We start from the raw sequence: 53,063 nt of genomic DNA, 5'->3' as shown, positions 1-53,063 counted from the left end.
GTAGGGATTGCCCTCTTCCTCATAGCGCTGGCGGATCGGTTCCTTGAAGGCGGCTTCTTCCTCGACCGGCCAGTCCTCGCCGCGATGCTCCATGGAATCGCGCTTGACCGTGGCCAGCACGGAGGCGGCCTGTTCGCCGCCCATGACGGAAATGCGGGCATTGGGCCACATGAAGAGGAAGCGCGGGGAATAGGCGCGGCCGCACATGCCGTAATTGCCCGCCCCGTAGGAGCCGCCGATGATGACGGTGAATTTCGGCCCCTTGAAGGTCGAGACCGCGGTGACGAGCTTGGCTCCGTCCTTGGCGATTCCGCCCGCCTCGTATTTCGAGCCGACCATGAAGCCGGTGATGTTCTGCAGGAAGACCAGCGGAATGCCGCGCTGGGCGCACAGCTCGATGAAGTGGGCGCCCTTCTGGGCGCTTTCGGAGAAGAGGATGCCGTTATTGGCGATTATGCCCACCGGCATGCCGTAGAGGCGGGCGAAGCCGGTGACCAGGGTTTCGCCGTAGAGCTTCTTGAACTCGTCGAATTCGGAGCCGTCGACAATGCGGGCGATCACCTCGCGCACATCGTAGGGCGCACGGATATCGGCCGGGATCACCCCGCCCAGCTCGGCCGGATCATAGACCGGTTCGCGCGGCTCCGTGACGTCCAGCTCGACCTGTTTGACCGTGTTGAGCGTACCGACGATGCGCCGTGCCGTATGCAGGGCGTGCTCGTCATTGGCGGCGTAGTGGTCGGCCACGCCGGACGTGCGCGCATGCACGTCCGCGCCGCCCAGATCCTCGGCCGAGATCACTTCGCCCGTAGCCGCCTTCACCAGCGGCGGACCGCCCAGAAAGATCGTGCCCTGCTTGCGCACGATGACGGTTTCGTCGGACATGGCCGGGACATAGGCGCCACCTGCCGTACAGGAGCCCATGACGACGGCGATCTGCGGAATGCCCTCGGCCGACATGTTGGCCTGGTTGAAGAAGATGCGCCCGAAATGGTCGCGATCCGGGAAGACCTCGGCCTGGTGCGGCAGGTTCGCCCCGCCGCTGTCCACGAGATAGACGCAAGGCAGACGGTTCTGCATGGCGATTTCCTGCGCCCGCAAATGCTTCTTCACCGTCATCGGGTAATAGGCGCCGCCCTTGATGGTCGGATCGTTGCAGACGATCATCACCTCGCGGCCGGACACGCGGCCGATCCCGGCAATCATGCCGGCCCCGTGCACATTGCCCTCATACATGCCGTTCGCCGCCAGGGCGCCGATCTCGAGGAAGGGCGAGCCCGGATCGAGCAGGCGCTCGACGCGTTCGCGTGGCAGCAGCTTGCCCCGGGACAGATGCTTCTCCCGCGAGCGCTCGGACCCGCCCTCCGCGGCTTCGGCGGTCCGCTTGCGCAGCTCGGCGACCAGCGCATCCATGGCGGCGGCATTCTCCTTGAAGTTTTCGGAGGCCGTATCGAGGGCGGAAACGAGTTGGGTCATGAAGCAAACCAGTCCGGACAAGGAAAATCTTGGCGCAATTAATCGTCCCTTCAACAATATCGCAATGGCCAGACCGCAATGCGCGCGGCAAAAAACACCTCACGGAGCGATAAAGGCGGACAGGTCCTGCCTCCGGGATGAGCGTCCTGCGCTGCCCCGGCGAACGGCCGCGTGCTGCCTTGCATCCATTCGGTCCCGGCGAAGCATCCCATCAGGGAAACCGACGGGGAGACCGACATGCTGAAACAGACCGCCCTTCTCCTGGTGAGCTTCGCGCTGACCACGAGCGCCATGGTGAATGCCCAGACGCCATCCGACGCGCCACCGCCGCAGGTCATGGTGCTCGGGACGTTCCACTTTACCGGCGGCGGCAGCGACTTGATCAACTCGGAAGTCGACGATTTCCGCAGTCCGCGGCGCCAGGCCGAAATCGCCGAGGTTCTCGACCGGCTGGAAGCTTTCGCGCCGACGCGCATTCTCGTGGAGCTGCGTCCGGAGCACGAGGCCGACTTCAACATGGCCTACCAGGCCTGGCTGGCCGGTGAGCGGGACCTGACGGTCAATGAACGCCAGCAGATCGGCATGGCGCTGGCCGGGCGCCTCGGACACAACCGGCTCTACGCCGTGGACGTCGAGGGCAATATGGACTTCGACGGCATGATGGGTGCGGCCGCCAATGCCGGCCAGCAGGACGTGATCCGCGATTTCTCGGCCTATGCCGACCAGATTCGCGCCCTGACGGTCGTTCAGGATGCGCCGGAACGCACCGTCCGCGAACGGCTGATCGACCAGAACAGCCAGCCTATGCGCGACATGCACAGCATCTACCTCCTGCTCGCCCAGATGGGGCCGGCGGAGAATCCGGCCGGGGCGCGGGAGATGACGAACTGGTGGGGTCGCAATCTCCACATATTCGCGAATATTTCGCGCCATGCGGAACCGGGAGAGCGTCTGCTCGTTATCTATGGCTCGGGGCACAAATACCTGCTCGACCAATTCGTGGACCGCGCGCCGAATATGGTCTGGGTCGATCCGCTCCCCTATCTCGCGGATTAACCTGCCGGCGGATAAATTATCCGCCCCTCGTCCGGCGCCTCCCTTGGCCCGCAGGAGGCTTTCCCGTAAGGTTTCAAAGTCGAACGGAATACGAATTGGAGACAATTTGAGATCGGGATTTAACATCTGATTCAGGGCCCGGGCGGACCCTGATTTCGATGAAAGTTTCGATTCGCTAGATTCGATTCCGGTCGACATGGGAGGCGTCGATGCACAGACAAGCAATTGTATCTGCTGCTATAATCAGCTTCTCCGCGAGCCTCGCGGAGGCGCAGAACACGCCTGATGCCCAAGCCTGGCTAATCCCTCAGCCGGCAACGGCGGACAGCGCCCCACTCAGATGGCGCCTCTCGACCGAAACGGCCCGCCGGGACGGTCTGGTCCTCGACGAATCGGATGTTTCGAACAGCGATGTCTCGGCCATTGCCAGCCAGGTCGACATCTATCCCTTCGGCGACGACTTCTACCTCTCGGCGGGCACGGTCGCCGGTCTCGACCCGCGCCGCAGCGCACCGGCCTGGACGCTGAGCCCCGACGCTCCGGCCTGGGCGCAATTCCCGCATACCGAGCTTTACGAAGACCAGGGCGGCAACCGCCTCGTCGAGCTGACCCGCTATCTCGGAGCCGGCATCACCGTGCGGACGATCGACAGCTGGAGCCTTACGGTCGAGGGCGGCGCCTATTTCCAGGACCGCGGACAGGATCGCATGATGATGTTCGATCCGGAGACGGGCGAGGAAGTCCCGCTTCTCGATGATCTCGACACTGTCGACCGCGAAGCCGTCGGCGAACCGCAATCGCGCTCGGTGCGTTCGGTCGGACATCTCGTCCTGCGCCGCCGCTTCTGATCTGCGCACAGTACCGGGCTTTCCGGTCCTGCCTTCCCTCTTCATCTCGCCTGGCAGGGCACCTAGAGTGAGCGGTGAATCACCGGATCCTCGTACGCCATGCCGCTCAATCTCTCCTTCCTGCCTTTCCTCAATCGCATCGAGAAATCCGTGCTCGATGCCGTCGAGCACGAGGTGGAATGGTTCTGCCTTCCGGCGGGACAGCTGCTCTTCCGGGAAGGCGAGACGGCGGACGCCTTCTACCTGGTCCGCTCGGGCGCCCTCGCCGCCTTCCGCAACGGTGCCCTTCAGCGTCCCGACCTGCTCGGTTATATCCGTGCCGGGGAGCCGGTCGGCGAGATGTCCCTGCTCGAGGAAGTGCCCCACAGCGCTTCGGTCTATGCCCTTCGCGACAGCGAGATCGTCCGCATCCCCAAGGCGAGCTTCGACCGGCTGACCAACAAGCATGCCAGCCTGATGCGCGAGCTGTCGCGGATGATGGTGTCGCGCCTGCGCGGGCATGGCCGCAATCGGGGGTCCGAGCCGCGGGTCTTCGCCATGATCGGCACCTCGCCCACGATCGATCTCGATTTCCGGAGCCAGGAATTGCAGTCCGCCCTCGCGGATCTCGGCGTGCGCTGCGCAATCGCGGACGACAGCTGTGCGGACTGGTCTGCGAAACAGCTGGACGAGCTGGAAGCCGAGCACGACATCGTCCTCATGACGGCCCGCCTCTCCGATCCCGCCTGGGCGCGCCGGGCCATGGGCCGCGCGGACCGGATGTGGCTTTTCGCGCGGGCCGATGCGCGCCCCTCGCGCCCGATCCTGCCCGACGATCCTTCGCCCGCCGCCCGTCTGAAGCTGCTCGATGTGGTCCTGCTCCACCCCAAGGGCGTGCAGGCAGCTTCGCGCCCCCAGGACTGGGCGGACGCAGCCGAGGCCGCACGGGTTTTCCACTGGCGGCAGGATTTCCACCGGCCCGACACGGCCCGTCTCGCGCGCACCCTGGCCGGGAAATCGGTCGGTCTGATCGTATCCGGCGGCGGCGCGCGGGCCTATGCGCATCTCGGCGCGATCCGGGCGCTGCGCGAAGCCGGCATGCCCTTCGATTTCGCCGGCGGGGCATCCATGGGGGCGATCATCGCCGCCGGCATCGCCCTCGACTGGGACGATGACGAGCTGGAAGCACGGATTCGCAAGGCCTTCGTGGATTCCAACCCGCTGGACGACTGGAATCTGCCCGTCATTTCCCTGACCAAGGGCAAGAAAGTCGACGCACGACTGAAGGAGCATTTCGGCGACGCCCATATCGCCGATCTCGCGCGTCCCTTCTTCTGTCTCTCCTCCAATCTCGCCAGCGGTCGGCCCTTCGTGCACCGGTCCGGCTGTCTGCGCGACGCGCTGCGCGCCTCGATCGCGATCCCCGGTCTCCTCCCGCCCGTCGTCTCGAACGGGCAAATTCTCGTGGACGGCGCCGTCTTCACCAATTTCCCGGCCCGCGAGATGCGGGCTTTTCACCGTGGCGCCGTCGTCGGGGTCGATGTGACGCGTGCCCAGGGTCTCAACCCGAACGACTTCATTGATCCGCCGAACTTCTTTGGCTGGGTCGGCAAGCACGGGTTCAAATCCCTGCCGCCCATCGCCTCCCTGCTGATGCGGGCGGCGACCGTGGGCGTGGCGGACGATCGCGATATCGGGCGCGAAGCCGCAGACCTGCTCATCCTGCCTGAAACCCATGTCGATATCCGCGACTGGGGCTGCTTCGAGGAAGTCATCGAGTCCGGCTATGTCGCAGCGCAGGAAATGCTCGCCGGCATCGAGGACGAGATGCGAGACACGCTCCAGCTCAAGCCGGGCGGAAACCCGATATCAAAGCGCGACTGGGATAACTGACGCGATCAGTAAGGCGGATAATTGAGATCCCAGAGGATGAGCTGGATCGCCCGGCGCCCGGTCAGACGGGCACGGCAGATCGCCTGTTCGGCCAGCGCGGACTGAGTGCCTGCATAAAAGCTCGCCAGCATGGCGCAATCGGCATCCCGGCTGACCAGCCAGGCGTCCTGCGCCGCAGCCAGCGCCGCCTGACCGCCGCTGCTCATCGAGGCGGCCATCGTCTCCCGGGCCTCGGCCAGATGCCTCTCCCAGGCATCGGCTTCCTCATTGTGGCATCGCACCACGCCTTCCGGCGTCGCGCCCTCCTCGCTCAACTCGTTGCAGGCGGTCGCATACTCGAAAATACAGCTTTCCATCCGGCCGTCATTGCGATGCCGGTAGAGACAGGCCGAGATCGTATCGAAGGCGGAAAGCCGCGGCATGGCAGGCTGGGCCGTAGCCGCGGGCGCGGGCGCGGCGGGCGCTTCCGCAGCCTGGCTGCAGCCGGTAAAAAGCATGGCGGACAGGATCGCCGGTGCAAACAGGGATCGGATCATCGGGTAACTCCTCAAGCCAATGTCACGCTAGCAGGCTGCGAGCTTCAGCGATATTCCGGATTGGGATGATCGAAACGCTCGCCGGCATCCCACGCCTCGCGGGAATTGCCTTCGGCCGGCAGCCCGCCCGCATCCTTGAGCAGCTTGGCCATATGCATGACGTTCCAGCTCATGAAGGTCGTGTTGCGCTGGGTGAACATGTTCTGCGGCCCGCCGGAGTCCGGGTCCAGATAGGACGGCCCCGGTCCCGCCTCCCCGATCCATCCGGCATCGGCCTGGGGCGGTATGGTCAGCCCGATGTGCTGGAGCGCATAGAGCACGCTCATGGCGACATGCTTGATACCGTCCTCATTGCCGGTGACGATGCACCCGCCGACCTTGCCGTAATAGCCGTACTGGCCGCGATCATTCGTCTCGCCGGACTGGGCGTAGAGGCGCTCGATGAGTATCCGGGCCACGGAACTTTCCTCGCCCAGCCAGATTGGCGTCCCGACGACGAGGATGTCGGCCCGGCTGATCTTCGCCCAGAGCTCCGGCCAGTCGTCACGCGCCCAGCCATGCTCGCGCATGTCCGGATAGACACCGAACGCAATGTCGTGATCGACCAGCCGGATCATCTCCGTCGTCACGCCGTGGGACTCCATGATGGATTTCGAGACCTGCATCAGGCCGGCCGTGTGCGACGGCTCGGGCGTCCGCTTGAGCGTGCAGTTGATGAAAACGGCGGAGAGGTCGGAATAGTCGGGCATGAAAAAGCTCCGGGCAGCGATCCTGCCCGGAGCCTATCAAGCCTTCACACGGCTGGCAGCGATTAGTTCGTCTCGTCGAACAATTCGCGGCCGATCAGCCAGCGTCGGATCTCGCTCGTGCCCGCGCCGATCTCGTAGAGCTTGGCGTCGCGCAGGAGGCGGCCCGTGGGGTATTCGTTGATATAGCCGTTGCCGCCCAGCAGCTGGATCGCGTCCAGCGCCATCTGGGTTGCGCCCTCGGCGGCATAGAGAATGGCGCCGGCAGCGTCCTTGCGGCTCGTCTCGCCGCGGTCGCAGGCCTGGGCCACGGCATAGACATAGGCGCGCGTCGCATTCATGCGCACATACATGTCGGCCAGCTTGCCCTGCACCAGCTGGAACTCGCCGATGGAACGGCCGAACTGCTTGCGCTCGCGGATATAGGGCATCACCACGTCCATGCAGGACTGCATGATGCCTACCGGGCCGGAGGCCAGCACGGCGCGCTCATAGTCGAGGCCCGACATCAGCACTTCCACGCCGCCATTGAGCGGGCCCATCACATTCTCTTCGGGAACCTCGCAGTCTTGGAAAACGAGCTCGCCGGTCTCGGAGCCGCGCATGCCCAGCTTGTCCAGCTTCTGGGCCACGGAGAAGCCCTTCATGCCCCGCTCGATCAGGAAGGCGGTGATTCCGCGCGAGCCCGCGCTGGCATCGGTCTTGGCATAAACGATCAGCGTATCGGCGGCCGGCGCATTGGTGATCCACATCTTCGAACCGTTGAGGATGTAGCGATCGCCCTGTTTCTCGGCCTTCAGCTTCATGGAGACGACGTCGGAACCGGCGCCCGGCTCTGACATGGCCAGCGAGCCGACATGCTCGCCGGACATCAGCTTGGGCAGGTAGCGGGTCTTCTGTTCGGCCGTGCCCCAGCGGCGCAGCTGGTTCACGCAGAGGTTCGAGTGCGCACCGTAGGACAGGCCCACCGATGCCGAAGCGCGGGAAATCTCTTCCATCGCAATGACGTGTTCGAGATAGCCCAGGCCCGAGCCGCCATCTTCTTCCTCGACCGTGATTCCAAGCAGGCCGAGCTCGCCCATCTTGGTCCACAGGTCGGGCGGGAAGACGTCCGTCTTGTCGATCTCGGCGGCGCGCGGCGCGATCTCGTCAGCGGCAAAGGAACGGACGGTGTCGCGGATCATGTCCGCGGTGTCGCCCAGATTGAAATCGAGGGAGGGATATTGGTTCGGTATCATGCCGCGCGATGTAGCATGCGGGTCCGACCGGTCAAGATTTACCGGTGCAGTGCGCGAAACAGAATTTTGCGAATCCGATCAGCCGGAGGCGTTTTGTTTCAACTTGGCCAGCCAGATCGAAGCAAGCTGCCAACCAGCGGTGATTGCCACAAAACTTCCACCCACAAAGGCGGCGACCTCTGCGGACATGGGGCGTTCGCTGAGAATCTGCTCGAGATTGTCGAACACGCCGATCCCGCCGACCGTGGCGGCCACGGCACCAGCGCCGAAGGCAGCCAGGAAGGCCCAGGCCCCGTCATCGGCGCGCGGCGCGGGCTTTTCGACGGCCGGGTGCAGGTCCGCCGCCAGATCCTTCGGAGAGAAGTCATCCTCGCCGGTCAACGGGTCGGACCCGTCCAGCAGAGCATCGGCGGGGGCATGCTCGTCGGTGATCGGCGCCAGCTTCTCGCGATGGCCGGCCTCGACTTCGCCGACGGCGCCGCTGGCTTCCGCCGGCGTTTCCGCAGGGTGCGGCGGCGCGTCCTGCCCCGCACCGGAGACAGCGCGTTCGACGATTTCCGCCACGCGTGCCTCTTCCGGCGTCTCGGACGTGACCTCGTGCGACGCAACGGCTTCCGGAGTATCGACGTCCGCGGTGCCGGTCGCGACCGCCTCGGCCGCCGACGGCGCTTCGTCCCTGGATATATCCTCTTCGGCGAGCATTTCTGCGGCGATCGCAGCCATGCCGGCCTCATTCTCGCCGGCCGCGTCATCCGCCTCGACCGCCTCCGGCGCAGTTCCGGCTTGCGCCTCCAGACTCGCATCCGCGGCGGCAGCCGGCTCGCCTTCCGGCAGCCGGCCCACCATGACGGAGGTGAAGGCATAGCCAACCGGCTGTCCCTCGGGCAGATCGAGAGAGAATGATCGGGTTTCGGGCTCCGGTTCAGGCTCGGGCCGTGGCTCTGGCTGCACGGCCATCGTCTGGCGCGTCAGGGTGAAGCCCAGGTCCATACCGTCGGGCATGTCGAAAGCGGCCAGCGGAGCCGGAGCCGGCGCCGGCTGCGCGGGAGCCGCGTCTTCGGCATCCGGACCGTCGGCTTGCGCCTCGGCACCCTCGCCGTCCCCGGCGATTTCCTCGGCCATGCGCGCCATGACGCGCTCGGCCGCCGCATCGCTCGCTGCGGGCATGCTCGGAGGCATGTCCGGCTGCGGTGCGGGTTGCGGATCGTATTCGGGTTGAGGATCCGGCTCGTATTCAGGCTGCGGCTCCGGTTCGATCTCCGGGGCCGGCTCCGGCGTTATGTCGGGCTCGGGTTCGATCTCGGGCTGCGGTTCCGGCTCGATTTCCGGATCGCCCGCCATTTCCGGTTCGACATGTTCGAGCGCCTCGAACTCGGCCTCGATCGGATCGTCGCGCAGATCGGACACGCGCGCTTCGGCGCTGGACAGACCATCGCCGCGTCCCAGCGTCTCGTCGTCGAGCGGCAGGGCTTCCACGGTCGCGATGATACGGGCGATTTCCGCTTCCGCCTCGCGGCGATTGGTGATGGCCCGGTCCGGCGGCGGAGGCGGCGGCGGCGGCGCGAACGCTTCGACCGGCGCCTGGCGCGGCGGCGTCACGCCCGCGATCGCCCCTTCGAGCACGCGTTCCTCGGCCGGATGTTCCACCTTGATGACCAGTTCGACCGGCAGGGAGCGCTCGCCCGAGGGCGCCGGCAGTCGCGCGTCCAGAAAGAGCGTGCTCTCGGCATCGCGCCGCGCGCTCGACCCGTCGCCATAGCCGGCCAGGGCCTCGCCGGCTGCGTCCATGCGGCCTTCATAGAGATAGCGTGCCACATCGGAACGGCGGAAGGCGTCCGCCCCGATATCGTGCACGAAGGAGATGAGCGCGTCGCGCTGGCCGCGGGCCAGCGGCTCGTTGGCCGCCTCGTCGATCACCTCTTCCGCCTGCATCACGTCATAGATCAGCAGCAGCGAGGCTTCTTCCTCGGTCACCTTGACGCCATGGCGCGCAGCGGCCCGATGGCCGTAGCCCACGACCCAGCGTCCGTCGCCGCCCTGTTCGGCAGTGGCGCGGAAAGGCTCGAACCGTTTGATCAGGTCACGGGCAGCCGGAGATGATTTCAGTCGCGGTTTCATCGTGTTCCGTTTCGAGACGGCGGACAGGCTCTGGCCTCTCCAGATGCAAGCCCGGCACCGTTCGCCTCAGCTCGCATCGTCGAGAAAGACATCGGTCGTGTCCAGCGCAGTAAAGGGCGCGAAGAAACCGCCGCCCGTTCCGCCGCCGACGAGATAGATGCCGTCCTCGAGCACGGCCGCATCGGCGCCCGTCCGTGGCGATGGCAGATCGGCCTCGGCCTGCCAGGCGGCTTCGCCGGGCTGCCAGGAGCTGTGAGCCTGCAGCGTGGTACGCCCATCGGCCGCACGGCCACCGAACACGTGTATACGGCCGTTATAGGCCGCGATGGCCATGCCGCTCCGCGGAGCAGGCAGATCGGGTCCGCGGCTCCAGCTCTGCGTTTCGGGATCGAAGATATCGACCCGCGCACTGGTCTCTCCCTCAAGCAGGCCGCCCACCACATAGATCAGCCCGCCCATCGCGGTCACGGCGACGGCACGGCGTGTGATCCCGGCCGGCACGGTAAGGCTTTCCCATTCGCGGGCGACCGGATCGAATGCGAACACCGTCTCGTCGTCGCGCAGGCCGCCTATGGCGTAGAGTGTATCATCGACCGAGATCAGCGCGAAATCGGCCTTGGCGGACGGCATGGCGACCTCGCTCTGCCAGATATTGCCGCGTTCGGACCACGACCACATGGACGCGCTGGGCGCCACCTGACCGTCTTCGCCCGGCGCATATCCGCCGGCGGCATAGATACGCCCGTTCGCAGTGGCCATGCCGAATTGTTCCAGACCGCGCGGCAGCGGGGTCTCCGGCAGCCAGCGATCCAGGATCAGGTCATAGCTCTCGAATTCGTCTCGCGGTTCGGTCAGCCCGGATCCGCCGGCAGCGAACAGACGACCGTCGATCACCGTCACGGCGAGCCCCGCACGCGGGGCGTCGAGCCGGGCGGCGGTTTCCCACCGGCCTTGCGCTTCGGCCATTGCCGGCGCGGCGAGCGCGACGGCCATCGTCAAGATCAGACTACGCATTATGTAACCATTACCCGTTCCGGTGCGCTCTGGCGACGCACTCTGTTCCGGGCATTATCATCACAAGAGGACGAGTGTCGCCAGTCCCAGAAATGCAAGGAAGCCGACGACGTCGGTCACGGTGGTCACGAAGACCGACGAGGCCACAGCCGGGTCGGCGCCCGCGCGCACCAGCCCCAGCGGGACGAGAATTCCCGACAGGCCGGCGCAGGCGAGGTTGAGCACCATGGCCAGCGCGATGACGCCGGCGAGCTCGAAATTCTGGAACCAGAGCAGGGTCACGACGCCCATCACGGCCGCGAAGATCAGCCCGTTCGCCAGCCCGGTGGCGAGCTCGCGCCAGATCACCCGCATGGCGTTGGCGGCGGTCAGGTCGCGCTCGGCGATGGCCCGCACGGCAACGGCGAGCGATTGGGTTCCCGCATTGCCGCCCATCGAGGCGACGATCGGCATCAGCACGGCCAGCGCGACGATGCTTTCGATCGCGCCCTCGAACAGCGCGATCACGCCGGATGCGAGAATGGCGGTGCCCAGATTGACCAGCAGCCAGGGCGCCCGCGACCGCACGGACCGGACGACCGTATCGGACAGGCCGGCCTCGTTGACGCCGGCGAGCGCCAGCATGTCTTCCTTGTTCTCGTCCTGGATGACATCGACGATATCGTCGAGCGTCAGCATACCCGTCAGGCGGCCGGCCGCATCGACCACCGGTGCCGAGACGAGGTGGTATTTCTGGAAGAGATAGGCGACCTCCTCCTGGTCGGTCTCCGGATCGACCAGGATGCGCGGCGTTTCCATCAGATCGCTCAGCGTCACGTCCCGCTTGGCGCTGAGAAGACGGCAGACGGGGATTTCGCCGACCGGGCGGAAGCCGGTATCGACCACGAAAAGGTCGTGGAACTTGTCCGGCAGCACTTCGTCATTGGCGCGCATGTGATCGAGCGCATGGCCGACGGTCCAGAAGTTCGGCGCCGCCACGAATTCGCGCTGCATGAGGCGGCCGGCCGTCTCGTCGTCGAAGGCCAGGCTGCTCTCGACGGCCTCCCGTTCCGTGTCGGAGATTTCCGCCAGCACAGCGGCCCGGACGCTCTCGTCGAGTTCCTCGACAACCTCGGTCGCGTCATCGCTGTCCAGTTCCTGGATCGCCGCCGCGAGGTGCGAGGTTTCCAGGAAAGCCATGACGATTTCGCGCGTATCCGGCTGGATTTCCGCCAGCACGTCGCCGGTGAAGATATCGGGCGTGAGCAGCGCCAGCGTTTCCAGCTGACCGGCGGAGAGCTGTTCGAGAACGTCCGCCACATCGGCGGCGTGGAGCGGTGCCAGCATGCGCCGGACGAGCTCCGCATCCTGGTCGAGAATCGCCGCGCGCAGATTGGCGACGAATTCCGGATCCGTGTCCGCCAGGGCCGGCGAATCATGGAGGATTTCGTCTTCCAGCGCAGCTTCGCTCATAAGCGGCTCCTCGGTCTCGGCATCGCGGTGACGGGCGCGTGCCCGGCACGTCGCAGGGCAGGCGGGGCGGTCGCTGCCGCCTCCCCGATTGTCTTAAACGTGCTGCCGGACAACCTCAATCGGATTGACCGGAAGACACCGCATTTCAAGACAAATCCGGGTCGCCCCCGGCAAGCGGCGTCATTGTCCGGATTCGCAAACAAGCAAAAGCCCCGTTCGTCGAACGGGGCTTTTCGTTTCCCGGTCATCGGGATATCTCCGCAGGGTCGCATCTGGCGTCCCCGAGCCATCCTGTGCGGCATGCAGAGATACCGGCCCGGTGAGTCGCAAGCGAAGGCTCTTTCGCTATGCCATTCCTCCCACAAACGGTTCGGTATCGCCCAGATTTACCCGATACAGGCGAACCGCCCCGAAACATCTCTTGCGGTGGCAACGCAATACGCTCTCGACCTGATCCAGATAGGCTCCTTCGAACGCTTTTCTTTCAAGCAATTCCCTGGCTGTGTAATAGCGATGCGCCCCGCAATCCCGGCATGCGATTTCAAGCCGCTCTTCCGGGGGCAGGTCATCAAGGCGCAGATCCGATTTCCAGTTCACCAGAAGTCCTCCGCCCTGGGTATCCGCGTATAGGATATCTTTCCGCCGGCATAACCGCCCGACGGGGGTCGCCAAAAACCCTGAGTGACGATGGTCGACGCGTAGCGCTTGTTCAAAGAATCTATAGCCGTTTGTATTTTCTCCCATTTTTGCCTCTTCAAATCGTCGTCGACCAACCAGTCGAGCTGACGCTCCGTAGCAGGCGTAAGGTCGGCAAGGGTGACGCCGACGCGAAATATCCTTGTTCCCGGATCAAGCACTGACCGCGCGCGACGCCAGAGCCGGTCGAGGGCCTCCAGACACGCATTGTCGTCGAAGGCATCATGCAAGGATGTCCCGTCCGAATAGCTTCCTTCCTGAATGGACATCCAGATCCATAACTGGCCGGCATACCAGTTATCCCGCCGCATTCGCCTTGCCGCCTTTACCAGCAAGAGACGGGCGCAATCATAGGCTTTCGGAAGAAGGCGGTGCGAAGGCGGCAAAACCCGCCCGTGTCCATACATCCTGCGTTTGGATGGCTGGGCCTGAATGTCATAGCCGTGAAGCGCGTACCAAAGACGCTCTCCATTTACGCTCCGCCAGAGCTTTCGCATTTGTTTCGGCTGGGTTTTCCACAAATCGGACATCGAGTAGATGCCTGCGCGGTTGAGGCGCGCCTGCATGCGCTTGCCGACACCGGAAAGGTCTTCGATCGGGCGCGCCAGCAATGGCGCCGGCATGTCGTCCGGATGCCAGATGGTCACGCCATCAGGCTTGTCCACCTTGCAGGCTATTTTTGCGAGTTGACGGTTTGCCGCCATGCCGATCGAGCAGGTAATGTGCTCTCCCACATGCTGACGGATTCTGGTTTTTATGCGGTCAGCCAGTGCAATGGGATCGGCGATATCCTTCGGGCTCAGCCGGCACGTCAGTTCATCGATCGACTTGATCGCATCGACAGGCAAAATGGCCGTTATTTCGCTGAGCAGGGTTGCATGGGCCCGCCGGTAGAGGTCGGGGCTTTGCGGTACGAGCACAAGATCGGGACAGGCCGCACGCGCTTCGTCGATCGGCATGACGTTTCCGAGCCCTGCCGCCTTGGCTTCCTTGGAACACGCTATGATGCAGGTGTTACGCGTCACCCCTTGCATGGGAATGATACCGACGGGCTTTCCCCGCAATGACGGTCTTGCCTGCTGTTCCACGCTGGCGAAAAAGCCGTCGAAGTCCAGGTAGAGGCGTTCTATGGTTTCGGGTTTGCGCATGAGCTGAATGGGTCAAATGGCCAGACCCGATTAGAACAAAACAGGAACACTTGAGTCAATCAGCTCCAGCGTGCGCGGCCGATCCGGACGAACGGGAAATTGATTCGCGGCAAGGGCGGCTTGGACCCGGGCACCCGCAACGCCCGAATCGAACCAACCGGCCCGCGGAATGAAGCGCGACCTGGCATACGTGACGATGTGAAAGGGTCTTCGCTCGGACGAATGCGAGCCGGAAGCTTCTTGCAGATAACGGCTCCCGCCGCACGCCGGAGCATCGCGCCGGAGATTTCCGGCGTCATTTCACATCTTGCAAGAAAGATGATGGTGCGGTCGAGAAGACTCGAACTTCCACGGGTTTTACCCCACAGCGACCTCAACGCTGCGCGTCTACCAATTCCGCCACGACCGCACGTCATGGAGGCGCGGGAGATAGCAACATCCCCGCACCTTGTGAAGGCCCTTGTGCAATCCTTTTTGCAGTGGCCTTTTGCAGTCGCCGTTACGCCGCTGCGAAGAATTCGTTGGAGTCGGCCGGCCCGGTAATGGACACGGCAATGCGATCGCCCTGGATGACGACGTCGCCACGGGCAATGGGATGATTGTTGGCCAGGATCCAGACCTGGTCGTCCTCACCCGAATCGAGGGGAATCACCGCGCCCCGGCCCATCCGCAGGAATTGCTGGATTGGCATCTTGGAACGGCCAAGCAGGACAGAGATTTCGACTTCGACACTGCCGATCTGCGACACGGCTTACTCCCGGGCTTGCGGATTTGAATCGCGAGCCCGATGTTTGGCCCATACGGTTTCCGCAGCGTTAAGATTTTTGCATATGACATCACAGCCGGTCGAATGGGCCGTTTCCGGGGGCTTTGTGCCCTACCCTGCCGCCGTCGACTTCATGGAGACGCGGGCCCGCGCCATTGCCGACGGCGAGGCGCCGGAACTCGTCTGGCTGCTGGAACACGCCCCGCTCTACACGGCCGGCACGAGCGCCAAACCCGAAGACCTGCTGATGCCGGACCGTTTCCCGGTCTACGAGACCGGGCGCGGCGGCGAATACACCTATCACGGACCCGGCCAACGCGTGGCCTACATCATGCTCGACCTCACCCGGCGCGGACGCGATGTGCGCAAATTCATCCAGGACCTGGAGCGCTGGCTGATCGGCAGTGCCGCCCAGTTCGGCGTCGAGGCCGGCCCGCGCGACGGCCGCGTCGGTGTCTGGGTCGACCGCGGCGGAGGCAAGGAAGACAAGATCGCCGCCATCGGCGTGCGCCTGCGGCGCTGGGTGTCCTTTCACGGCATCGCCTTCAATGTCGCGCCGGATCTCAGCCATTTCGGCGGTATCACGCCGTGCGGCATCGCCGATCCGCGCTATGGCGTGACCAGTCTCGCCGATCTCGGGCACGACGTCTCCATGGCGGATTTCGACGCCGCCCTGCACCTTGCCTTTACGGAGATTTTCGGTCCGGCGACGCGCACGGACGCGCCCCGGCTCGAGGGCTGATCAGCTCAGCGGCGCCGGAGGCTTGCGCATCTGGAAGAACCAGATGGCGAAGGCTGCAATGACCAGCCAGAATCCGATGAAGGAGGCTGGCTGGGACGCCTCTACGAGGCTTGGCAGATACTCGGGATCCTGCTCGATCGTCCGCGTAAATGCATCGAGAAACTCCTGATCATTCAGAGCTTCCTCCAACGCTGCCTGGTCTGCGGTATCGACCCCGTTCGCAGCTGCGAACTCGATTAGATCGAACATCATGCGGATCATCGCTCCAACAATCGCTCCGATAAACTTGCCGATCACCGCGATGCCCACCGGCAGCGCTGCCAGGCCGATATCGCGGCCTGCATGACGGCGGCGATTGGCGTGCAGGCTGAAGACGAAGAACCAGATCGCCAGCATCCCAACCAGACCCGGCGGCGTCCCGCCGATCGTGCTCATTCGCAGGAAGTCGAGCACGGCCAGCACGCCGATCCCGAGGAGATAGGCCGTGGTGGATGCCTTGTAGGCCGGAAGGAACAGGACCAGCGGGTTCATGGCGTCTCCTTGCCGGGCGCGACGCCCGTCTATTCGAACTCGATCAGCAATTCATCGGCCGCGACGGAAGCGCCGGCCTCGACATTGATGGACTTGATCGTGCCATCGGTCTCCGCGCGAAGCACGTTCTCCATTTTCATCGCCTCGACGATGATGAGCGGCTCGCCGGTCTTCACCTCCTGGCCTTCCTCGACCTCGACCATGACCACAAGGCCCGGCATCGGCGAGACGACCAGCTTGGCCATGTCCGGCTTTTCCTTCTCGGGCAGGATGGCGTGCAGTTCCGCCGAGCGCGGCGTGCAGACGAGCGCGGTCGCAGAGAAACCGCGATGGCGCAGCACATAGCCTTCCGTCCGGTCGGCGAATTCCAGCGCGACGGCCTCGCCATTGATAGCGGCCTCGAAGAGATAGCGTCCCGGACGCCAGGCCGTTTTCAGCTCCAGCGGCTCGGTCACCAGGGACGGCGCGCGCAGCGTGGCCGCACCGTCGCCATGCATCTCGATCTCGACCGGGATGCGGCGCTTGTCGAGCAGCACCACCCATTCGCGGCTGTCCGGCTCGTCCGCCGGGCGCAGGCGGCCCTCGGTCAGCGCGGCGCGGCGGATCAGCGTCTCGTGCACGAAGGCGGCGGCACAGCTCATGGCGACGAGCTGGTTCTCGCGCGGCGCCGTGCCCGCAAAGCCTTCGGGGAAATGTTCCGGGATATAGCCTGTGTGGATGCGTCCGGCCCGGAAGTCCGCCTCGTCCAGCACGGCGGACAGGAAGGGCGCATTCGATTGCAGGCCTTCCACATGCAGCCGGTCCAGCGCTGAGGCGAGCGTTTCGATGGCCGTCTCGCGATCCTTGCCGTAGCCGATCACCTTGGCGATCATCGGATCGTAGAAGAGCGAGATCTCGTCGCCCTCGCGAACGCCGCTGTCGATGCGCAGCGTGCCCTCGCCCAGCGGGCCTTCGGACGGCTCCAGGAAGCGCTTGAGACGGCCGATCGAGGGCAGGAAGCCGCGATACGGGTCCTCGGCATAGAGGCGTGCCTCGACGGCCCAGCCGTCGATGCCGACATCGGCCTGCTTGAGCTCGAGCGGCTTGCCGGCGGCCGAACGGATCATCTGCTCGACCAGGTCGAGACCGACGATGAGTTCGGTCACCGGATGCTCCACCTGGAGACGGGTATTCATCTCCAGGAAGTAGAAATTCCTGTCCTTGTCGACGATGAACTCGACCGTGCCCGCGCTGTCGTAATCGACGACTGCCGCAAGGGCGATCGCCTGGGCGCCCATGGCCTCGCGGGTCTTCTTGTCGAGGAAGGGCGACGGCGCCTCTTCGAGCACTTTCTGGTTCCGGCGCTGGACCGAGCATTCCCGCTCATTGAGGTGGACCACATTGCCGTGCTTGTCGCCGAGCACCTGGATCTCGATATGGCGCGGTTCCTCGACGAATTTCTCGATCAGGATGCGGTCGTCGCCGAAGGAGGACTTGGCCTCGTTGCGGGCGGCCGTGAAGCCTTCCTTCACCTCGGCATCCGATCGCGCGATGCGCATGCCCTTGCCGCCGCCGCCGGCCGAGGCCTTGAGCATGACCGGATAGCCGATCGCCTTGGCCGCCGCGAGCGCCGTGTCGGCATCGCTGATCTCGCCGTCGGCGCCGGGGATCGTCGACACGCCGGCCTTGGCGGCGAGCTGTTTGGAACGGATCTTGTCGCCCATCGCATCGATAGCGTTCACATTGGGGCCGATCCAGGCCACGCCCATCTCCTCGAGCGCCTTGGGGAAGGCCGCATTCTCGGACAGGAAGCCGAAACCGGGGTGCACGGCATCCGCGCCGGTCTCTTTGATCGCGTCGAGAATCTTGTCCAGCACCAGATAGCTCTCGCCCGGCGCCGGCGGGCCGATATGCACGGCCTCGTCCGCCATCTCCACCGCAAGACTGTCGGCATCCGCATCGGAGTAGACGGCCACCGTCGCGATCCCGAGGCGGCGGCAGGTCTTGATGACGCGGACGGCAATCTCGCCGCGATTGGCGATCAGAATCTTCTTGAACATGCTGGCCCCAAACCGGATGCAGGCGAACGCCCTGGATAGAGCCCAAGGGTTTAGCGTGGCTTGCCGTCCGGCGGCAAGCGGTCGGATCGGTCGGCTTCAGCGCTTTCCTGCGCCCGCTCCACCCAGTCCAGCTCAAGCGTCCGCAGACGACCGACGACCGAGACCAGGAAGGCCGTGGACCAGCCGATCATGAGAAACCCGGTGAAGCCTTCCATGGCGCCGACGAGCCGCCATTGTTCGCTCATCACGATCTCGCCATAGCCCAGCGTGGTGAAGGTCGAGATCGAGAAATAGAGGGCCGTCTCGAGGTTCGGGAATTCCCCGAGCGCCAGGAAGAGAAGCGCATGCGCCCAGATTTCCACCCCGTGCAGGACGAACAGCCCCAGCACGATGACCATTATGAAGGCGGCCTGACGCGCCACGCTGACCGGCGGACGGAAATGGTCGGGCCGCTTGCGGATGGCGGCGAGCAGCAGGCCGAGCCCCGTCATGTGGAAGGCCACGGTGACGACGGCCATGAGCGTGGAAATGACGAGCGTAGTGAACATGACGGCCCCCGGCTGGCATGGCGCGATAATTGGCCTAGTCTGCCCGCAAAGGGGAATCAATCAATGAGCAAGGCCATCTATCGCTACTCTTCCATCGCACGTCCGCTGGAGCCGCAATATCCGACCAACAAGGCGATGCTGATCCTGCTGCCGGCGATCGCACTGGCGCTGATCGGTCTTCACCGCCTCGGTTTCGGGGCCGGGTCCATGGAAGCGATCCAGGCCGGACTCAAAGGCATGTTCGCCGCCTTCCTCGTCTGGGCGCTTGGCCGCGAGGTCGATCCAGACCGCAATTCCACGGCCTTCATCGCGCTCGGCGCAACGCTGATCGCGCTGGCAGGGCAACTCGAACCCTCGCTCTGGACGCTGGCTTTCGCCCTCATGGCGGCCCGCATCGTCAACCGCACGGTCGGCCCGGCTGCGCGTCCCGTCGATATCGCCATCGTGGTCGGTCTCGCCGGGCTGGCGGTCTTCTATGACGGCTATGCGGCGATGGGCGCGATCGCGGCGCTGGCCATCGCCATCGACGTGATGTTCGACCGCAAACGCTCGCTCCACCTGATCGCGGCGCTGATCGCCCTCTCCTTCTCGGTCTGGCAGCTCGTCCAGGCGGAGGGAGATTTCCATGCTCTGCTGGTGGCGCCGGCCCTGGCCCTCGACCCCGTCCTCCAGGGCGGCTGGCTGGCGCTGAGCCTCGCCGGCGCCTTCCTCGTCATCACTTGCCCGGCTCCGCAATGCGGCTGCGACACGACCGGCGAACGCTTGTCGCACGGCCGCGTCAAGGCAGGCCTGCTCATCGTCTGGCTGATCGCGATGAGCGGCATTACGCGTGGCGAGGACGGCCTGACCGGCCTTCTGCCCGTCTGGACGACGATCGCCGGCACGGCGATCGCCCGCATGGTTTCGCTGCTGAGAGGGCCGAAAGCGGACGCCTAGCGCTCGTCCGGTCCGCGTGTGGCGATGAGACCGCCAATCCCGGGATCGCGCTGGAAATCATCGCTCTCGATCCAGCCCCAGCGGCAAGGACCGGCATAGGTCCGGCCGCCGGCGCCGCCCGATGCCGGCTCGCATTCATTGCGCGGCGAACCATAGACGACGCCCGTCCAGCTGACCGGCGCCTCGTTTTCCTCGGACGAATCCGGTTCCTCGGACGAATCCGGCTCGACCGTCTCGACCCGCACCTCGCAGGCCCAGGCCCGTTCGCCGGACCGGGCCGTGTCGAGCGGCGGATAGTCGGCACCGGGTCCGGTCCGGACCGCATAGATGGTCGGTTCTCGGGCGTCGGTTCCGGTAGTGCGGAAACGGCCGACTTCACAGGCCTCGCGAACGCGCACGGCGACCGGCCCGCCCGTGCGCAGCACGGGCTGGGCGATGGCCGCGGCCGACAGCGAAAAACGGCCCGTTTCCGGGCCGCCTGATGTCAGCACCGCCATGATCGCCGCCGTCAGCATGGCCCCGACAAGGCGGGCCATGGAGGCATTCCTGTTCGTCGTCTCTTCCACCGTTTCCTGTTCCAGATTGTCTGCCAGATAGTCTGACGGTATCGGGATCGTCCCGATATCGGCGTTTCGCATCGCGCTCGCAAGGGTCCGACGCCTGTTTATGAAGTAGCGCGGCAACAAGGTCACACCTGCAGGATGCACCCGTCACCGCGGCCGATGCGGGCGCACAACGCCGCCCCGCTTCCTTCCCGGCGCGATTTGCGCGAAAATAGACGATAGGAGGAGCATAGCATGGCACCGGAAAAAGCGCTCTCGGATTGCCTCAGCCGCGACGAGCTGCGCGCGCTGTCGCGGACGACGAACTGGCAGGGCGGCCTCATGCTCGCCGGCGACTTCGCCCTCCTCGCGATCGCTTTCGGCCTCGCCATCGTCTGGCCGAACATCCTGACCATTGCGCTGGCCATCCTGCTCATCGGCGGACGCCAGCTGGCCTTCGCCATCGTCATGCACGACTGCGCCCATAACGGCATGTTCCGCACGAAATGGCTGAACCGTTTCGTCGGCAACTGGATCGGCGGCGCTGCGGTCGACGTCCCGCTCGACCTCTATCGCGATTACCACCTCAACCATCACAAGCATGCCGGAACCGACAAGGATCCCGACCAGGTGCTGGTGAAGAACTATCCCGTCACGCGCGACAGCCTGCGCCGCAAATTCACCCGCGATCTGACCGGCCAGACCGGATACAAGGAAATCATCGCCAGCTGGACATCGCCGGACTGGCGCCGGAAGCTGCCCTTCCTCGTCTTCCAGGCCGTCCTGTTCGCGGCGCTCTGGCTGGCCGGCGCGCCCTGGGCCTTCGCGCTCTGGTGGGCGGCGCGCATCTTCATCTATCCGGCCATCATGCGCCTGCGGAATATCGGCGAGCACGGCGTTGCCGGCGACCGCTACGATCTCGAGCCGCGCCTCAATACGCACACCACCGTGCCCAGTCTTCTCGAGCGCCTGCTCGTGGCGCCGAACCGGGTCAGCTATCACCTCGAACACCACATGTTCGCGGCCGTGCCGCCCTATAACCTGCCCAAACTGCACGCCCTGCTGCGCGATCGCGGCTTTTACGACGGGCATGACTGCATCAGCCACGGCTATCGCGACGTGCTGAGCAAGGCCATCCGCCCCGCCTGACCCGCCCCACCCGTTACCGGAGCCTGCCATGCGTCCCCATCGTTTCGCCGGCGCCCTGTGCGCCGCTCTCGCTCTCGGCCTGACAGCGACGGCCTGCGCCGACCAGCCGGAACAGGCTGAAGCCGCGCTTCTTCACGGACGCGGCGACGGGCTGGTGCGCATGCCGAGCCCCTATTCGCCCGCTGAGACGCTCGACCGGCTGGAGGCCATCGTTGAAGCCCGCGGCGCCACCGTCTTCGCGCGCATCGACCATGCCGCCGCGGCTGCCTAGATCGGCGTGGACATGCCGCCGACCGAAGTGCTCATTTTCGGCAATCCCAATACCGGCACGCCTGTCATGCAGGCCGCCCCGGCCGCGGCCATCGACCTGCCGATCCGCATGCTCGCCTGGGAAGAGGACGGCATCAGCCGCCTCGCCTATACCGACCCGGCCGTCATCGGCGCCCGCTACGGCCTCTCCGCCGAAGACCCGGCCATGGTCCGCCTCGCCGGCGTTCTGGCCACGCTGACGGCGGGGGCAGTGGCGCAGGATTAGCGCCTGTCCGCAATACTCGAAGGGCGTTGCCCAGTCTTCACACTCAGGAGAGCGGTTTCAGCTCGCCGGAATGCGTATCGAACAGGTACCATTGCGACGATTCGTCATCGCTTGTTGCTCGGATGACCATCCGCGAGAGGGTTTGATCCCAATCCCACAAATCGACCCGGTCTCCGGGCAGCAAGGCTTCGACACGCGCCTGCAATGCTGCGAAATCCTCGTCGAAATAGGCGCGAACGATCTCCGGCTCTCGCCACTCGAGCCCGATAACGCGGCCGGTGCGCCAGTCGATAAGAAAACCACCAAACGCACTGTCTTCACCAGTCCAGCCGAGATCTGAGATTTCACCACTGGCAATGTCGATTTGCCGAACCACGATTTCGCCATCACGGTCACTGCCAGCAAATGGTATAGCCGTGCCGTCGGCGCGCAGGCCTGCAATCGGTTGCCGATGCACCGACCATTGAGTTGTGTGCTCATCCGGCTCCGGATCCGGATCCCAGAGCATGCCTGCTGACAGCGTGAAAATTTCACGCTCTCCCGAGGTGTAGAGAAAGACGCGATATCCTGAATCCTGGTAGCTGACTTCAAGCTCACCCTGACCGCTCACACCGGCAGGCATCTGATATTGAGGCCACCGGTCGCGGGCGGCTCGATCCTCCGGCAGTTCCAGCCAGTGAAGGTTTTCGTAGAGATTGAAAGTCAAGCCGTAGGAGCTCAGAGCGCCGGCATCATTGATAAGACCCTCACCGGACGGAGAGAGGTTATCGGCCGAAAGTCTGCTAAATCCTCCCAGCATCCGCCCTTCACGGATCAGGACCCGTTCACGGTCACCAGGCACGGGCAGCGCAAGGCGTTGAGCCGCAGGCCACTGCCCCAACTGCTCGCCGTCCGACGAAAGGATGATGGAACGCCGGAAATCCCCAGTCTCGCCGGACCGGATGATCCGCGCGGAACTCCACACATCCAGCAACAACGAGCTTTCATTCAACCAGGTTACATGGCCGAAACGCCGCTCTTCCTCGATAGCTCTGGGGCTTGCGCGGCCGCTGGCGATCCGAAAACGACGACTGAGTCCAAGTTCTTGCAGCGGGATGCGGGTCGCAGTGGCGTCTGCGGCATCTGTGCTCTCCAGAACGAGCGCCGGATCATCGCCACCCAGAACCATGGCCACGGATGCCCCGTCGTGGGAAATCGCCACTCCGGCTATCTCACGCCCCCCCTCCTGCGCCGCGCCACTCCCGGCGGCAACAGCACTGACCAGCAGACTTAGCAACACGACACGCATCCCCCTAACGCCCCCTAAAGCGGAATATTGTCGTGCTTCTTCCAGGGGTTCTCCGCCTTCTTGTTCTTCAGGGTGCGGAGGGCCTTGATGAGGCGGGCGCGGGTGTTGTGGGGCATGATGACGTCGTCGATATAGCCCCGGCCGGCGGCCACGAAGGGATTGGCGAAGCGGTCTTCGTATTCCTTCGCGTGGGCGGCCATTTTCTCTTCGTCGCCCAGATCCTTGCGGTGGATGATCTCGGCCGCGCCCTTGGCGCCCATCACGGCGATTTCGGCGGTCGGCCAGGCATAGTTCACATCGCCGCGCAGATGCTTGGAGCTCATCACGTCATAGGCACCGCCATAGGCCTTGCGCGTGATCACGGTGAGCTTCGGCACGGTCGCCTCGGCATAGGCGAAGAGCAGTTTGGCGCCGTGCTTGATGAGGCCGCCATATTCCTGCTTCGTGCCCGGCAGGAAGCCCGGCACGTCGACGAAGGTGACGAGCGGAATGTTGAAGGCGTCGCAGAAACGCACGAAACGGCCCGCCTTGCGGGAGGCTTCGCTGTCCAGAACGCCGGCGAGCGACATGGGCTGGTTGGCGACGAAACCGACGGGCTGACCGTCGAGGCGGCCGAAGCCGGTGACGATATTGGCGGCATAGTCCGGCGCGATCTCGAAGAAATCGCCCTCGTCCGCCACCTTCTCGATCAGCTCCTTGATGTCGTAGGGCTTGTTCGGATTGGACGGGACCAGCGTATCGAGGCTCGGCTCGACGCGGTCGACATCGTCGAAGCTGGGACGCTTGGGCGGAGTCTCTCGATTGGAGAGCGGCAGGAAGTCGATCAGGCGGCGCAACTGAACCAGGGCTTCCAGATCGTTTTCGAAGGCGCCATCGGCCACGCCGGACTTCTTGGCGTGGATGGAAGCGCCGCCGAGTTCCTCGTGGGTGACTTCCTCATTGGTGACCGTCTTCACCACGTCCGGGCCGGTCACATACATGTAGGAGGTATCCTTCACCATGAAGATGAAGTCGGTGATCGCCGGGGAATAGACGTCGCCGCCGGCGCAGGGGCCCATGATCATGGAAATCTGCGGGATGACGCCCGAGGCGAGCGTGTTCTGCAGGAAGATATCCGCATAACCGCCCAGCGAGGCGACGCCTTCCTGGATGCGCGCGCCGCCGGCATCGAAAATGCCGATCACCGGCGCGCCGTTCTGGATGGCGGCCTTCTGGACCTTGACGATCTTCTGGGCGTGGGTCTCGGAGAGCGACCCGCCGAAGACCGTGAAATCCTTGGAAAAGACATAGACCAGACGGCCATTGACCGTGCCGTGACCGGTGACGACGCCGTCGCCGGAGATCTTCTTCTCCGCCATGCCGAAATCGACGCAGCGATGTTCGACGAACATGTCCCATTCCTCGAAGGACCCGTCGTCGAGCAGCAGCTCGATCCGCTCGCGGGCGGAGAGCTTGCCCTTGGCGTGCTGGGCCTCGATGCGCTTTTCGCCGCCACCCATGCGGGCGCTGGCACGCTTGGCCTCGAGCTGCTCGATCACGTCTTTCATCGATCTGTCCTTCCCGGGAAGAGTCGTAGAGCTGGCCATAAAAGAGCCTCTACGCCGCCGCGGATCAAGTGAGACGACTGATACGGCGGCACCTGCCGGACAGGCACTCGGCGCAGGGCTTGCAGGCCTGTGTGGGAACAAGACGTTACGGGGTTTATCGAATGGGTCATCCGTCGACATCGTCGGAACTGGTGCGGGCAGACGCCCTGACACCCTCCCAGTGCGAGGCATGGCAGGCGTTTCGCGCCGCCCGGCCGGAATTCGCCGCGCCCTATTTCGCGCTCGAATTCACCCGCGCCATGGCGGCCGTGCGCCCCGACACCTGGGTTCTGAGCCTGACCCGGAATGGTACGCAGGCCGGCTTTCTGCCGCTGCAATTGTCCCGTTCCGGCGTCGCCCGCCCGATCGGCGGTCCGCTCGGCGACCACCACGCGATCATTGCCGAAGACGCCTCGCTCGACCTGCGCAGCGCGCTAGGCCAGGCCGGGATCGGTCTGTTCGCCTTCCATGGCGGCCTCGCTGGCGATCCGGCGCTGGCCTCTAGTGCCACAAGCAAGCCGACGCCGTCCTGGGTTTCCGACCTGTCGAACGGCTATGACGCCCTCATCGAGGACTGCCGCAAGGCCGACGCCAAGGCGATGCGCAATATCCGCGCCCGCCAGCGCAAGCTGGACGCGCTCGACGCGACAGTGGAAATCCGCATCGACGACCGCCGCCCGGAAGCCCTCGCCGCGCTCATCGAGAGCAAGCGCGAACAATACCGCCGGACCCGGGCGCTCGACGTCTTCGCCGCCCGCTGGACCGGCCGCCTGATCGAGGACCTGTTCGAGCGGCGCGAGCCCGGTCTCGCCGGCGTGCTCTCGACGTTGGAGATCGACGGCCAGCTCGCCGCGGCGCATTTCGGCATGCGTTCGGAAAGCGTCCTGCACTACTGGTTCCCGGTCTACTGGCCGGACTACGCGCATCTCGGCCCGGGCCTGACGCTCTACATGGAACTCGCCCGCCAGCTGAGCGAAGACGGGATCACGCAGATCCATCTCGGCCCCGGCGAGTACGATTTCAAGAAACGGCTTTCGAATGCGTCCTTCGACGTGATCACCGGACAGGTCAGTCACCCCTCCCTCGCCTCGGCGATCGTGGCGACCGGCCAGCTGGTCGACCGCACGGCGCAATCCCTGCCGCTGGGCCGTTTCTCGGAATGGCCGGGCAAGGCCTTCCGCCGGTTCGACAAATGGGCTGCGGTCCACGCTTTCTAGGAAAGGAATGCTGCCATGATGGGATTTCTCTCTCCGGACGGTAAAATCGGTGCGCCGCTTCAGGCCGCCGCCTTCCTCGTCGCCATGTATCTCGCGGTCTTCCTCGGTCTGGCCATGGTGATCCGGACCGTTCGGCGCCGGGGCTTTGTCGCAGCCATCCTCGAAATGCTGCGACCGCCGGTCCTTATCCTGATCGCATTGGTCGACCTGGCAGCCCTCAATCTCGTCCACCACGCCCATACGCCTCTGGAGGGCGTTTTCCGTCCGGAAGTCGGTGATGGCGGGCTGGTGGAAAATCTGACGATCACGGCCATGCTCATCCTGCCCGCGGCCTTTCTGGCCCGACTCGCCGGCCTGTGGCCCCGAAAGGCGGTCGGTCCGGTGGTCATGGGTATTGCCAGTCTCGCCCTGGTTTTCGCCTTCGGCGAGGAAGTCAGCTGGGGTCAGCACTGGTTCGGCATCACGCCGCCACCGGCCATCGCGGAGACCAATCTCCAGGCCGAGATCAATCTGCACAACTACATCACGCCTTCGACCATGGAGGCGCTCTACTTCGCCGTCGCCGTCATCCTCTTTGCGCTGGCCGTCACCCTTCCCATGCTGATGCGGGCGACGGGCGGGTCGAACCTGCTTGGACTTCAGGTCCTGCTGCTCTTCTGCGCCGTACTGATGAGCCACCACATCTTCCAGGAACTCGCCGAGCTCGCCGTCATCGTGACCGGTGTCGTGATCTGGGCGCGAATAGAGGCCGGTCAGCTGGAGATGCGCCCGGTCTGGGCGCAACGCGCCCTGGCGATGTAAAACCGTCAGCGCGCACCGGACCAGGCAAGCGCTTCGGCCTCCAGCATGTTCACCAGCCCGGCCTTCGCCGACTGGTAATCCGGCCCGGCCAGCCCCCGACCGCTCGCCAGCTCGACCTTGAGGTCGGAATAGCGCCGGGCCTTGTCCGGATGAGCCCGCAGGAAATCGCGAAACGCGAGATGCCGTTCGATCGCGCCGGAACCGCGCTGATAGACATGGACGTGATGCGTTCGAACGCCATTTGCGTCGCACTTGCGAAAATAGCGGCGCCCGGCGAGCCCGTACTCGCCTTTCGCCTCGTAGCCGATCGCGGCCAGGGCAGTTGTGCGGCGATCGACCCGGGCCAGATCGCTTGCGACGACAAGAATATCGATGATCGGCTTTGCGACGATATCCGCGATGGACGTACTGCCGATATGCTCGATCCTGTCAGCTATCTCGCCGAGCGCGGTTTGCAGACGCCCGGATTCGCGCAGGTACATGTCCGCCCACACCGGATTGTGGGGCGTCAGTCGAACAGGTTCTGACCGTTTCATGCTCGTTACTGGAACGGGTTCAGCTTTTTGAGGAAATACTGCAGACCGCCCCGGTTTTCCTTGCGGTCGAGCTCTTCCTGGGAGGTCAGGAAGGTGGTCTGCACCACATAGCGCTCGCCTTCGAAGGGCAGATGGCCATGCCAGGAATTATCGGCACGCAGGAAGGCAAAGACATAGCCTTCCAGCGGCGGCACTTCCTCGGTGAAGTCCTCGAAATCCTTCGGCCCGTTGAGCACGCGGATACAACCGGCACCCGTACCGTCCCACTCGGCATTGAGATAGGTCAGCATGGTCAGGATTTTCGACTTGCTGTCATTGTGGATGGGCCCGTCGGAGAGCTGCGACAGGCGGCGCACTGTGATCATGCGCGGCTTGTCGGTGAAATCGACGCCGAACTTGTCGGTCAGGAGCTGTGCCAGCTCGGGCGAGTTCAAATCGTCCATCAGACGCTGGAAATCGCCATGGGCCTCCAGCTTGGAGAGCGGCAGATAACCCGGCTTGTTGATCTGCGGGTAGTCCTTGCGCACCGATGCCGCCTCGTCAGACGAGAGCACGCCTTCGGCGACGAAATAATTATAGGGCGAGGTGCGCACATTGGCGGAGGCCAGCGCCCCGAAATCGATCATGCCGCCCGGGCCGGTCTTGCCGCTCAGGTCCATGGTCACGGTTTCAGCCATCAACTCCACTCCCCACAGAAACCCGGCACACTAGCGCGCCGGGAGCCAGCATCAAGCGTCGCTGCCCGCGTCCAAAGCGCGCAGGAGCGCGTCCACGGCGAGAAGCTCGGTCTTGAGCAGAGCCAGCCGCTCCGCCGCTTCGCTGTCCTCACCCCATTGAGAGGCCTGGAAATGCTCGTCGATGGTCGACAATGCAAACGCCTGGCCGCCGTCGATTTCGGCCTCGAGCAGGGCCAGGCCGAGAATGGCCGAGCCGCAAACCGCCGTCGCATGCGCCGTCGCCGTCATGCGCCAGGTGTCCAGATCAGCCACTCGGGCATGAACCGCCTGCAGCGCCATCGGGTCCTGCTGGACCGGAAGAACGCCGGTTGCCGGCGCGAAGTGGGCGCCAAGCTCCGTCTCGGCCCATTTGAGGAGCGGATCCCAGGCCGCCGCCTGTGCGGCGACGAGGTCCGCCGGTTCGGGCGCCCGGAAGCAGAGCAGGTCCGTAGACGCGTATTTGACGATTTCCGCTGCCGTATCCTCAAGCGCCAGAGGCATGCGGTCCAGCGCGACGAAACCGATGCGCGTCGTCGGCATGGTCGGCGCATCGATCCGCTCGCCCTGGCTGGCCCATTCCTCGGCGATCAGCTCGGCCAGCGCCTTCGTCGGTGCGGTCAGCGGCGTCTTGGCAGGCGTCCGAACGGGCCGGCCGTCCAGGCGCACGGCCCAGCTTTCGCCTTCCGGCTCGACCGCCACCGTTTCGTAGAAGCGCTTGGGACGCGGATCTTCCGTCTTGGGGAGCCGTACACCCGGCTTGGTCTCGTATTTCTCGGTCATGCCGCTCTCAATCAGCTTTGCAGCCGATAGAGATAGAAATGACGCTCTACAGCCGCTCGCTGGGCGATATAGCGATCCGCAGCGCCCGGTTCATCCTCTGCCAGCAGTACAAAGTGCCGGCAGCCGGCCGCACGGGACACATCCGAGACCGGCCGCATCGCCGCCTCGAAGGCCGCCGGGCTCATCGGCCCGGCCGGAAGGGACAGGCCGAGAGCCGGCACATCCCCGGTCGACCGAACCGTCTCCGGCATGGAATAGACCGGTTCGGTGGACAGGACACGAATGCCAGCGTCGCTCAGCTCGGCGCGGAAGAGATAGGCCGGAACCATTCGCCCGCCGCGATTCTCCACCGGTAGACAGGCCGGCATGTCCAGCGACGTGCGCGCCGCCCCATCCGTCTGTCCGCCGCGCGCTTCGATAAGACCGCCGAGACGGTCGAGTTCGGCCTCGATCCCGGCCAGACGCGCATCCAGCCCTTCTCCCGGCTCCGGGCGCGTGATCGAGACTATGTCCCGCTGCTCCCGCAGGACGCGGTATTGCTGCTCGAGATCGGTGAGGCGCAGATCCATCGCCTCCACCGCGGCTTGCTCGGCGATCCCAAGCCAGTCGAGAAGGCGACTGCGCGATTGCGGGACCGCGAACGCGGCTGACAACCCCAGAACCAGAACCAGCGCCAGACAGCCTGCGACGATGCACAGTTTGCAGCCCCCGTCGCCTTCGGCTTCAACCCTATCTGCCTTCTTGGGAAAAATGATATCGAGCAGCGCCCTGACGAGTTTGTCGGGCTGGCGGTGCGGCCCTCCCAGGGAGAGCGGCCTGAAACTGGAAAACTCAAGCGCCTCGCCGCTCGGTCTCGGCCGTTGCTCTCTGCCGATGACGAAAAATGTGTGTAAAGGCGCATCGGCAAAGGCCTGCTGCACCCCCGGCGCCATCTCGATCAGGGATGCCGGCGCAATATTCGCCGTCTTGTAGAAAACGATGGCCTCGCAGGTATGAGGCCGTTCCCGGCAATTACCGTAAGTCCCCCGCGCCTCTTTCTCCGCGCCTTCATCAATCAGGACGGGACCATTTCCAAGCCAGCCGCGACGGCTATCCGGGTTGAATCCCTTTTCGCGTGCCTTGCGGCGCTTGCGCTCCCGGACTTTCCAGTACTCCCGGGCAATCCAGTATTCCAGAGAACCCCGCCAGGAAATGGCCAGAAAATCCTCATGGGGTGTCGCATCGACATCCCGGTTTTCCCAATATCCGTGACTAGCTTGCTGCACCGAGGCAAGGAACTGCGCACACAGATCATCGAACCCGTAAGTGCGCGGGCTTTCGCCTGTCTTGATCCCGATCTCCCCCACCAAGTTCATGGTTAACGAGTATTAACCCAAGGTAGATTCTGCAAGCCGGAATGAAATTATTCTGGCGAACTCAACCGATCCGGCGTTACGCCGCAGCGCCCTTCCCGAACGCGTCCAGCGCCGCGTTCAGCGCGTCGAAGTCGTGATGGATGGCATGTGCACCGCCCTCGGCGATCTCGTCCGGCGTATGGAAGCCCCAGCTGACGCCCAGCGTATGGACGCCGGCATTGCGGCCCATTTCCATGTCGAAACGCGTATCGCCGATCATGACCGCCTGGTGCACATCGGCTCCCGTCTCCTTCAGCGCATCGAGCACCATGCGGGGATGGGGCTTGCCCGGTCCGCCATCGACCGTCTGGAAGCTGTCGAAATAACGGTGCAGGCCGTGATGGTCGAAGACGATGTCGAGACCGCGGCGCGCCTTGCCCGTGGCGACGGCCAGCAGCCAGCCCTCATCGGCGAGACGCTCGACGGTCTCGCGGGCGCCCTGATAGAGCGGCTCCTCGAAACCCGGCTCGGCGCGCTGTTCGACGAAGGCTTCCTTGTAGAAATTGCCCAGCTGGGCGACGCGGTCGAGAGGATAGTCTTCCGGTGCGAGCCGGGCGATCGCCTCGCCGAGTTCCAGGCCCACAATGGTGCGCGTGCGGTCGTAATCGATCCCGCCCAGCCCGGCCCGCCGGAAGGCGCGGTCCATGGCCTTCTGGATTACCTGGCGGCTGTCCACCAGGGTTCCGTCGATATCCCAGATGGCGAGTTTGAGCTCTGTCGTCACGCGTGCACTCCTTCTTTCAGGCCGCGACATAGGCGGCTGACAGCGCCGTGGCAAGCGCGCGGACGGTCATGCTAGCCTTGCGCAAATGCCAGTCCGGAGTTCCCCATGACCGATACGCTCAGCGAGGCGGAGCGCGATGCGCTCGACGCCGCCGCCTTCCGCCGTCTCCTCTCGCACCTCGATGCCAACAAGGAGGTGCAGAATATCGACCTGATGATCCTGGCCGATTTCTGCCGCAACTGCCTCGGCGACTGGTGGATGGAAGCCGCGCAGGAACGCGGCCTCGACATCTCGAAGGACCAGGCCCGCGAACGCGTCTACGGCATGCCCTATTCGGAGTGGAAAGAGAAACACCAGAAGCCGGCGACGGACGAGCAGATGGCGGCCTTCAAGGCACGCCAGGCCGCGAAGGAAAAGACCTAGGCCAGGTCTTCCTCGATCAGCGCCTCGTCGATCTCCTTCTGGTCGAAGCCCAGCGTGTCGAAAATCTTTTTCGTGGCACGCGGCAGGTCGGCCGTAATGACCAGCGGCGCCCCCTTCTCCCGCGGGATTTCCAGGCGGCGCGCATGCAGGCAGAGGCGGCGGTCGAGATCTTCCGGCGCCGGACGGTCGCAGGTGTATTTGCGGTCGCCGAGAATGGCATGCCCCATGGCGGCGAGATGGACACGCAGCTGGTGCGTCCGCCCGGTGACGGGGCGCAGGGCAACCCAGCTGGCCTTCTGACCGGCCTCGGCCACCACGACATAGCGGGTCAGGGCATGGCTGGCGCCCGGCTCGCCATGGCGTGCCGCGACCATGACTTCACGCTCTGAATCGGCGCCGGCGCCGGCGGCCTTCTTCATGAAGCCCTTGATCTCGCCCATCTTGGGCTTCGGCACGCCGAGCGCGATCGCCCAATAGGTCTTCCTCGTCTTGTGCGCCTGAAACGCCTTGGCCAAGCGCGCCGTCGCCTTGGGCCCCTTGCCCACGACGAGAACGCCGGACGTGTCCTTGTCGAGACGGTGTACGAGACGCGGGCGGTCGAGCCCTGTCCCGAAGGCGTCGAGCAGGCCGTCGATATGCCGCGTCGTCTTGGAACCGCCCTGAACGGCCAGGCCGGCCGGCTTGTTGAAGGCGATCAGTTCGTCGTCCTCATAGATCACCAGCGACCGGATGAAGGTCTCATCCTCCTCCGACAGTCGCGAATGCGCCGGCTTCTCGCCGGGCTCCGGCATCGGGGGAACACGGACCTCCTGCCCTGCGGAGACGCGGCTATCCCCTTTTACCCGACCGCCATCGACGCGGATCTGGCCCTTGCGGCAGAGCTTCTGGATCATGCCCTGGGGCACATGCGGAAAGCGCCGCTTGAACCAGCGATCGACGCGCGAACCGTCCTCGGACGCCTCCACTTTGAGTGTCTGGACACCGCTCACGGGAAAGCCTTTCGCATGATCATCATGCCGATCATCAACGCCCCGACCGACAGCACGACCGAAGCGGTCGCATAGAGGAATGCGTTCGCCCAGGCCTTGCGCTCAATCATCAGGCCGACCTCCAGGGAGAAAGCCGAAAACGTCGTGAAGCCGCCAAGAAATCCCACGGCTCCGAAAACACGCATAAGATGATGGTCCCCGCGATCGGTCATGACGAGCCAGCCGATCAGCAGCCCCATGAGGAGGCCGCCGACGATATTGACGCCGAACGTGCCCCAGGGATAGTCCGGGCCGAACCAGCGCAGGGCAGCCTTGCCGGCCAGGTGGCGGGATATCGCGCCGAGCGCGCCGCCCGCGCCTATGAGGACGAGATTGGTCATGGCGGCTCGATAGGATGGCACGGCCCTTTAGGCAAGCCGCCGGGGCCGTCGCGGCCGCATGTTAACTTTCCCTAATTTTCATACGTAAAATTCATCTGCATGCATTTTTGCAAGTCCGGTCTGGTGTAATGTCAATTGTGCGACGCGCCTAAGTCCTTATTTACCAAGGTGCGAACCGGGAGGGCCCGGCTCGCCAAGACAAAAGGATTTAGTCAGATGAACCGCATTTCCACGACCCTGTCGGCGGTGATCAATCTTACCTTCGTGGCCGTTGTGTTTGGGGCCATGTCGATCGCGCTCGGTAGCGCCCTCGCCTGATCCCATCCCTTCGATCCGGGTGACGGACAAGCGGCCCGCCTCACAGCCGCCCCGTCACTGATCACCCCCCACACGAAAGCGGGAGCCGCCCCCAACGGCTCCCGCTTTTGTTTTGGGCGTTTGCGCGCTAGGGATGTGGACATGAAGGCATTGAAGCATCTGTTTGATCCCGCAAGCCGCCAGTTTGCGTGGACCCCGGTAGGCCGAGCAGGACCGCTACCCGCTGATAAGCGCATCAAGACTGACCCGGAAATCTACGAGGATTTCAAGTGGCTGCTTTTCATTCTCTCTCCTTTGGGGCTTCTGGGCATCATCAATGAGCGCTGGCTGAGAACCGTATTTACTGCGGTCTATGACATGCTGGCTGTGATCCTGAGCGGCACCTGGATCGGTCTGATCGCCGTATTCTCGACCTACCTCGCCCTTCGCATTTACGGCTACGCCATGTGGACGATCCGGCGGCTGCACGATCTGGATCACCCCGCCTGGCGAGCCTGGCCCGTTCTGACCTATCAGATTGTCCTTGTCGCACCGCCTGTCGCGGGCATCGTTATCGCCCTGTCTAATCCCGAGTTGGACCTAGTGTCCGCCATCACGGTCGGTGGCGGTATCGGCTTCATCTTGTTGAGCGGGCCCATTTACATCGCGTTCTGGCGCCCCTTCCTTGCAGACTGGTGCCGCGATGTAATCGACCAGCCGGGCCAGCCGCACGACAACCGGTATGGTCCACCGCCACGCACCTGCAGCGCCATCGCATGAGCGGCTTTCCCGCCTAGACGGTATTGCTAGACTGACCAATCGTCGACAACAGGTTCGCCATGCTTCTTTCCCTCGCTATCAGCCTCGCCCTCCTGCAGCAGGAGCAACCGGCAGCAGCCCCCGCTGATCCGAATCCACAAACCCTGGACGCACAGGTGTCGCCCACAGACGAAACGGCGGAAGCCCTCCTCCCCGAACCGTCAGCAACCGACGCCCCGCCCCTGATCGCGCAGATCGAAGCCCGGCTCGAACGCGAGAGCGACATCATCGCAGAACTGGCGGCTCGCAAGGCCCGAGAGCGTCATCTGACCTCGGTGCTTCTCCCGGTCATCACGCGCACCGATCTGGATGAAGGAGCCCAGGGCGAAATCCTGCAGGCCGTGCAGCCCCGTATCAGCGAACTCGAAGCCACGAATTCCGATTGGGCGGCCGCACAGCTGGACCCGGATGGGTTCGCAGCGCTCTACACCGGCAATCCCGAGCTGGGCGAGGAATTGATCCGACTGGCCGGACGAAACGAAAGCCATCGCGGCCGCATTATCGCAGCCCTCGAACCCGTCGCTCTCGCTGGTGCCTATGACGGCGCGGAATTCGCCGAGATGGCCGACGCATTCGCAGTCACCGAAAGCCGGCCGCAGCCCTACGGCACCCAGCTAACCTGCGTGGACGGCATGACCGAACGCTGGCCGCTGGCCAATCCGGACGCCACGGACGAAGCCCGGAACGCAATCGGGCTCGACCCGCTTGTGCCGGTCGAGCCCGAAGCTTGCGAAACGGACGACTAGGCCGGACTAGTCAGCCCTCGCCCGCAGGCTCATCCACAACATCAGAACGACCGACAGGATCGCGCCGAGCGCGGCAATGCCGAGGACAGGCCCGAGCGTCGCTTCCGAGCCCATATCGCCGTACAGCATGTAGAGCGAGACGATCATCACCAGCGCCGCAGCGTGATGGATGCCGACCTGGATCCAGGCAAGCAGCCCGGTGGTCAGGCCGAAGGTCTTGTAGACCAGCGAGAAGACGATCGGCAGAACGCCGCCCAGAAGCATGATATGGGCGTGGGTCGGCATCTGCCCGTGATCGCCGGAACGGCCCATATGCTCGCCGAGCAGCATACCCACGATCAGCCAGGACAGCCCCAGCAGAAGATGAACGCGATAAGGTTTCATTGAAGTCCCCCCAGAGTTGAATGGCGGGAATATTTCGCCTGTTCCGCGAAGAAGGCAAGCCTGTGGCCTGGACGCCTATCGCCCTCGCCGTTTCTTCCGCACGGCGCGCCAGCGCTCGAGACGTTCCCGGATCGCCGCCTCACGTCCGCTTTCGCGCGGCTCGTAGAAGACCGGCCGGTCCTTCATCTCGTCCGGGAAGTAGTCCTGGCCCGACACCCCGCCCGGCGCGTCGTGATCGTATTCATAGCCCGCGCCATAGCCCTGTTCCTTCATGAGCGTGGTCGGAGCGTTGAGAATGTGGGCGGGAGGCATCAGGGACCCGGTTTCACGCGCCGCCTTCCTGGCCCGCTTGTATGCGACGTAGACGGCATTCGACTTTGCAGCCGTCGCCAGATGCACCACCGCGTGGGCCAGCGCCAACTCCCCCTCCGGCGAACCGAGGCGTTCATAGGTCCGCGCCGCCTCATTGGCGATCATGAGACCGGTCGGGTCGGCCAGACCGATATCCTCCGACGCCATGCGAACGAGACGCCGGGCCAGGAAAAGCGGGTCCTCACCGCCCTCCAGCATGCGGGCGAACCAGTAGAGCGCCGCATCCGGATCGGAACCGCGCACCGCCTTGTGCAGGGCGGAGATGAGATTGTAGTGCTCTTCCCGGTCCTTGTCGTAGGCCGTCGCGCGCTTGTTGAGGAGCTGGCCCAGCGCCTCGGCGCCGACAAGGCCGCCCTCGGCTGCGGAGGCGTCGAAGGTGAAGGCCTCCTCCACCAGGTTGAGCAGATATCGCCCGTCGCCATCCGCCATTGCCCGCAGGGCCGACCGGGCCCCGTCATCGAGCGGGAGCTTGCGGCCCATCTCGGCCTCGGCCCGGCCGATCAGCTGATCCAGCCCGGCATCGTCAAGACGCTTGAGAACCAGGACCTGGCAGCGTGACAGGAGCGCCGCATTGAGCTCGAAGGACGGGTTCTCCGTGGTCGCCCCGACGAGCGTGATCGTCCCCTCCTCCACCACGGGCAGGAAGCCGTCCTGCTGGGCCCGGTTGAAACGGTGAATCTCGTCGACGAAAAGCAAGGTTCCCCGCCCTGCCTGACGTCGGGCCCGGGCCCGGTCGAACGCCTTCTTGAGGTCGGCCACGCCGGAGAAGACCGCGGAGAGCGGTTCGAATTCCAGATCGCTGTCCTCGGCCAGAAGCCGGGCTATCGTCGTCTTGCCGACACCCGGCGGTCCCCACAGGATCAGCGATGCGAGCCTGTTCTGCGCCCGCATCCGCGCTATAGGTCCCGTTCCCTGAAGCAGGTGATCCTGCCCGACCACTTCGTCGAGCGTTGCTGGACGCAAACGATCGGCGAGCGGTCGGGGCGCTTCACTTTCCATGCCGGCAGCTTCGAACAGGCTTGTCATGCTCAAAGCCTAGGCCCGTTCGCACGCGTGCTGAAGTGCCCAGCTGTGCTATCCTGCCGCCGGGAGGAGCACATCATGACCACACTCACGACCGAGCGGCCGGATGAGACCGCCAAGAGCGGCGGCGCAGGAAGCGGCGTGACCGCGCACCTGACGACGCCAGGCGCTCTTGAGGCGATTGCCTTTTACAAGGATGCTTTTGGCGCCGAGGAAGCCTTCCGCCACATGGACGAGGACGGGAAGCGTGTCATGCACGCCCATTTGCGGATCAATGGCGGCTCCGTCTTTCTCAATGACGATTTCCCCGAATACCGCGGCGGCGCTCCTGCCCCGGCCCCGGCCGGTATCTGCCTTCACCTGCAGGTCGACGATGCGGACGCCTGGTTTGCGCGCGCCGTCAAGGCCGGGGCGGAAGTGTCCATGCCCCTGCAGGACATGTTCTGGGGCGATCGTTACGGACATCTCAAAGACAAGTGGGGCTACACCTGGTCCGTCGCCCACACGCTCGACAGAGGAGACGACTGATGTCGGAAACCCTGGACAAGCCCGATGAGGCCAGAACGGGGGCGGACGCGGCCCCGACGACGCTTGCCCCCTATCTTTCGGTAAGGGACGGCAATTCGGCGATCGAATTCTACAGGACGGCTTTCGATGCGGACGTTCTGGAGCGTTATGACTGGGAGGGGCTCGTCGGCCACGCCACGCTGCGAATCAATGGCAGCATTCTGAACCTCGCCGACGAGTATCCGGAGCATGAGGCAGAGATCGGCACGGTTTCACCGGCCACGCTGGACGGGCGCACCACCGTGACGATCATGCTCTATGTCGACGATACGGATACCTGGTTCGACCGGGCGATCGAGGCCGGTGCCAGCGTGGTGCGCGCCTGCACAGACGAGTTCTACGGCCGCCACGGCAAGCTGCGCGACCCGTTCGGCCATGTCTGGAGCCTCGTCACGCTGAAACGCGAATAGCGGCTCAGTAGAGCCGCAATTCCGCTTCATGGCGCTGGCCGCGGCGCTCGATCACGATCGGCCAGAACTGCTCGCCATCGAACGCGGCGAGCGCTTCGACAGCCGTATCCAGGTCCCGCACGGGCTCGCCCATCAGTTCGACGATCCGGTCGCCCGGACGGAAGCCGAAGCGTGCCGCCACCGACCGGCGCGACACGCGGCTGACCACAACGCCGTCGAGGAAGGGATCGATCCCGACGCGCTCATTGAAGGCCGGCGAAAGACGGACCAGCTCGACACCTGCGAGCGGATTGCGTCCTGCCACGCCGAAAGGCTCCGGTTCGGCGATACCCGGGGCCGGGATAACCGGTACATCGACTTCCAGTTCGCGGCCGTCGCGCAGCACGGTAAAGCGCGCGTCTTCGCCGGCGGCATGGGTTGCCAGACGGAAACGCGCCCCTGATTCATTGTTCACGTCCTGGCCGTCGATCGCGAGGACGATATCGCCCTGGCGCAGGCCGGCATCGTCCGCGGCCGCGTCCGGATAGACCTCGTTCACCAGCGCACCGCGCGGACGATCCAGACCGAAGGCCTGGGCGAGATCATTGGTCACGGGCTGCAGGCGGGCGCCCAGCCAGGGCCGGACCAATTCGCCCTCTGTCAGCGCCGAATCCACGACACGTCGCACCATTTCGACCGGGATGGCGAAGCCGATACCGTTCGACCCGCCCGAGCGCGAGAAGATCATCGTGTTCACGCCGACCAGCTCGCCATCCATATCGACCAGCGCACCGCCGGAATTGCCCGGATTGATCGCAGCATCGGTCTGGATGAAAGACCCGAAATCCGTCTGGCCCACATCGGTACGCGACAGAGCCGACACGATTCCGCTGGTCACGGTCTGACCGACGCCGAAAGGATTGCCTATCGCGAGCACCAGATCGCCGACCTCGACCTCGTTGGCATTGTCGAAGGGCATGACCGGAAGTGGCTCGTCCGTGTCCACTTTCAGCACGGCCAGATCGGTCGCCTCGTCCGTCAGCAGGATCTCCGCCGTGTATTCGCGGCGGTCGGCCAGCACGACCCGCAGTTCGGTCGCGCCCTGCACGACGTGGTTATTGGTGACGATAACGCCGGAAGCATCCACGATAACACCCGAGCCGAGCGAATTCTGTTCCTGCGGCCCGCGGTCGAAGAAGCGCGAGAAGAACGGATCGCCGGCGAAGGGATGCTGGGACCGCACAACGCGGCGCGTGTAGACATTGACCACAGCGGGCGCCGCCTCCCGGACCACCGGGGCGAAGGAGAGCTGCATTTCCGCACGGCTGTCGGGAACGACCCGGTCCTGAAGCCCGGCCTGACCACCGGCGAGCTCGAGTTCCTGGGCGGCAACCGGCATCGCCAGGGCGGCGGTTGCGATGAGGGAAGAGAGAAGCAGGTTTTTGATCATGACGCTCATATAGGCACAATTGCGGGCACGAAAAAGGCGGCTTGCAAGAGCAAAGCCGCCTTCCCCTGAACCTGCAATGACCGGAAGCTTACTCCTCGGTCATCCCCGTTTCGGCCTCGACGCGCGCACGATCGGCAGCGCCCTTGGCGGCCGGGTCGCGGTCGACCAGCTCGATGACGGCCATCGGCGCATTATCGCCGTGACGGAAGCCCGCCTTCAGGACGCGCGTGTAACCGCCATTGCGGTCGGTGTAACGGCCGCCCAGCGTGTCGAACAGCTTCTTGACCTGGTCCTCATTGCGGACCTTGGACATGGCCTGACGGCGGCCATGAACGTCGCCACGCTTCGCCAGCGTGATGAGCTTGTCCATGAACGGAGCCAGTTCCTTCGCCTTCGGAAGGGTGGTGACGATCTGCTCGTGCTCGATCAGCGACGCGGCCATATTGGCCAGCATGGCTTTGCGATGCGAGTGCGTGCGGTTGAGCTTGCGGTGTGCGATGCCGTGACGCATGGCTATATCTCCTCAGGTCCGGTTCAGGCGCCTCCCGGCGGCTGCCTAGACGTGATCCTCAAAACGTTTGGCAAGATCTTCGATGTTCTCCGGCGGCCAGTTCGGCGCTTCCATACCCAGGTGGAGACCCATCTGGGCGAGAACTTCCTTGATCTCGTTGAGCGACTTGCGTCCGAAGTTCGGGGTACGGAGCATTTCCGCCTCGGACTTCTGGATCAGGTCGCCGATGTAGACGATGTTGTCGTTCTTCAGGCAGTTCGCCGAACGCACGGACAGCTCGAGCTCGTCGACCTTGCGCAGCAGCGCCGGGTTGAAGTCGAGCTCCGGCTTGTCGTCTTCGGCCGGACGCGCCTCGACGGCTTCCTCGAAGTTGATGAAGATCTGGAACTGGTCCTGCAGGATCCGCGCAGCGAAGGCCACGGAGTCTTCCGGCGTGACGGTTCCGTCCGTCTCGACTTCAAGGGTCAGCTTGTCATAGTCCAGCACCTGTCCCTCACGCGTATTCTCCACCTTGTAGGAGACGCGCTTGACCGGGCTGTAGAGCGAATCGACGCCGATCAGACCGATCGGGGCATCTTCCGGGCGGTTACGCTCGGAAGGCACATAGCCCTTGCCGGTGTTGATCGTGAATTCCATGCGGATTTCCGCGCCCTCGTCGAGGGTACAGAGGACGAGATCCTTGTTGATGATCTCGACGTCCGAGGTTTCCTCGATATCGCCAGCCGTCACGACGCCCGGGCCGGACTTCTTGAGCACGACGCGCTTGGGTCCCTCGCCATGCATGCGAAGGGCGATCTGCTTGATGTTCAGGACGATGTCGGTGACGTCTTCACGCACACCGTCGATCGACGAGAACTCGTGGACCACGCCGTCGATATGCACATTGGTCACGGCCGCGCCCTGCAGAGAGGACAGCAGCACGCGACGCAGCGCGTTGCCCAGCGTCATGCCGAAGCCGCGCTCGAGCGGTTCGGCGACGATCTTCGCCTGACGCTCGGGGTCGTGCCCCGGGTCGATTTCCGGCTTCATCGGGCGGATGAGTTCTTGCCAGTTCTTCTCGATCACGTTCTTACTGCCCCTTCATCAGCCGGACGGAATGACCTCCGGCGCGTTCAACAGGCGAAATGCGCGCTGCGTGGTTAGACGCGGCGGCGCTTCGGCGGACGGCAACCGTTATGCGGGATCGGCGTGACGTCCTGGATGGTGGTGATAGTGAATCCCACCGACTGCAGCGCACGAAGCGCGGACTCACGTCCCGAACCCGGACCGGAGACCTTCACTTCGAGGGTCTTCATGCCGTGCTCGATCGCTTTCTTGCCAGCATCTTCAGCGGCCATCTGAGCCGCATACGGGGTCGACTTGCGCGAACCCTTGAAGCCCATGTGACCGGCCGAAGACCAGGAAATCGCATTGCCCTGGGCGTCGGTGATGGTCACCATGGTGTTGTTGAAGCTGGCATTCACGTGGGCGACGCCCGACGTGATGTTCTTTCGCTCGCGCCGCTTAACGCGGCTCGGTTCCTTAGCCATATCTCAGGACCCTATTTCTTCTTGCCGGCGATCGGCTTTGCGGGACCTTTGCGCGTACGCGCATTGGTGTGAGTGCGCTGCCCACGAACCGGGAGGCCACGACGGTGGCGAAGGCCACGGTAGTTGCCGAGGTCCATGAGGCGCTTGATGTTGACCGCGACCTCACGACGCAGATCACCTTCAACCAGGTGATCGCGGTCGATGACTTCGCGGATTTGCAGCACTTCAGCATCCGTGAGGTCACTGACGCGGCGTTCCGGCGTGATGGAAACCTGCTCGCAGATCTCCTTCGCCTTGGCCGGGCCAATGCCGTGGATGTAGCGCAGCGCGATCTCTACGCGCTTATTCGTCGGAATATTGACGCCGGCAATACGGGCCACAATCCTTCTCCCAATTCAGAACGCCTTGCACGGACGACCCAATGGGCAACCTTTCGGTCGCCGCATAAGCTCGCCCGTTTCGCGAAGGGCGCTATCTACAGTCAGCGTTGCCACCCCGTCAATGGGGTTGCAACAGGTGTGTGTCACTTATCGTCCAAGGCTGCGGCAATTCCCGCTGCAACCTCGTCCATCGAACCCATGCCGGCCACTTCCCGCAATTTGCCCTGTTCGGCATAAAACGGGATAAGCGGCGCGGTCTGATCCTGATAGTTTTTCAGGCGAACCTTGAACGCGTCGATATTGTCGTCGGCGCGTCCTTCTTCAGCCGCCCGCTTTTCCATACGGGCGACAAGCTCTTCATCATCCACCAGAAGGCGGATGACCGCATCGACCTGACTACCGCGCTTTGCTAGCGCCGCATCCAGGGCTTCGGCCTGGGCCACGGTGCGCGGGAAACCGTCGAAGATGGCCCCGCCCGCAGCCTCGGCTTCCGGCAGGCGCTCCTCGATCAGCTCGATGACGATCTCGTCGGAGACGAGATTGCCCGCATCCATGATCGCCGCGACGCGCTGGCCGAGTTCGGTGCCGGCCGCCTTGGCCTCGCGCAGCATATCACCCGTCGAAAGCTGAACCCAGCCGCGCTCGGCGACCAGCGTCTTCGATTGGGTGCCTTTGCCGCAGCCCGGCGGTCCGAAAAGAATGATGTTCATCGCTTCCGGCCCCGCAGCTTCGACTTCTTGATCAGACCTTCATACTGGTGCGCCAGCAGGTGGGACTGGATCTGGGAAATCGTGTCCATGGTCACCGAGACCACGATCAGCAGCGAAGTGCCGCCCAGCGCCGTCGTCGGATTGATGAACATCGGCACGAGGCAGATGAGCGTGAGGTAGAGCGCACCGATCAGCGTCAGGCGCGACAGCACGAAGTCGATATACTCCGCGGTGCGCTTGCCCGGGCGGATGCCCGGCAGGAAGCCGCCGTATTTGCGCAGATTCTCGGCCGTGTCTTCCGGATTGAAGACCACCGAGGTGTAGAAGAAACAGAAGAAGATGATCATGGCGGCGTAAAGCGCCATGAAGCTCGGAGCACCCGGGCCGAGATAGGCCACGACCGTCTGCAGCCATTCCGGGCCGGACTGTGCCTGGAAGCTCGCTGCCGTCGACGGCAGCAGCAGCAGAGAGGATGCGAAGATCGGCGGGATAACGCCGGCCGTGTTCAGCTTCAGCGGCAGGAAGGAGGTGTCGCCACCGACCATCCGGTTGCCCTGCTGACGCTTCGGGTACTGGACCAGAAGGCGGCGCTGGGACCGCTCGATAAAGACGACCAGGACGAGGCCGACCAGCACCAGGGCGAAACCGCCGAACAGGGCGCCGCCGGACATCGCGCCGCTGGCGCTGGCGCTCAGCGCGCCGCCGATCATGCCCGGCACGGCCGAGATAATGCCCGCGAAAATGATCAGGGATACGCCATTGCCCACGCCGCGCGAGGTAATCTGCTCGCCCAGCCAGAGCAGCAGCATCGTGCCGCCGACCAGGGTGATGACCGTTGACGCAATGAAGAACGGCCCCGGATTCACCGCCATGGTGAGACCGTCCGCGTTCGGCGTGTTCATGCCGATCGCGATCGCGAGCGCCTGGCCGGTTGCAAGCAGCACGGTCAGGTAACGCGAATACTGGTTGATCTGCTGACGGCCCTGCTCGCCACCTTCCTTCTTCAGCTTTTCAAGGCTGGGAATGGTGGCAGACATGAGCTGCATTATGATCGACGCCGAGATGTAGGGCATCACGTTGAGCGCAAAGATCGCCATGCGTTCGACGGCACCGCCGCCGAGCATGTTGAACATGCTCAGAATGCCCTGCCCTCCGCCGCCCAGCGATTCGAACACGCGGGCGTACTGGACCGGGTCGATACCCGGAATCGGCACGAAAGTTCCGATCCGGTACACGATCAGGATCCCGATCGTGAACAGGATTCGTTGCTGCAGCTCCTTCGCTTTCGCGAAGGAGCTGAAGTTCATGTTTGCAGCGAGCTGTTCAGCAGCTGAAGCCATAAAGACGTCCCCGGAAGGTCGGCGTTAAGTCGCTTATTCCGCGGCGTCAGCCACGGCCGTGATGGTCACCTTGCCACCCGCCTTCTCGACGGCCTCGACGGCTGTCTTGGAGGCACCAGCGACGGTGATATCCACTTTGGACTTCAGCTCGCCCTTCGCAAGGAGGCGGATGCCGTCGAGTTCACGACGAACCAGCCCGGACGCGATCAGCACTTCGGCCGTAATCGGCTTCTTGCTGTCGATCTTGCCCGCTGCGATGGCTTTCTCGAGACGTCCGAGGTTCACTTCGGCCCACTGCTTGCGGTTCGGCTTGTTGAAGCCGCGCTTCGGCAGGCGCATGTGAAGCGGCATCTGGCCGCCCTCGAAGCCCTTGATGGCCACACCCGAACGGGATTTCTGGCCCTTGACGCCGCGGCCACCGGTCTTGCCCTTGCCGGAACCGATACCTCGGCCGACGCGGGTGCGGAGCTTGGTGGCGCCGTCTTTGTCGCGCAGTTGATTGAGACGCATGTCGTTCTCCATTCGATAGAGCGGTTTCCCTTAAGGGACCTACTCCTCGATGATTTCCACCATGTGGCTGACCTTGGCGATCATGCCGCGGACTGCCGGGGTGTCTTCCAGTTCGCGCTCGCGACCGATCTTGTTCAGACCCAGTCCGACGAGCGTGGCGCGTTGATCCTGAGGGCGGCGGATGGCGCTGCCCGTCTGGCGCACACGGATGGTCTTTTTGGCCATGTCTCGCGGTCCTTACGCTTCGATCGCTTCCGGCGACGACGCACCGTCGTCGCGGCGGTTCACCAGATCACCCACTTTCAGACCACGCTTGGCAGCAACCGAGCGCGGGCTCGACTGCGACTTGAGCGCGTCGATCGTGGCGCGGATCATGTTGTAGGGGTTGGACGTGCCGACCGACTTGGCGACGACGTCCTGGACACCCAGGGTTTCCAGCACGGCGCGCATCGGACCGCCGGCGATAACACCGGTACCCGGAGGGGCAGCGCGCAGCACGACCTTGCCGGCACCGTGACGGCCCCGCGTGTCGTGATGCAGCGTACGGCCTTCGCGCAGCGGAACACGGATCATGTTCTTTTTCGCTTCGTCCGTTGCCTTCCGGATCGCTTCCGGCACTTCGCGGGCCTTGCCCTTGCCGAAGCCGACGCGGCCCTTCTGGTCGCCGACCACAACGAGGGCGGCAAACTGGAAGTTCCGGCCGCCTTTGACGGTCTTGGCGACGCGGTTGATGTGGACGAGCTTGTCTACAATCTCGTCCTGCTGTTCCTGGTCGCGATCACGGCCGCGTCCACGGCCGCGGCCGCGGTCGCCGCGGTCACCGCGGTCACGCTTTTGCTCGTTCTGATGAGCCATGTGTCCGCTCCCTTAAAAGCTCAGACCGCCCTCGCGGGCCGCCTCTGCGAGCGCCTTGACGCGCCCGTGAAAGATATAACCACCGCGGTCGAAGACGACTTCCTTGACGCCGGCTTTCACGGCGCGTTCGGCGAGCAGCTTGCCGACGATCTCGGCAGCCTTCGTGTCGCAGCCCTTGCCGTGCTCTTTCTGAGCGACGTCTTCCAGCGAAGACGCGGCGACCAGGGTCTTGCCCGCCACATCGTCGATGATCTGGGCATAGATGTTCTTCGAAGAACGGTAGACCGACAGCCGCGGGCGGCCATTGGCCAGCTTCCGCAGGCGGATCCGGGTACGCTGTGCGCGACGGACCGATTTTTCGCGTTGAGTTTTCATCGCTCGCCCTACTTCTTCTTGCCTTCTTTGCGGCGAATGTATTCGCCAGCATATTTGATGCCCTTGCCCTTGTAGGGCTCCGGCGGACGGAAGCGGCGGATCTCTGCGGCCACCTGGCCAACGCGCTGCTTGTCAGCGCCGGAGATTTTCACTTCGGTCGGCTTGGAACAGGCGATCGTGATGCCTTCCGGCGCGTCATAGATGACGTCGTGCGACAGGCCCAGCGACAGCTTCAGGGCCTGGCCCTGCATCTGAGCGCGGTAACCGACGCCGACCAGTTCGAGATCCTTCTCGAAACCGGCCGAGACGCCCTGCACCAGATTGGCAACCAGCGCACGCTGCATGCCCCACATGGCGCGAGCCTTCTTCGACTCGTCGCGCGGCTTCACGGTGATACCGTCTTCGCCCTGGGACACCGTGACGTCTTCAACGAAGTCCATCGACAGCTCGCCCTTGGGACCTTTCACGGTCAGGCTCGAATCCGTCAGCGTCGCCGTGACGCCGGACGGGATGGCTACCGGGAGTTTACCGATACGTGACATTGGCGCGCTCCCTTAGCTTACGTGGCAGAGGATTTCGCCGCCCACATTGGCCTCGCGGGCAGTCGCATCCGACATCACGCCCTTGGGCGTGGAGAGGATGGCGATCCCGAGACCGTTCTGGACGAGCGGCAGATCCTTGACGCCGGAATAGACGCGGCGGCCCGGCTTGGAGATACGCTTGATCTCCTGGATAACCGAGTCACCTTCGAAATACTTGAGCTCGATCTCGAGCTCCTTGAAACCGCTGGCGTGGTCCACTTCCGCATAGTCGCGGATGTAACCTTCGCTTTTCAGCACGTCGAGGACGCGGCGGCGCAGGGCCGAGGCCGGCGTGTTCACCTTCCGCTTGTTGCGCATAAGCGCGTTGCGGATACGAGTCAGCATATCGCCGAGAGGATCATTCACGGACATGTCTCGATACCTCTCTTACCAGCTCGACTTGACCATGCCCGGGACCATTCCCTGGCTGGCCAGATCACGCAGCGCGATGCGCGACATGCGCAGCTTGCGATAGAAAGCGCGCGGACGGCCGGTGATCTCACACCGGTTGCGTACACGCGACGGGGCCGAATTGCGCGGCAGGGCCGCCAGCTTCAGCTGAGCAGCGAAACGCTCCTCAACCGGCAATTCCTGATTGCGAGCGATCGCCTTGAGCTGCTCACGCTTGGCCGCATAACGCTTGGCCAGGCGCTCGCGCTTGCGATTGCGCTCGACTGCCGAAGATTTCGCCATTTAAGTCCTCCTGCGTGCAGAGCCCGAGCGGCTCTGCTCTCCTGCTGCGTTAGTTCGAAAACGGAAAATCGAACTCGGCCAGCAGGGCCTTCGCTTCCTCATCATTCTCTGCGGTGGTGCAGACAACGATATCCATACCCCGGATCTTCTCGACCTTGTCGTAGTCGATTTCCGGGAAAACGATGTGTTCTTTCAGACCCATCGCGTAATTGCCACGACCGTCGAAGCTCTTTCCGTTGAGCCCGCGGAAGTCACGCACACGCGGCAGGGCGATAGTGATCAGACGATCCAGGAATTCGTACATACGATCCTGGCGCAGGGTCACCTTCGCACCGATCACCTGCTCCTCGCGGAGCTTGAAGCCCGCGATGGACTTCTTGGCGACCGTCTTCACCGGCTTCTGGCCGGAGATGGCTTCCAGGTCTTCGAGCGCGCCCTTGATCTTCTTGGAATCCTGAGCGGCCTCGCCGACACCCATATTGATCACGATCTTGTCCAGACGCGGGATCTGCATGGGATTCGAGTAGCCGAACTTCTCCTTCATGCGCGCAACGATCTCGTCGTTGTACTTCGCACGCAGGCGCGGCGTGTAGGTAGCAGCCTCAGACATCGATAACCTCGCCCGAGCTCTTGGCGACACGGACCTTGCGGCCGTCATCAAGCGTCTTGAAGCCGACACGGGTCGGTTCGCCGGTTTTCGGATCGGCCAGCGCGACATTCGAGATGTGCAGCGCGGCTTCCTTTTCCTTGATGCCGCCCTGGTCGGTCTGCGTCGGACGCGTGTGGCGCTTGACCACGTTCACGCCCGAGACGATCACCTGATCCTCGGTCGGCATCACTTTCATGACCTCGCCGGTCTTGCCCTTGTCACGGCCGGCGAGAACGACGACCTTGTCGCCCTTCTTGATCTTGGCGGCCATTACAGCACCTCCGGAGCCAGCGACACGATCTTCATGTGGTTCTTGCCACGCAGTTCGCGCGGAACCGGGCCGAAGATACGCGTGCCGAGCGGCTCGTTATTGTTGTTGATCAGCACAGCCGCATTGGTATCGAAGCGAATGACGGAACCGTCCTTGCGCTTGATGTCCTTGGCGACGCGAACGACGACGGCCTTGCGGACGTCACCCTTCTTCACGCGACCGCGCGGAATGGCTTCCTTGACCGAGACGACAATGATGTCGCCGACGTGGGCGTAGCGACGCTTGGCACCGCCGAGCACCTTGATGCACTGCACACGGCGGGCGCCGGAATTGTCGGCTACGTCCAGATTGGTTTGCATCTGGATCATGGCAGATCCTCCTTGAGTAAAGGCAGGTCCTCAGCCGGGCTTACGCCTCGACGGGAACCACCTCCCACCGCTTCAGTTTCGACTTGGGTGCGCACTCCTGAATCTGGACGCGGTCACCCACTTTGAACGCATTGGCTTCGTCATGCGCGTGGTAACGCTTGGTGCGACGGACCGTCTTGCGCAGCAGCGGGTGGAGGAAAGTCCGTTCCACGCGCACCACGATGGTCTTGGCACCTTTGTCACTCACAACGACGCCTTGCAGAATACGCTTCGGCATCGCCTAGCTCCCTTGCTCTTGCTGCGCCTTGCGCTCGTTCTGGACCGTGCGGATGCGCGCGATATCGCGGCGAACCTGGCCATAGCGAGCGGTGTTTTCCAGCTGCCCGGAGGCCTGCTGGAAACGCAGATTGAATTGCTCTTTCTTCAGCTTGAGGAGCTCGTCCTTCAGCTGGTCTTCTGTCATGGCGCGAACGTCGACGGATTTCATCGTTCGTTCTCCTTACTCGCCCAGGCGGGCGACAATTTTGGTCTTCACCGGGAGTTTCGCCGCGCCCAGCGCCAGGGCTTCGCGGGCGACGTCCTCGGGAACACCGTCGATCTCGAACATGATCCGGCCGGGCTTGACCTTGCAGGCCCAGAATTCCGGCGAACCCTTACCTTTACCCATCCGGACTTCGGTCGGCTTCTTGGAAACCGGCACATCCGGGAAAATCCGGATCCAGACACGGCCGGCACGCTTCATGTGACGCGTGATGGCACGACGGGTCGCTTCGATCTGACGCGCGGTGACGCGTTCCGGCTGCAGCGCCTTCAGGCCGTAGGAGCCGAAGTTCAGCGTATAGCCACCCTTCGCAGCACCTTTGATGCGGCCTTTGTGCGCTTTGCGGAATTTCGTGCGTTTCGGTTGCAGCATGGCTGTATTCCCTTACGCGGCTTGGCGGCCCGAACGGGCACGCTGCTCACCCGACTCCTGGAGACGACGCTCCTGGGCCATCGGGTCGTGTTCCATGATCTCGCCTTTGTAGATCCAGACCTTGATACCGATGATACCCATCGCGGTCTTGGCTTCGGCGGTTCCGTAGTCGATGTCGGCGCGCAGCGTGTGGAGCGGCACGGAGCCTTCCTGGTACTGCTCGGTACGGGCGATCTCGGCACCGCCGAGACGACCGCCGCAGACGATCTTGCAGCCCTTGGCGCCCATGCGCATCGCCGACTGCAGGGAGCGCTTCATGGCGCGGCGGAAAGCCACGCGACGCTCGAGCTGCTGGGCGATGGACTCGGCCACCAGATTGGCGTCGATCTCGGGCTTGCGCACTTCGACCAGGTTCAGGAAAACCTCACCATCGACCATCTTGGACAGTTCGCGGCGGAGGACTTCGATGTCCGAACCCTTCTTGCCGATCACCACACCCGGACGGGCCGTGTGGACGGTGACGCGGCACTTCTTGTGCGGGCGCTCGATCACGATCTTCGAAACGCTGGCATTCTTGAGGCGCTTCTTGAGCATCTCGCGAATCTTCAGGTCTTCGTGCAGCAGCTTGGCGTATTCGCCAGCGCCGGCATACCAGCGGGATTCCCACGTGCGGTTGACGCCAAGGCGCAGACCGACCGGATTGACTTTCTGACCCATCAGGCGGCCTCCTCGACTTCGCGCACCACGATGGTGAGCTCGGAAAACGGCTTCAGGATTTTCGCGCCGCGACCGCGAGCGCGCGCCCGGTAGCGCTTCATGACAAGGTTCTTGCCGACGAAGGCTTCGGACACGACAAGGCTGTCGATGTCCAGGCCGTGATTGTTTTCAGCGTTCGCGACAGCCGACTCGAGGGTCTTCTTGACCTCCTTGGCGATCCGCTTGCGCGAGAACTCCAGATCGGCCAGCGCGCGCTCGACCTTCTTGCCGCGGATCATACCCGCGACGAGGTTGAGCTTCTGCGGGCTGATACGGATCATCCGCAGCTTGGCGCGCGCTTCGTTGTCAGCGACACGACGGGGATTGGAAGACTGTCCCATCGCTTATCTCCGCTTCGCTTTCTTGTCCGCTGCGTGACCGTAATAGGTCCGCGACGGAGAGAATTCGCCGAGCTTGTGGCCGACCATGTCTTCGGTCACCAGCACCGGCACGAACTTGTTGCCGTTGTGGACCTGGAAGGTCAGACCCACGAATTGCGGCATGATGGTAGAACGGCGCGACCAAGTCTTGATCGCTTGCTTGCGGCCACCCTCGTGCGACTTTTCCGCTTTTTTAAGCAGATAGCCGTCGACGAACGGACCTTTCCAGACAGAACGCGGCATCGGCGGCTCCCTATCGCTTCTTGCGCTCGTGGCGCGAGCGGATGATGAACTTGTCGGTCGACTTGTTCTTGCGGGTCTTGGCACCCTTGGTCGGCTTGCCCCACGGGGTCACCGGGTGACGACCGCCCGAGGTGCGACCTTCACCACCGCCGTGCGGGTGGTCGACCGGGTTCATGACAACGCCGCGGACCGACGGACGACGGCCAAGGTGACGGTTGCGACCGGCCTTGCCGAGATTGATATTCAGGTGATCCTGGTTGGACACGGCACCAACCGTACCCATGCAGGTATCCGGAACCATGCGAAGCTCACCGGACGCCAGACGGATCTGGGCATAGCCGGCATCGCGGCCGACCAGCTGGACGTAGGCACCGGCGGAGCGGGCGATCTGACCACCCTTCTCCGGCTTCATCTCCACATTGTGGAGGATGGTGCCGACCGGAGCCGACTTGAGCAGCATCGCATTGCCCGGCTTCACGTCGGTCTTGGCGGCCGCGATCACGGTGTCGCCAACAGCCAGACGCTGCGGAGCCAGGATGTAGGCCTTCTCACCGTCCTCATACTTGATGAGGGCGATGAACGCCGTGCGGTTCGGATCGTACTCGAGACGTTCGACCGTCGCGGGCACGTCCCACTTGCGGCGCTTGAAGTCGATGAGACGATACAGGCGCTTGGCACCGCCGCCACGACGGCGGGCGGTCACGCGACCCGTATTGTTCCGGCCACCCTTTTTGGAGAGGCCTTCGACCAGCGTCTTCTCGGGGCGTCCCTTGTGCAGCGCGGAGCGATCCACGAGCACCAGGGCACGGCGGCCCGGAGAGGTCGGTTTGAATGTTTTCAAAGCCATCTTACAGACCCGTCGTCACGTCGATCGAGTGACCCTCTGCGAGAGTCACGACCGCTTTCTTCTGGTCATTGCGCCGGCCCGCGATACCGCGGAAGCGCTTCGTCTTACCGTGAACCTTGATCGTGTTCACCGCCGTCACCTTCACCTTGAAGAGTTCTTCGACCGCTTCCGCGATCTCCTTCTTGTTGGCGCTCAGCGGGACGAAGAAGACGACCTTGCCGTCTTCCGACAGCAGGGTGGACTTTTCCGTGATCACCGGTCCCAGGATCGTGTCGTAATGGCGCGCAGCAGCCGTCATCTTAAGCCTCCTTCGCGCTCAGGCGTTCGTGGATTTTCTCCACGGCAGCCTTGGTCAGCACCAGGGTGTCGCGACGCAGCACGTCATAGACGTTCAGGCCCTGGGCGGGCAGCACGTCGATGCACGGCAGGTTGCGAGCCGCCTTGGCGAAATTCTCGTTCACGTCCTCGCCCGAGATGATCAGCGCGTTGGAAATGCCGAGACCTTCGAAAGAGCTGCGCAGCTCCTTGGTCTTCGGCGCGTCCAGGGCTGCATCGTCGAGAACGATGAGCGACTTCGAACCGGCCTTGGCCGACAGGGCGTGACGCAGACCCAGCGCACGGACCTTTTTGGGAAGGTCGTGGGCGTGGCTGCGGACGCGCGGGCCATGGGCCTTGCCGCCGCCGACGAAGATCGGAGCAGAACGGGCACCGTGACGCGCACCGCCACTGCCCTTCTGACGACCGAACTTTTTCTTCGTCCGCGCGATTTCAGAGCGGCCGAGCGTCTTGTGGGTACCCTGCTGGCGAGCCGCCAGCTGCCACTTCACGACGCGCTGCAGGAGGTCGGAGCGGACCTCTTCGATACCGAAAACGGCATCGTCGAGATCGATGGCACCGGCGTCCTTCGCCGCGAGGGTTTTTACCTCGATCTTCATGCTTCCGTTCCTTCCTCACCGTCGGCCGTGCCGTCGGTCGCCGCAGCTTCGGCCTCGGCCGGAGCCGCTTCGTCTTCGACCTTCGGGGCCTCAGCCGGAGCGTTCAACTCGTCCAGCGTGCGGAACTTGCCCGGCACGGGCAGCTCGGCATCGCCATATCCCTTGACCGCATCGCGGATCTCGACCCAGCCGCCGGCAGAACCGGGGACCGCACCCTTGACCAGCACGAGACCGCGCTCGACGTCGACACGGACAACTTCGATGTTCTGCGTGGTCACGCGGGTCGCACCCATGTGACCGGCCATCTTCTTGCCCTTGAAGACCTTGCCCGGATCCTGACACTGACCGGTCGAACCATGCGAACGGTGCGAAATCGACACACCGTGCGTGGCACGCAGGCCGCCAAAACCGTGGCGCTTCATGGCACCGGCGAAACCCTTACCGATCGAAATGCCGGCAACGTCCACCTTCTGGCCCGGAACGAAGTGATCGGCGGTCAGCTCGGCGCCGACCTCGATTAGAGCGTCGTCCCCGACGCGGAATTCAACCAGTTTGCGCTTCGGCGCAACCTTGGCCTTCGCAAAGTGCCCGCGCAGGGCTTTCGGCGTCCGCTTGGCCTTCGCTTCACCCGCGCCGAGCTGCAGCGCGACGTATCCGTCCCGATCCGCCGTTTTCTGGGCGACGACCTGGCAATTGTCCAGGTGCAGCACCGTGCAGGGCACGTGCGCGCCGTCGTCGGCGAAAATACGCGTCATGCCCAGCTTGCGGGCAATCACGCCGGTTCTACGATCTTCCTGGCGCATAGTCCTACGCTCCCAGCTTGATCTCGACGTCCACACCGGCCGACAGGTCGAGCTTCATCAGCGCGTCCACGGTCTGCGGCGTGGGGTCAACAATGTCGAGAAGGCGCTTGTGAGTCCGGATTTCGAACTGTTCGCGCGATTTCTTGTCGATGTGCGGCGAGCGCAGCACCGTGAACTTCTCGATACGCGTCGGCAGCGGAATCGGACCGCGAACGTTCGCGCCGGTACGCTTGGCCGTGGAGACAATCTCCCGGGTGGAATTATCCAAAACCCGGTGATCGAACGCCTTCAGGCGAATGCGGATGTTTTGACGTTCCATCAAACCGATCCCGTGTCTAAACTTTCAAAAAGAGCATGGCCGGGGCGAACACCACGAGGCGTCGCCCCGGCCGGATGATTACTTGTTACTCGACGATTTTGGAGACGACGCCGGCGCCGACGGTGCGGCCGCCTTCACGGATAGCGAAGCGGAGCTTCTCTTCCATGGCGATCGGCGTGATCAGCTCGACATTCATTTCCACATTGTCGCCCGGCATCACCATTTC

General features: G+C 64.0%; 69 protein-coding genes and 1 tRNA gene (1 of these 70 running past the window's edge). 15 read left to right on the top strand and 55 right to left on the bottom strand.

All coding sequences use genetic code 11. The features are described 5' to 3' along the window. A protein-coding gene (locus tag AC13HB_RS03025) for a carboxyl transferase domain-containing protein (protein WP_482948242.1) crosses the window boundary here: on the bottom strand, positions 1-1,476 show its 5' portion. It extends 132 nt beyond the left edge of the window; only the first 1,476 of its 1,608 coding nucleotides appear in the window; it begins with the start codon at positions 1,474-1,476; its stop codon lies beyond the left edge, outside the window. Between the two features lie 237 nt (positions 1,477-1,713). Here AC13HB_RS03025 and AC13HB_RS03020 point away from each other — a divergent pair, with 237 nt between their 5' ends. The 3 genes from AC13HB_RS03020 (at position 1,714) to AC13HB_RS03010 (ending at position 5,252) form a co-directional block, all read left to right on the top strand. Beyond that, positions 1,714-2,532, top strand: coding sequence for a DUF5694 domain-containing protein (locus AC13HB_RS03020; protein ID WP_482948241.1), 819 nt, complete (start codon positions 1,714-1,716; stop codon positions 2,530-2,532). Positions 2,533-2,741: 209 nt separating this feature from the next. Next, positions 2,742-3,380, top strand: a complete 639-nt coding sequence (locus tag AC13HB_RS03015; RefSeq protein ID WP_482948240.1) for a hypothetical protein — start codon at positions 2,742-2,744, stop codon at positions 3,378-3,380. Positions 3,381-3,479: 99 nt separating this feature from the next. Further along, on the top strand, positions 3,480-5,252 hold the full coding sequence (locus AC13HB_RS03010; RefSeq protein WP_482948239.1) for a patatin-like phospholipase family protein: 1,773 nt from the start codon (positions 3,480-3,482) through the stop codon (positions 5,250-5,252). Between the two features lie 5 nt (positions 5,253-5,257). Here AC13HB_RS03010 and AC13HB_RS03005 read toward each other — a convergent pair whose 3' ends face one another. From AC13HB_RS03005 to AC13HB_RS02960, 10 genes are all read right to left on the bottom strand, one after another. Further along, complete coding sequence (locus AC13HB_RS03005) at positions 5,258-5,788, bottom strand: lysozyme inhibitor LprI family protein (RefSeq protein WP_482948238.1); 531 nt, start codon at positions 5,786-5,788, stop codon at positions 5,258-5,260. A gap of 44 nt (positions 5,789-5,832) precedes the next feature. Then, on the bottom strand, positions 5,833-6,537 hold the full coding sequence (locus AC13HB_RS03000; RefSeq protein WP_482948237.1) for a flavodoxin family protein: 705 nt from the start codon (positions 6,535-6,537) through the stop codon (positions 5,833-5,835). A 62-nt stretch (positions 6,538-6,599) separates the two neighbouring features. After that, on the bottom strand, positions 6,600-7,772 hold the full coding sequence (locus tag AC13HB_RS02995; protein ID WP_482948236.1) for an isovaleryl-CoA dehydrogenase: 1,173 nt from the start codon (positions 7,770-7,772) through the stop codon (positions 6,600-6,602). A 78-nt stretch (positions 7,773-7,850) separates the two neighbouring features. After that, positions 7,851-9,890, bottom strand: coding sequence for a lysozyme (locus AC13HB_RS02990; protein WP_482948235.1), 2,040 nt, complete (start codon positions 9,888-9,890; stop codon positions 7,851-7,853). A 66-nt stretch (positions 9,891-9,956) separates the two neighbouring features. Next, positions 9,957-10,904, bottom strand: a complete 948-nt coding sequence (locus tag AC13HB_RS02985; RefSeq protein WP_482948234.1) for a Kelch repeat-containing protein — start codon at positions 10,902-10,904, stop codon at positions 9,957-9,959. A 60-nt stretch (positions 10,905-10,964) separates the two neighbouring features. Next, the gene (gene mgtE / locus AC13HB_RS02980) at positions 10,965-12,356 is read right to left on the bottom strand and encodes a magnesium transporter (RefSeq protein ID WP_482948233.1); all 1,392 of its coding nucleotides are present in this window, start codon (positions 12,354-12,356) and stop codon (positions 10,965-10,967) included. A 345-nt stretch (positions 12,357-12,701) separates the two neighbouring features. Beyond that, positions 12,702-12,953 (bottom strand): hypothetical protein, encoded by a 252-nt coding sequence (locus AC13HB_RS02975; protein ID WP_482948232.1) that lies wholly within the window; start codon positions 12,951-12,953, stop codon positions 12,702-12,704. Then, complete coding sequence (locus tag AC13HB_RS02970; protein WP_482948231.1) at positions 12,950-14,200, bottom strand: Y-family DNA polymerase; 1,251 nt, start codon at positions 14,198-14,200, stop codon at positions 12,950-12,952. The genes AC13HB_RS02975 and AC13HB_RS02970 overlap by 4 nt, the downstream gene beginning before the upstream one ends. Positions 14,201-14,522: 322 nt before the next feature. After that, positions 14,523-14,609, bottom strand: a tRNA-Leu gene (locus AC13HB_RS02965). A 90-nt stretch (positions 14,610-14,699) separates the two neighbouring features. Next, positions 14,700-14,948 carry a FliM/FliN family flagellar motor switch protein gene (locus AC13HB_RS02960; protein WP_482948230.1) on the bottom strand — a complete coding sequence of 83 codons (249 nt, stop codon included), beginning with the start codon at positions 14,946-14,948 and terminating at the stop codon, positions 14,700-14,702. An 82-nt stretch (positions 14,949-15,030) separates the two neighbouring features. Here AC13HB_RS02960 and lipB point away from each other — a divergent pair, with 82 nt between their 5' ends. Further along, positions 15,031-15,708 carry a lipoyl(octanoyl) transferase LipB gene (gene lipB, locus AC13HB_RS02955; RefSeq protein ID WP_482948229.1) on the top strand — a complete coding sequence of 226 codons (678 nt, stop codon included), beginning with the start codon at positions 15,031-15,033 and terminating at the stop codon, positions 15,706-15,708. Here the strand turns inward: lipB and AC13HB_RS02950 are convergent, their stop codons facing one another. The 3 genes from AC13HB_RS02950 to AC13HB_RS02940 are packed head-to-tail and all read right to left on the bottom strand — an operon-like array spanning position 15,709 to position 18,826. Then, positions 15,709-16,239: a hypothetical protein gene (locus AC13HB_RS02950; RefSeq protein WP_482948228.1), complete on the bottom strand. Its 531-nt coding sequence runs from the start codon at positions 16,237-16,239 to the stop codon at positions 15,709-15,711. It lies immediately after the preceding gene. A 29-nt stretch (positions 16,240-16,268) separates the two neighbouring features. Then, positions 16,269-18,278 carry an acetyl-CoA carboxylase biotin carboxylase subunit gene (locus tag AC13HB_RS02945; RefSeq protein ID WP_482948227.1) on the bottom strand — a complete coding sequence of 670 codons (2,010 nt, stop codon included), beginning with the start codon at positions 18,276-18,278 and terminating at the stop codon, positions 16,269-16,271. 50 nt (positions 18,279-18,328) lie between these two features. After that, positions 18,329-18,826, bottom strand: coding sequence for a potassium channel family protein (locus AC13HB_RS02940; RefSeq protein ID WP_482948226.1), 498 nt, complete (start codon positions 18,824-18,826; stop codon positions 18,329-18,331). Positions 18,827-18,889: 63 nt separating this feature from the next. Between AC13HB_RS02940 and AC13HB_RS02935 the strand changes: the two genes are divergently transcribed. Next, positions 18,890-19,762 (top strand): hypothetical protein, encoded by an 873-nt coding sequence (locus tag AC13HB_RS02935; RefSeq protein ID WP_482948225.1) that lies wholly within the window; start codon positions 18,890-18,892, stop codon positions 19,760-19,762. Here AC13HB_RS02935 and AC13HB_RS02930 read toward each other — a convergent pair. Beyond that, the gene (locus AC13HB_RS02930) at positions 19,759-20,400 is read right to left on the bottom strand and encodes a hypothetical protein (RefSeq protein ID WP_482948224.1); all 642 of its coding nucleotides are present in this window, start codon (positions 20,398-20,400) and stop codon (positions 19,759-19,761) included. The genes AC13HB_RS02935 and AC13HB_RS02930 overlap by 4 nt on opposite strands. Before the next feature lie 159 nt (positions 20,401-20,559). Here AC13HB_RS02930 and AC13HB_RS02925 point away from each other — a divergent pair, with 159 nt between their 5' ends. From AC13HB_RS02925 to AC13HB_RS02915, 3 genes are read left to right on the top strand one after another with little or no spacing between them, the layout of a single operon-like run. Next, on the top strand, positions 20,560-21,453 hold the full coding sequence (locus tag AC13HB_RS02925; protein ID WP_482948223.1) for a fatty acid desaturase family protein: 894 nt from the start codon (positions 20,560-20,562) through the stop codon (positions 21,451-21,453). A 28-nt stretch (positions 21,454-21,481) separates the two neighbouring features. After that, the gene (locus AC13HB_RS02920; protein ID WP_482948222.1) at positions 21,482-21,724 is read left to right on the top strand and encodes a hypothetical protein; all 243 of its coding nucleotides are present in this window, start codon (positions 21,482-21,484) and stop codon (positions 21,722-21,724) included. 12 nt (positions 21,725-21,736) lie between these two features. Next, complete coding sequence (locus AC13HB_RS02915; RefSeq protein WP_482948221.1) at positions 21,737-21,988, top strand: DUF302 domain-containing protein; 252 nt, start codon at positions 21,737-21,739, stop codon at positions 21,986-21,988. 43 nt (positions 21,989-22,031) lie between these two features. Here AC13HB_RS02915 and AC13HB_RS02910 read toward each other — a convergent pair whose 3' ends face one another. Further along, positions 22,032-23,276 (bottom strand): hypothetical protein, encoded by a 1,245-nt coding sequence (locus tag AC13HB_RS02910; protein ID WP_482948220.1) that lies wholly within the window; start codon positions 23,274-23,276, stop codon positions 22,032-22,034. A gap of 14 nt (positions 23,277-23,290) precedes the next feature. Further along, positions 23,291-24,823 (bottom strand): acyl-CoA carboxylase subunit beta, encoded by a 1,533-nt coding sequence (locus AC13HB_RS02905; protein ID WP_482948219.1) that lies wholly within the window; start codon positions 24,821-24,823, stop codon positions 23,291-23,293. 161 nt (positions 24,824-24,984) lie between these two features. On the opposite strand from AC13HB_RS02905, the gene AC13HB_RS02900 reads away from it, so the two are divergent. Next, positions 24,985-26,079, top strand: coding sequence for a GNAT family N-acetyltransferase (locus tag AC13HB_RS02900; RefSeq protein WP_482948218.1), 1,095 nt, complete (start codon positions 24,985-24,987; stop codon positions 26,077-26,079). A gap of 15 nt (positions 26,080-26,094) precedes the next feature. Next, positions 26,095-26,880: a hypothetical protein gene (locus tag AC13HB_RS02895; protein WP_482948217.1), complete on the top strand. Its 786-nt coding sequence runs from the start codon at positions 26,095-26,097 to the stop codon at positions 26,878-26,880. A 5-nt stretch (positions 26,881-26,885) separates the two neighbouring features. Here the strand turns inward: AC13HB_RS02895 and AC13HB_RS02890 are convergent, their stop codons facing one another. The 5 genes from AC13HB_RS02890 to AC13HB_RS02870 all read right to left on the bottom strand — a co-directional run bounded on the left by AC13HB_RS02890 (position 26,886) and on the right by AC13HB_RS02870 (position 31,030). Next, positions 26,886-27,416, bottom strand: a complete 531-nt coding sequence (locus tag AC13HB_RS02890; protein ID WP_482948216.1) for a GrpB family protein — start codon at positions 27,414-27,416, stop codon at positions 26,886-26,888. Between the two features lie 5 nt (positions 27,417-27,421). After that, positions 27,422-28,093 (bottom strand): 2OG-Fe(II) oxygenase family protein, encoded by a 672-nt coding sequence (locus AC13HB_RS02885; RefSeq protein ID WP_482948215.1) that lies wholly within the window; start codon positions 28,091-28,093, stop codon positions 27,422-27,424. A 51-nt stretch (positions 28,094-28,144) separates the two neighbouring features. After that, on the bottom strand, positions 28,145-28,912 hold the full coding sequence (locus AC13HB_RS02880; protein ID WP_482948214.1) for an ATP12 family chaperone protein: 768 nt from the start codon (positions 28,910-28,912) through the stop codon (positions 28,145-28,147). Positions 28,913-28,923: 11 nt separating this feature from the next. Next, positions 28,924-30,267, bottom strand: a complete 1,344-nt coding sequence (locus AC13HB_RS02875) for a hypothetical protein (protein ID WP_482948213.1) — start codon at positions 30,265-30,267, stop codon at positions 28,924-28,926. A 76-nt stretch (positions 30,268-30,343) separates the two neighbouring features. Further along, entirely contained in the window at positions 30,344-31,030 is a 687-nt protein-coding gene (locus AC13HB_RS02870) for an HAD-IA family hydrolase (protein ID WP_482948212.1), read from the bottom strand. A 105-nt stretch (positions 31,031-31,135) separates the two neighbouring features. Between AC13HB_RS02870 and AC13HB_RS02865 the strand changes: the two genes are divergently transcribed. Further along, positions 31,136-31,453 carry a DUF1244 domain-containing protein gene (locus AC13HB_RS02865; protein WP_482948211.1) on the top strand — a complete coding sequence of 106 codons (318 nt, stop codon included), beginning with the start codon at positions 31,136-31,138 and terminating at the stop codon, positions 31,451-31,453. Here AC13HB_RS02865 and AC13HB_RS02860 read toward each other — a convergent pair. Both AC13HB_RS02860 and crcB read right to left on the bottom strand, forming a co-directional pair. After that, positions 31,450-32,442: an RluA family pseudouridine synthase gene (locus AC13HB_RS02860; protein ID WP_482948210.1), complete on the bottom strand. Its 993-nt coding sequence runs from the start codon at positions 32,440-32,442 to the stop codon at positions 31,450-31,452. The two genes, AC13HB_RS02865 and AC13HB_RS02860, sit on opposite strands and share 4 nt — an antisense overlap. Continuing rightward, positions 32,439-32,822 carry a fluoride efflux transporter CrcB gene (crcB, locus tag AC13HB_RS02855; RefSeq protein ID WP_482948209.1) on the bottom strand — a complete coding sequence of 128 codons (384 nt, stop codon included), beginning with the start codon at positions 32,820-32,822 and terminating at the stop codon, positions 32,439-32,441. The genes AC13HB_RS02860 and crcB overlap by 4 nt, the downstream gene beginning before the upstream one ends. Before the next feature lie 459 nt (positions 32,823-33,281). Here crcB and AC13HB_RS02850 point away from each other — a divergent pair, with 459 nt between their 5' ends. Together AC13HB_RS02850 and AC13HB_RS02845 are read left to right on the top strand one after the other, a co-directional pair. After that, a complete protein-coding gene (locus tag AC13HB_RS02850; RefSeq protein WP_482948208.1) occupies positions 33,282-33,899 on the top strand; it encodes a DUF805 domain-containing protein in 618 nt (205 codons plus the stop codon). A gap of 155 nt (positions 33,900-34,054) precedes the next feature. Next, complete coding sequence (locus tag AC13HB_RS02845; RefSeq protein WP_482948207.1) at positions 34,055-34,684, top strand: hypothetical protein; 630 nt, start codon at positions 34,055-34,057, stop codon at positions 34,682-34,684. Positions 34,685-34,690: 6 nt separating this feature from the next. Here AC13HB_RS02845 and AC13HB_RS02840 read toward each other — a convergent pair whose 3' ends face one another. Both AC13HB_RS02840 and AC13HB_RS02835 read right to left on the bottom strand, forming a co-directional pair. Beyond that, on the bottom strand, positions 34,691-35,068 hold the full coding sequence (locus AC13HB_RS02840) for a TonB-dependent receptor (RefSeq protein WP_482948206.1): 378 nt from the start codon (positions 35,066-35,068) through the stop codon (positions 34,691-34,693). Between the two features lie 75 nt (positions 35,069-35,143). Next, positions 35,144-36,466 (bottom strand): replication-associated recombination protein A, encoded by a 1,323-nt coding sequence (locus AC13HB_RS02835; RefSeq protein WP_482948205.1) that lies wholly within the window; start codon positions 36,464-36,466, stop codon positions 35,144-35,146. 75 nt (positions 36,467-36,541) lie between these two features. Between AC13HB_RS02835 and AC13HB_RS02830 the strand changes: the two genes are divergently transcribed. Together AC13HB_RS02830 and AC13HB_RS02825 are read left to right on the top strand one after the other, a co-directional pair. After that, positions 36,542-36,991: a VOC family protein gene (locus tag AC13HB_RS02830; protein ID WP_482948204.1), complete on the top strand. Its 450-nt coding sequence runs from the start codon at positions 36,542-36,544 to the stop codon at positions 36,989-36,991. Next, positions 36,991-37,440, top strand: coding sequence for a VOC family protein (locus AC13HB_RS02825; protein ID WP_482948203.1), 450 nt, complete (start codon positions 36,991-36,993; stop codon positions 37,438-37,440). The genes AC13HB_RS02830 and AC13HB_RS02825 overlap by 1 nt, the downstream gene beginning before the upstream one ends. 4 nt (positions 37,441-37,444) lie before the next feature. On the opposite strand, the gene AC13HB_RS02820 is transcribed toward AC13HB_RS02825, so the two are convergent. The 29 genes from AC13HB_RS02820 to AC13HB_RS02680 all read right to left on the bottom strand — a co-directional run. Next, entirely contained in the window at positions 37,445-38,869 is a 1,425-nt protein-coding gene (locus tag AC13HB_RS02820; protein ID WP_482948202.1) for a Do family serine endopeptidase, read from the bottom strand. An 88-nt stretch (positions 38,870-38,957) separates the two neighbouring features. Continuing rightward, on the bottom strand, positions 38,958-39,380 hold the full coding sequence (gene rplQ / locus AC13HB_RS02815) for a 50S ribosomal protein L17 (protein ID WP_482948201.1): 423 nt from the start codon (positions 39,378-39,380) through the stop codon (positions 38,958-38,960). Positions 39,381-39,425: 45 nt separating this feature from the next. Next, positions 39,426-40,445, bottom strand: coding sequence for a DNA-directed RNA polymerase subunit alpha (locus AC13HB_RS02810; RefSeq protein WP_482948200.1), 1,020 nt, complete (start codon positions 40,443-40,445; stop codon positions 39,426-39,428). 74 nt (positions 40,446-40,519) lie between these two features. Next, positions 40,520-40,909 carry a 30S ribosomal protein S11 gene (rpsK, locus tag AC13HB_RS02805; protein ID WP_138514337.1) on the bottom strand — a complete coding sequence of 130 codons (390 nt, stop codon included), beginning with the start codon at positions 40,907-40,909 and terminating at the stop codon, positions 40,520-40,522. A gap of 11 nt (positions 40,910-40,920) precedes the next feature. Continuing rightward, entirely contained in the window at positions 40,921-41,289 is a 369-nt protein-coding gene (gene rpsM, locus AC13HB_RS02800) for a 30S ribosomal protein S13 (RefSeq protein WP_482948199.1), read from the bottom strand. Positions 41,290-41,432: 143 nt separating this feature from the next. Next, positions 41,433-41,999: an adenylate kinase gene (locus AC13HB_RS02795; RefSeq protein WP_482948198.1), complete on the bottom strand. Its 567-nt coding sequence runs from the start codon at positions 41,997-41,999 to the stop codon at positions 41,433-41,435. Continuing rightward, complete coding sequence (gene secY / locus AC13HB_RS02790; protein WP_482948197.1) at positions 41,996-43,339, bottom strand: preprotein translocase subunit SecY; 1,344 nt, start codon at positions 43,337-43,339, stop codon at positions 41,996-41,998. The genes AC13HB_RS02795 and secY overlap by 4 nt, the downstream gene beginning before the upstream one ends. Before the next feature lie 33 nt (positions 43,340-43,372). Next, a complete protein-coding gene (gene rplO, locus AC13HB_RS02785) occupies positions 43,373-43,849 on the bottom strand; it encodes a 50S ribosomal protein L15 (protein ID WP_482948196.1) in 477 nt (158 codons plus the stop codon). A 39-nt stretch (positions 43,850-43,888) separates the two neighbouring features. Then, the gene (gene rpmD, locus AC13HB_RS02780; protein ID WP_482948195.1) at positions 43,889-44,074 is read right to left on the bottom strand and encodes a 50S ribosomal protein L30; all 186 of its coding nucleotides are present in this window, start codon (positions 44,072-44,074) and stop codon (positions 43,889-43,891) included. A gap of 12 nt (positions 44,075-44,086) precedes the next feature. Then, positions 44,087-44,704 carry a 30S ribosomal protein S5 gene (rpsE, locus tag AC13HB_RS02775; RefSeq protein WP_482948194.1) on the bottom strand — a complete coding sequence of 206 codons (618 nt, stop codon included), beginning with the start codon at positions 44,702-44,704 and terminating at the stop codon, positions 44,087-44,089. A 12-nt stretch (positions 44,705-44,716) separates the two neighbouring features. Then, positions 44,717-45,079, bottom strand: a complete 363-nt coding sequence (gene rplR, locus AC13HB_RS02770; RefSeq protein ID WP_482948193.1) for a 50S ribosomal protein L18 — start codon at positions 45,077-45,079, stop codon at positions 44,717-44,719. Positions 45,080-45,087: 8 nt separating this feature from the next. After that, positions 45,088-45,621 carry a 50S ribosomal protein L6 gene (gene rplF, locus AC13HB_RS02765; protein WP_482948192.1) on the bottom strand — a complete coding sequence of 178 codons (534 nt, stop codon included), beginning with the start codon at positions 45,619-45,621 and terminating at the stop codon, positions 45,088-45,090. A 12-nt stretch (positions 45,622-45,633) separates the two neighbouring features. Then, positions 45,634-46,032: a 30S ribosomal protein S8 gene (gene rpsH, locus AC13HB_RS02760; RefSeq protein WP_482948191.1), complete on the bottom strand. Its 399-nt coding sequence runs from the start codon at positions 46,030-46,032 to the stop codon at positions 45,634-45,636. A 15-nt stretch (positions 46,033-46,047) separates the two neighbouring features. After that, on the bottom strand, positions 46,048-46,353 hold the full coding sequence (gene rpsN, locus AC13HB_RS02755) for a 30S ribosomal protein S14 (RefSeq protein WP_482948190.1): 306 nt from the start codon (positions 46,351-46,353) through the stop codon (positions 46,048-46,050). A gap of 49 nt (positions 46,354-46,402) precedes the next feature. Next, positions 46,403-46,963, bottom strand: a complete 561-nt coding sequence (gene rplE, locus AC13HB_RS02750) for a 50S ribosomal protein L5 (RefSeq protein ID WP_482948189.1) — start codon at positions 46,961-46,963, stop codon at positions 46,403-46,405. Continuing rightward, the gene (rplX, locus tag AC13HB_RS02745) at positions 46,956-47,273 is read right to left on the bottom strand and encodes a 50S ribosomal protein L24 (RefSeq protein ID WP_482948188.1); all 318 of its coding nucleotides are present in this window, start codon (positions 47,271-47,273) and stop codon (positions 46,956-46,958) included. Before rplX ends, rplE begins: the two co-directional genes overlap by 8 nt. Further along, positions 47,273-47,641, bottom strand: coding sequence for a 50S ribosomal protein L14 (rplN, locus tag AC13HB_RS02740; RefSeq protein ID WP_446236117.1), 369 nt, complete (start codon positions 47,639-47,641; stop codon positions 47,273-47,275). The genes rplX and rplN overlap by 1 nt, the downstream gene beginning before the upstream one ends. 40 nt (positions 47,642-47,681) lie before the next feature. Beyond that, on the bottom strand, positions 47,682-47,918 hold the full coding sequence (gene rpsQ / locus AC13HB_RS02735) for a 30S ribosomal protein S17 (protein ID WP_482948187.1): 237 nt from the start codon (positions 47,916-47,918) through the stop codon (positions 47,682-47,684). A 3-nt stretch (positions 47,919-47,921) separates the two neighbouring features. Beyond that, on the bottom strand, positions 47,922-48,128 hold the full coding sequence (rpmC, locus tag AC13HB_RS02730) for a 50S ribosomal protein L29 (protein WP_482948186.1): 207 nt from the start codon (positions 48,126-48,128) through the stop codon (positions 47,922-47,924). Positions 48,129-48,140: 12 nt separating this feature from the next. Beyond that, positions 48,141-48,554, bottom strand: a complete 414-nt coding sequence (gene rplP, locus AC13HB_RS02725) for a 50S ribosomal protein L16 (protein ID WP_482948185.1) — start codon at positions 48,552-48,554, stop codon at positions 48,141-48,143. 12 nt (positions 48,555-48,566) lie between these two features. After that, positions 48,567-49,271: a 30S ribosomal protein S3 gene (rpsC, locus tag AC13HB_RS02720; RefSeq protein WP_482948184.1), complete on the bottom strand. Its 705-nt coding sequence runs from the start codon at positions 49,269-49,271 to the stop codon at positions 48,567-48,569. Continuing rightward, positions 49,271-49,651 carry a 50S ribosomal protein L22 gene (gene rplV / locus AC13HB_RS02715; RefSeq protein ID WP_482948183.1) on the bottom strand — a complete coding sequence of 127 codons (381 nt, stop codon included), beginning with the start codon at positions 49,649-49,651 and terminating at the stop codon, positions 49,271-49,273. The genes rpsC and rplV overlap by 1 nt, the downstream gene beginning before the upstream one ends. A 3-nt stretch (positions 49,652-49,654) precedes the next feature. Continuing rightward, entirely contained in the window at positions 49,655-49,933 is a 279-nt protein-coding gene (rpsS, locus tag AC13HB_RS02710; RefSeq protein ID WP_011643729.1) for a 30S ribosomal protein S19, read from the bottom strand. Positions 49,934-49,943: 10 nt separating this feature from the next. Then, entirely contained in the window at positions 49,944-50,780 is an 837-nt protein-coding gene (gene rplB, locus AC13HB_RS02705; protein ID WP_482948182.1) for a 50S ribosomal protein L2, read from the bottom strand. A 1-nt stretch (position 50,781) separates the two neighbouring features. Further along, positions 50,782-51,078 (bottom strand): 50S ribosomal protein L23, encoded by a 297-nt coding sequence (locus tag AC13HB_RS02700; protein ID WP_482948181.1) that lies wholly within the window; start codon positions 51,076-51,078, stop codon positions 50,782-50,784. A 1-nt stretch (position 51,079) separates the two neighbouring features. Next, positions 51,080-51,715 (bottom strand): 50S ribosomal protein L4, encoded by a 636-nt coding sequence (gene rplD / locus AC13HB_RS02695; RefSeq protein WP_482948180.1) that lies wholly within the window; start codon positions 51,713-51,715, stop codon positions 51,080-51,082. Next, on the bottom strand, positions 51,712-52,518 hold the full coding sequence (rplC, locus tag AC13HB_RS02690) for a 50S ribosomal protein L3 (protein WP_482948179.1): 807 nt from the start codon (positions 52,516-52,518) through the stop codon (positions 51,712-51,714). Before rplC ends, rplD begins: the two co-directional genes overlap by 4 nt. 4 nt (positions 52,519-52,522) lie before the next feature. Beyond that, positions 52,523-52,837 (bottom strand): 30S ribosomal protein S10, encoded by a 315-nt coding sequence (gene rpsJ, locus AC13HB_RS02685; RefSeq protein WP_011643734.1) that lies wholly within the window; start codon positions 52,835-52,837, stop codon positions 52,523-52,525. 85 nt (positions 52,838-52,922) lie between these two features. Continuing rightward, a partial coding sequence (locus AC13HB_RS02680) for an EF-Tu C-terminal domain-related protein (protein ID WP_482947723.1) occupies positions 52,923-53,063 on the bottom strand: 141 nt, incomplete at its 5' end.

The organism is Maricaulis sp. B-26, assembly GCF_056857855.1.
This window is presented reverse-complemented; position numbering and strand designations above follow the sequence as displayed.

Coding starts and splice junctions, on each gene's coding strand:
- AC13HB_RS03020 (WP_482948241.1), top strand. CDS start 1,714: ATGCTGAAACAGACCGCCCTTCTCCTGGTGAGCTTCGCGCTGACCACG.
- AC13HB_RS03015 (WP_482948240.1), top strand. CDS start 2,742: ATGCACAGACAAGCAATTGTATCTGCTGCTATAATCAGCTTCTCCGCG.
- AC13HB_RS03010 (WP_482948239.1), top strand. CDS start 3,480: ATGCCGCTCAATCTCTCCTTCCTGCCTTTCCTCAATCGCATCGAGAAA.
- AC13HB_RS03005 (WP_482948238.1), bottom strand. CDS start 5,788: ATGATCCGATCCCTGTTTGCACCGGCGATCCTGTCCGCCATGCTTTTT.
- AC13HB_RS03000 (WP_482948237.1), bottom strand. CDS start 6,537: ATGCCCGACTATTCCGACCTCTCCGCCGTTTTCATCAACTGCACGCTC.
- AC13HB_RS02995 (WP_482948236.1), bottom strand. CDS start 7,772: ATGATACCGAACCAATATCCCTCCCTCGATTTCAATCTGGGCGACACC.
- AC13HB_RS02990 (WP_482948235.1), bottom strand. CDS start 9,890: ATGAAACCGCGACTGAAATCATCTCCGGCTGCCCGTGACCTGATCAAA.
- AC13HB_RS02985 (WP_482948234.1), bottom strand. CDS start 10,904: ATGCGTAGTCTGATCTTGACGATGGCCGTCGCGCTCGCCGCGCCGGCA.
- mgtE (WP_482948233.1), bottom strand. CDS start 12,356: ATGAGCGAAGCTGCGCTGGAAGACGAAATCCTCCATGATTCGCCGGCC.
- AC13HB_RS02970 (WP_482948231.1), bottom strand. CDS start 14,200: ATGCGCAAACCCGAAACCATAGAACGCCTCTACCTGGACTTCGACGGC.
- lipB (WP_482948229.1), top strand. CDS start 15,031: ATGACATCACAGCCGGTCGAATGGGCCGTTTCCGGGGGCTTTGTGCCC.
- AC13HB_RS02950 (WP_482948228.1), bottom strand. CDS start 16,239: ATGAACCCGCTGGTCCTGTTCCTTCCGGCCTACAAGGCATCCACCACG.
- AC13HB_RS02945 (WP_482948227.1), bottom strand. CDS start 18,278: ATGTTCAAGAAGATTCTGATCGCCAATCGCGGCGAGATTGCCGTCCGC.
- AC13HB_RS02940 (WP_482948226.1), bottom strand. CDS start 18,826: ATGTTCACTACGCTCGTCATTTCCACGCTCATGGCCGTCGTCACCGTG.
- AC13HB_RS02935 (WP_482948225.1), top strand. CDS start 18,890: ATGAGCAAGGCCATCTATCGCTACTCTTCCATCGCACGTCCGCTGGAG.
- AC13HB_RS02930 (WP_482948224.1), bottom strand. CDS start 20,400: ATGCGAAACGCCGATATCGGGACGATCCCGATACCGTCAGACTATCTG.
- AC13HB_RS02925 (WP_482948223.1), top strand. CDS start 20,560: ATGGCACCGGAAAAAGCGCTCTCGGATTGCCTCAGCCGCGACGAGCTG.
- AC13HB_RS02920 (WP_482948222.1), top strand. CDS start 21,482: ATGCGTCCCCATCGTTTCGCCGGCGCCCTGTGCGCCGCTCTCGCTCTC.
- AC13HB_RS02915 (WP_482948221.1), top strand. CDS start 21,737: ATGCCGCCGACCGAAGTGCTCATTTTCGGCAATCCCAATACCGGCACG.
- AC13HB_RS02910 (WP_482948220.1), bottom strand. CDS start 23,276: ATGCGTGTCGTGTTGCTAAGTCTGCTGGTCAGTGCTGTTGCCGCCGGG.
- AC13HB_RS02905 (WP_482948219.1), bottom strand. CDS start 24,823: ATGAAAGACGTGATCGAGCAGCTCGAGGCCAAGCGTGCCAGCGCCCGC.
- AC13HB_RS02900 (WP_482948218.1), top strand. CDS start 24,985: ATGGGTCATCCGTCGACATCGTCGGAACTGGTGCGGGCAGACGCCCTG.
- AC13HB_RS02895 (WP_482948217.1), top strand. CDS start 26,095: ATGATGGGATTTCTCTCTCCGGACGGTAAAATCGGTGCGCCGCTTCAG.
- AC13HB_RS02890 (WP_482948216.1), bottom strand. CDS start 27,416: ATGAAACGGTCAGAACCTGTTCGACTGACGCCCCACAATCCGGTGTGG.
- AC13HB_RS02885 (WP_482948215.1), bottom strand. CDS start 28,093: ATGGCTGAAACCGTGACCATGGACCTGAGCGGCAAGACCGGCCCGGGC.
- AC13HB_RS02880 (WP_482948214.1), bottom strand. CDS start 28,912: ATGACCGAGAAATACGAGACCAAGCCGGGTGTACGGCTCCCCAAGACG.
- AC13HB_RS02875 (WP_482948213.1), bottom strand. CDS start 30,267: ATGAACTTGGTGGGGGAGATCGGGATCAAGACAGGCGAAAGCCCGCGC.
- AC13HB_RS02865 (WP_482948211.1), top strand. CDS start 31,136: ATGACCGATACGCTCAGCGAGGCGGAGCGCGATGCGCTCGACGCCGCC.
- crcB (WP_482948209.1), bottom strand. CDS start 32,822: ATGACCAATCTCGTCCTCATAGGCGCGGGCGGCGCGCTCGGCGCGATA.
- AC13HB_RS02850 (WP_482948208.1), top strand. CDS start 33,282: ATGAAGGCATTGAAGCATCTGTTTGATCCCGCAAGCCGCCAGTTTGCG.
- AC13HB_RS02840 (WP_482948206.1), bottom strand. CDS start 35,068: ATGAAACCTTATCGCGTTCATCTTCTGCTGGGGCTGTCCTGGCTGATC.
- AC13HB_RS02835 (WP_482948205.1), bottom strand. CDS start 36,466: ATGACAAGCCTGTTCGAAGCTGCCGGCATGGAAAGTGAAGCGCCCCGA.
- AC13HB_RS02830 (WP_482948204.1), top strand. CDS start 36,542: ATGACCACACTCACGACCGAGCGGCCGGATGAGACCGCCAAGAGCGGC.
- AC13HB_RS02825 (WP_482948203.1), top strand. CDS start 36,991: ATGTCGGAAACCCTGGACAAGCCCGATGAGGCCAGAACGGGGGCGGAC.
- AC13HB_RS02820 (WP_482948202.1), bottom strand. CDS start 38,869: ATGATCAAAAACCTGCTTCTCTCTTCCCTCATCGCAACCGCCGCCCTG.
- rplQ (WP_482948201.1), bottom strand. CDS start 39,380: ATGCGTCACGGCATCGCACACCGCAAGCTCAACCGCACGCACTCGCAT.
- rpsK (WP_138514337.1), bottom strand. CDS start 40,909: ATGGCTAAGGAACCGAGCCGCGTTAAGCGGCGCGAGCGAAAGAACATC.
- AC13HB_RS02795 (WP_482948198.1), bottom strand. CDS start 41,999: ATGAACATCATTCTTTTCGGACCGCCGGGCTGCGGCAAAGGCACCCAA.
- secY (WP_482948197.1), bottom strand. CDS start 43,339: ATGGCTTCAGCTGCTGAACAGCTCGCTGCAAACATGAACTTCAGCTCC.
- rplO (WP_482948196.1), bottom strand. CDS start 43,849: ATGCGTCTCAATCAACTGCGCGACAAAGACGGCGCCACCAAGCTCCGC.
- rpmD (WP_482948195.1), bottom strand. CDS start 44,074: ATGGCCAAAAAGACCATCCGTGTGCGCCAGACGGGCAGCGCCATCCGC.
- rpsE (WP_482948194.1), bottom strand. CDS start 44,704: ATGGCTCATCAGAACGAGCAAAAGCGTGACCGCGGTGACCGCGGCGAC.
- rplR (WP_482948193.1), bottom strand. CDS start 45,079: ATGAAAACTCAACGCGAAAAATCGGTCCGTCGCGCACAGCGTACCCGG.
- rplF (WP_482948192.1), bottom strand. CDS start 45,621: ATGTCACGTATCGGTAAACTCCCGGTAGCCATCCCGTCCGGCGTCACG.
- rpsH (WP_482948191.1), bottom strand. CDS start 46,032: ATGTCCGTGAATGATCCTCTCGGCGATATGCTGACTCGTATCCGCAAC.
- rpsN (WP_482948190.1), bottom strand. CDS start 46,353: ATGGCGAAATCTTCGGCAGTCGAGCGCAATCGCAAGCGCGAGCGCCTG.
- rplE (WP_482948189.1), bottom strand. CDS start 46,963: ATGTCTGAGGCTGCTACCTACACGCCGCGCCTGCGTGCGAAGTACAAC.
- rplX (WP_482948188.1), bottom strand. CDS start 47,273: ATGGCCGCCAAGATCAAGAAGGGCGACAAGGTCGTCGTTCTCGCCGGC.
- rplN (WP_446236117.1), bottom strand. CDS start 47,641: ATGATCCAGATGCAAACCAATCTGGACGTAGCCGACAATTCCGGCGCC.
- rpsQ (WP_482948187.1), bottom strand. CDS start 47,918: ATGCCGAAGCGTATTCTGCAAGGCGTCGTTGTGAGTGACAAAGGTGCC.
- rpmC (WP_482948186.1), bottom strand. CDS start 48,128: ATGAAATCCGTCGACGTTCGCGCCATGACAGAAGACCAGCTGAAGGAC.
- rplP (WP_482948185.1), bottom strand. CDS start 48,554: ATGCTGCAACCGAAACGCACGAAATTCCGCAAAGCGCACAAAGGCCGC.
- rpsC (WP_482948184.1), bottom strand. CDS start 49,271: ATGGGTCAGAAAGTCAATCCGGTCGGTCTGCGCCTTGGCGTCAACCGC.
- rplV (WP_482948183.1), bottom strand. CDS start 49,651: ATGGGACAGTCTTCCAATCCCCGTCGTGTCGCTGACAACGAAGCGCGC.
- rpsS (WP_011643729.1), bottom strand. CDS start 49,933: ATGCCGCGTTCTGTCTGGAAAGGTCCGTTCGTCGACGGCTATCTGCTT.
- rplB (WP_482948182.1), bottom strand. CDS start 50,780: ATGGCTTTGAAAACATTCAAACCGACCTCTCCGGGCCGCCGTGCCCTG.
- AC13HB_RS02700 (WP_482948181.1), bottom strand. CDS start 51,078: ATGACGGCTGCTGCGCGCCATTACGACACGATCCTGGGACCGGTGATC.
- rplD (WP_482948180.1), bottom strand. CDS start 51,715: ATGAAGATCGAGGTAAAAACCCTCGCGGCGAAGGACGCCGGTGCCATC.
- rplC (WP_482948179.1), bottom strand. CDS start 52,518: ATGCGCCAGGAAGATCGTAGAACCGGCGTGATTGCCCGCAAGCTGGGC.
- rpsJ (WP_011643734.1), bottom strand. CDS start 52,837: ATGGAACGTCAAAACATCCGCATTCGCCTGAAGGCGTTCGATCACCGG.